This is a genomic window from Niastella soli (genome assembly GCF_017742245.1).
Classification (GTDB): domain Bacteria; phylum Bacteroidota; class Bacteroidia; order Chitinophagales; family Chitinophagaceae; genus Niastella; species Niastella soli.
In genome coordinates, this window is record NZ_JAGHKO010000004.1 from 288,356 (window position 1) to 346,026 (window position 57,671).

The window sequence follows — 57,671 nt, forward strand, 5'->3', positions numbered from 1 at the left end:
CAATCACTTTTTCATTCACCAGCTGACCGATCTTATCGCACAGCGCATCGCGGTTCACCTGGTAAGGCACTTCGTTTACAATGATGGTTTCGCGCCCACTGGGTTTTGTATCCACGGTGAGTTTACCACGCAGCACCACCCGGCCTCTTCCAAAATGCATCCCAGCCCGTACGCCTTCCATACCGTAAATGATACCACCGGTGGGGAAGTCAGGGGCTTTAATGTGCTGCATCATCTCATCGATGGTGATGTCGCGGTTATCGATATAGGCTATACAGCCATCAATTACTTCGCTGAGGTTATGCGGCATCATGTTGGTAGCCATACCAACCGCAATACCACTTGAGCCATTTACCAGCAGGTTGGGGATACGTGCAGGCAAAATGGAGGGCTCTCTTTCCGAATCATCGAAGTTGGGCTGAAAATCAACGGTATCTTTATCGATATCCATCAACATGAATTCAGCCAACCTGTCGAGCCTGGCTTCTGTATAACGCATGGCGGCAGGACCGTCGCCATCCTGGTTACCGTAGTTACCCTGGCCATCAACAAGGGTATACCGCATGCTCCACTCCTGTGCCATACGCACCATGGCGTCGTACACGGATGAGTCACCATGCGGGTGATATTTACCCAACACCTCTCCTACAACACGCGCCGATTTTTTATACGCCCGGTTATAATTCAGGCCCAGTTCGTTCATGGCGAACAATATGCGCCGGTGAACCGGTTTCAAGCCATCGCGTACATCGGGCAAGGCACGGCTTACGATTACTGACATCGAGTAATCGATGTACGCCGTTTTCATTTGCTCTTCGATATTTACAGGGATGATACGATTCTCATCGTTTGTTTCCTGTGGGGTGAAGTTTTCTTCCATACTTGTTTTACAGAAATGATTTACATCCGTTTATTGATAAGTTGGATGGGGGGCAAAAATACCCTATTTAGGCGTGAAAACGCGTGAATTGGAAGGGTTTTTTAGCCCTAAATTTTATCAACAAATGTTAAAAAAGGGCGGTGGGAAAGGCAGATGGCAAAAGGCAGACAAGGAAGGGCAGACGGCAGACAAAGCAGGCAATAGGAAATAGGCAATGGGCAATGATAAAACGGCCCTCCTACCCCACCAGCCAGCGGATCCGGCGGGTCCGGGGTCCTATATTTTCCATTGGTGTTATTGCAACGGCTTGCAGCCTGTATTTGCTTTCGGCTATAGCATTGGGCTGTTTCATGCTGCCTTTTGCGGTTCACCGTTTGCCGTTTGCCGTCTGCCGTTTGCCGTCTGCCGTTGCCGTCTGCCGTCTGCCTTATTGCCCATTGCCTTTCGGTATTTATTAGAATTTCATTAACAGGTATATCAGTTTTCACTATGCGTTTTCAGAGAGGGGTTACCATTTGGGGTAACCGGGTATAACATGTTTCAACGTGGAAAACTACCTGCATTTTTAACGTCTCTTTTTATAACTTTTCCATTTGAGTATTTGGTACAATTACTGCCAAGTTTTAACTTGCATATTAGCTTAATTCACCCCCCGGTATCCTAGTTAAAACAGCCTTTAACCACCTGAGCCTGCGACCTACTGATTGTACTTTCAATATGAAGTAGCTGAATACAGCTACCTGCTTGCATTATATTTTACTGAGTTTATGAACCAATACCTACTATTACGCGATAATAAACAAACAGGCCCATATACAGCCCAGGAGCTGTCGGCCAAAGGGTTGAAACCTTATGACCTGGTATGGTTAGAAGGTAGAAGTGCCGCATGGCGTTATCCCGGTGAAATTGAGGAACTGAAGGCATTTGCCCCGGTGGTTGAAGAACAGCCCTATGACCGCTTTTATAATAAGGCGGGTACAGAATCTGCCCAGCAACAGGCGGCGGAAACCACCACCATTGAGGAAACCCAGCCTGTAAACAAACAGGTGGAACAAACCTCCAAACACATTTACGTAACCATGCCGAAGGGCAAGGCCCAAACCACCAATACACCCGTCGCCAAAAAGGAAGAAGCCAAACCGGTCACAAAACAAAATGACAAGAACGAAAATACAGGCAGCACTCAAAAAAAAGCGGCCGCCGCAACCTATATTATTTCCGAAGAAGACGATGAACTGAATAGTGGATTGCTGAAAGGGTATAATTCCAGGAAAAAGGAAGACGATGAGATCAACAGCGGGTTCATGAATGAATACGAGTCGAGAAAGGCAGCCTGGTCAAAAAACAAATCAGGTAGCCCGGCCGTAAAACAAACCGAAAAACCGGTTGAAAAAGCAACTACCTATTCCAAAAAGGAAAAGGGGTCGTCAACCACCAAAACCCCAACAAGCCAATTCGACCTGAAGGCACTGCTGGCAGGGTCAAGCCACTATTTGCAAAACAATAAAAACCTGACCCGGGCACTGGTTGCCGCCGTATTGATACTAGGTGGGGTAGTCATAGGCCTGGTAATAAACTCAGGACATAAACAACCCGATACCGAGGCGCTGGAAAGCCTGGTGAAAGAGATCAGAGATAAACAGAATGAAAAAGCCAGCACTACCAGCCGTGGCAACCCTGAAGTGGCTCAAAAAAGACACGAGCGCCGGGAAGCCGAACGTTATACAGACAATGAGAATACCGAGCAGGCGTCTTCACCGGCAACCACGCCAGCCAACGAGCCAGGCATGCGGCATGCGGTCCTTAAAAAGGAGAACATTGTGGTAACACCCCCTCCCAGCCCTCAGAAATCCATAACAGTACCTGTTTCCAATACCGGTACCCAACCGGTTGAAACTACGCCAGCCGTTATGGAACCCAGGGAAAAAGCAATTGATAAAGAAATAATTGAAAAAGCGCGAAAGAATATATATGAACAGGTGCATGTTGAAGCCAGTGCCTTCAAGGTAGGTTTACTGGGTGGCATTTCCGATCTGGATATAACAGTGCAGAACACCAGTTTGTATGCCCTTGATCAGGTTGCTGTAGAGATAAAGTATTTTGGCCCGGAAAAGAAACTGGTAAAAACGCAAACACTTCTTTTTAATAACGTTCCACCTGGCAAAAGAAGAACACTGGAAGCGCCAAGTACAAGACGTGGCATTACCATTGATTATTCTATTACCACCATTAATTCAAAAGCGCTGGGTTTAGCGCAAACAGGATTCTGAGGAAGATTCTACAGTTCTTTTCTCGTTTTCCACATTTATCGCGTCTGGCATAGTTTTTAGACTTCATTTGATGCTGGCACAGTTTTTTTAAAAGTTAGGTGCTTCTTTTAAGATGATGAAAATTGATTCATCTAAGGAGTTAAAAAACCATTTTGCTTTATGGATAAAACTGTTGCCACGTTTATTGGTGTTGTATGTGCGGTAATAGGTCTACATGCCACCCGTGCAATGAACCAATCCAATATAACAGGTAAAGTATCGTCAGAAAGAGATTCTGTTTGGGTATATGCAGTGAGTGGAAATGATTCTTTAAAAACAATGGTAAGTAATGGTCAGTTCCGGTTCAAAGTAAGACCAGGGTCCTGGCGGGTTACAGTTACAAAGGATCATGAAAAGAATGAAGGAGTACATCTGGTTCAGGTAACAGAAGGGCGAACACTTGATATGGGCACGATCATTCTAAATTAAAAATATTAAATAAGGGACGGTTCAAAACCAAAAGAGCTGGTGTTCGTCACCGGCTTTTTTTATTTCCTCCAGTCCGCTAATATGGGTCGCTCATAAACTCAAATTCAGCTGGCTTATGTTTATCTGCATTCCCGATTAAAGACTACAGCTTAAAGCTTATAGCAGCCATCAATTGATCCCGTATTCTCCCTATCTTGCATATAGAATTGTTTCCCATGCAAAATATTCTTGTGTTTGGCACAATCAATTCAGCAGCCTCATTGATCGATTATCTGTTGAAAGAAGCTGCTTTCTACAACTGGTTCATCACTGTTGCTGCAACAACACCTGTAACCACTTTAGCCAACACCACTTCAAATCTCCAAACGGTATTATTACATCCTGACAATGAAACCGAACGTCAGCAATTGATCGCAGCGGCCGATCTCGTGATCTCGCTGTTACCTACAACCCTGCACACATTTATTGCAGCTGATTGTTTGCGGTTCAACAAGAATTTATTGACGCCCTCCTATATCGACGACACCCTGGCGGGAATGCATACCGCCATAAAACAACAAAACCTGTTGTTCCTATGCGAAATGGGACTTAATCCCGGTATCGATCATATGAACGCCATGCAACATATTCACCGCATTAAAGCCAATGGCGGCACCATTACTTCCTTTAAATCTTATTGCGGTGGATTAATATCACCCGAAAGCGATGATAACCCCTGGCATTATAAAATGACCGGTGGCCACTACAATATTGTACTGGCCGGGAAAGATGGGGCTGTCTTTAAAGAAAATGGAGCCGTATATCAATGGCCATATGAGCAATTGTTCGATCCTAACCGGGTCATTCATATTCCCGATTTTGGCTACCTGGCCTGGTATCCCAATCGCGATTCGGTACATTATATGTCACTCTACGGCCTGCCCAATGCCAGCACCTTCATGCGCAACATATTACGTTATCCTGAGTTTTGTTTTGGCTGGAAAAACATTGTGGAGCTGAAACTGACCGATGCCACCAAACGGTATGATACAAATGGATTGACACTGCAACAATTCTTTCAGGAACATTTCGCCAGTCATGGGTTTGGGGAATGGATAGAAAAACAATTGACGTCGCGTTTTACGCAAACCAAACAATTGCTCGAAAAATTGCAACAGTTGTTGGAAGCCGAACAGGAAGCCAGCGAAGACGAACGAAATGCGCTGCAGGATTTCATGATGGTTGACAACAATGGGCACCTGATGGACGTGAACCTGGACTCTATAAAAAACCAGGCAGCCGCTACTGTGGCCGGACAAATGCACGAAGCCAACCTGTCGATGAAACAGCTTTTCTTTTTAGGGATGGACGACGACCAAACGCTGATAAATAAAGGAGATTGCAGTGCGGCCGATATATTGCAGTTTGCCATGGAACAAAAATTATTACTACAACCAGCCGATAGAGACCTGGTGGTATTGCAACACGAGATCCATTATGAGCTGAATGGAGAAAAACACCTGGCCAGCAGCAATCTGGTTGTAAAAGGCGAGGACCACCTAAACACAGCTATGGCCAAAATAACTACGTTATCGTTAAGCATTGCTGCCAAACAAATATTGCAGGGCAATATTCACGAAACCGGTTTGCACATCCCGGTTATGTCATCGGTGTATGTTCCTGTATTACAAGAGTTGGAAAAGAACGGGATACGCTTTGTAGAAAACGATATTATTATACAATAGCCGTCAAAGGAAAATCACCCATCAATATCTGTTGTACATCCTGCACCGGCATATTAAACCAGTTCTGCAGCACGGAAGCATACAGTGATCTGAAATCGTGTTGCATAGGCACATTATCATTTACGGTCGCTTTTTCAGGAATAACCGGGTTTGAACCGATGATGCCGGGTTTTATGGCATTGCCAAAATAAAACACGGGGGCTGCCGCTCCATGATCGGTGCCACCGCTGGCGTTGCTTTTAATTCTGCGGCCAAACTCCGAGAAGGTCATACCCATTACCCTGTCTTCTATTTGCAGGAACTTCAGGTCGTTCATAAAAGCGCCAATGGCTTCCGAAACGCGTTGCAACAGTTTCGCATGGGTTCCGGTGGTGGTATCGGTTTCAGTTTGTTTGGCATGGGTATCAAAACTACCCGTGCTCACCATATATACTTTTGTTTTCAACCCGCCGGCAATAAGACGGGAAACGATCTTTAACTGGTCGGCCAGGGGATTTTTACCCGCAGCAGGCCAGTCGGGCGATTGAGTGGTGACCTTTTGTGCCGCCTTTTTGATCACCGTAGCGTACTGATCGGTCTTCTGGCTCATGAGTTCGATGTAATCCAGTTGCTCGCCCCAGCGCGAATTAGCATTTACATTTACCTTTCCCTCTACCAGCTTATAAAAACCGGCCGGATTGCTGATGGCCATTCCCATGGTGAACAGGGGGCCCTGCAAAGCTGTTGACACCACCGCTCCTACCTGGATGGCCAGCGGATCGGGCATTGCTTCATTGGGGAAATTATCAGGGAATTGGGGATACACATCGTTCAGGAACCGTCCTGCCCAACCAGAAGACACCACTTTATCACTGTCGGAACCAGACATCCAGATATCGGTTGCCCTAAAATGTGAGAAGTTGGGTTTGGGATAACTTACCGCCTGCACTACCCCCAGTTTACCCTCATTGAACAGTTGATGCATATTAGCCATTGCCGGGTTAAAGGCAGTAGCATCGAAACCATTCAATCGTAATACTTTTTCCTGTGGAAGAAAAATATTCGGCCTTGCGGCTGTATAATTACTGTATTGATCGAAAGGGATCACTGTATTAAGGCCATCATTACCACCAGCCAGTTGAATAAGCACCAGCACGCGATCGTCATTCAAACGCGCATGGCGTGCGTGCAGACCTGGTGTTCCTGCAAGTGCTTTCAGGGAAACACCTTGCAAAAAAGAAGGCAATACAATGCCAGTAATTGTGTCCCGTAAGAATTTTCTGCGTTTCATAGTAATAGGTTTTACATTAACTGGTACTGGGGCAGGCTCATCATATATCTTAACAGGTTCTTTAACTTGTTGGTCACGTTCTTTGTGTTGGCGGCATCATCAGGTTTATCCTGCAGTTTTTGCCAGGCATCTGTCCAGTAATGATCGCTGGCCATGCCCTGCAAACCCTGTAACAGGATACCGGTTTTCATATACTGCTTCTCCTCAGCAGGCAGATCAACTGCGTATAACAAAGCGGTCAGTTCATCTATCAACTTATTGGGATCGCCAGGCGCCGATAACTGTTTGGCGTACTGCACCGGATCGATGGCTATTTTCATTCCATTGCGATTAAAACCAGTGGTCACCATGCGATCGGTAAAGGCCGTACGCTTGGGCAGAGTATCAGAACTGATCCATGATTTATCGAACATGGGTTCCTGATAATAAGCAGGCCAGCCGGCTACATTGGGTGGATCGCCTATATTCTGTTGCATTTGCGAAGCCGTTTGTTGAATGTTGGCCCATAAACCATATTGCTCAACAAAACTATTTTCACCGGGGAATGGAATACTGTATTCACGGCACAGACCAACCGCAAAGTCAACCGGACTTTTGATAATACCGCCGCGGTTGCCCATGTCAAAGAAATGCCGGCTGGTGAATAATTTCTCCAGCACGGGTTTTACTTCATAATTGTTCTGCCGAAAGACATGGGCGAGTGGCTCGATGATCGTTTTTTCCGTAGCCTCATCTATCTGATGGTAAACAAAGAACCGATACAATTTGCGGCAAATAAAACGGGCCACTTCGGGTTGTTGAAAAATAAGGTCCAGTAATTCATCCAGTTCCATCTCCCCTTCTTTTCCCTTACGGCCTTTTATTAGCTGGTTATTGTAAAACGGACTGAATTGTTTGTCGCTTTCGTCGTGGCGACCAGCATCGAAAGTACCATGCACATCAGGCAACGATTTATTATCGATGCGAAAACCGGTCAATATCCGGGCGGCAGCTTTTACATCGGCTTCGGTATAATGTGAACCTGGCCCCTTTCCTACCGTGAATAATTCCTGTAATTCGCGGCCATAATTCTCATCGGGCGCCTTTTTGGTATTGGCGTTCCCGTTCAGGTATTTAAGCATAGCCGCATCTATGGTCACAGCCCGTACCATGGCTTTAAAATTCCCCAACGCATATTGCCGCAACAACACATTGTGTTTGTAGATCATGGTGGGGTTATCAACCGAAGTTGTTTCTGTGGCAAAATGATTGTGCCAGAACAACACCATCTTTTCCCGCAGCGTGCGTTGTTGGTCCAGCATACAACCCATCCACCAGGCTTTGAACGAATTTCTTCTACGGCCACCATTCATACCGCTGTATTTGACAGCAGTGATCCAGGTTACACCTGGTTGAATTTCTTCGTCGGAATATTTATCGTCGTTGTAGTTATTGACAGGAGGCCCGGGAATGGGTTCCGCTGTATTCAGCAATTCCTGAATAGTATGGCGGAGTGATCTCGAAGTAAAATAATCGATGTCCTCCTTCTTTGCGCCAAACAGGGTGCGCTTCAATAAATGTTTTACTTCAGGCTGCCCCCATTTGCCTTTGTATTTTTTCAAGGATGTAGTTACGGACGGTACTGCCATTGCGAACGAATTTTGTTACACAGCTAATGCTAATCTAAGCAAATCACTTACCACTTCTTACAAAAAATATGTGAACGAAATGTTATGCGCAATGAGCATCCCATATTATTACTATAATACGGAATGCGTTTTTTTGCAGGGGACTATTTAGCTTTTAACAGCTCGATCAAATCCTGAATACCCTGGGTAGCCGGTTTTTCAATATTGGTGACATTGTATACCGAATTCGTGCCGGGGATCACCTTGTCAATTACGTACTTCGGAATATCCATAGGCGCATAATTTACGAGGCCGGCCGCCGGATACACTACCAGGGAAGTACCTACTACCACAAAAATATCAGCACTAAGCACTACGGGAACGGCTAACTGGATCAAAGGCACGGGTTCTTCAAACCAAACAATATGCGGGCGCAATTGCGCGCCATCTTCAGCCTTATCGCCCAGGTTAATGTCGCCCCGAATATCATACACCAGCGACTCATCAAATTCACTACGCATTTTGAATATCTCGCCATGCAAGTGCAACACTTTTTTTGAGCCTGCACGTTCATGCAGGTCATCGATATTCTGGGTAATAATGGTCACATCAAAATCGTCCTGCAATTTTGCAAGACCCAAATGCGCGGCATTAGGTTGCGCATCGAGCACATTTTTTCTTCGCTGGTTGTAAAACTCCAGCACCAGGGCCGGGTCTTTTTTCCAGGCGCGTGGGGTAGCTACATCCGTAACATTATATCCTTCCCATAATCCGTCACTATCACGAAATGTTCTTAATCCGCTCTCGGCACTTATACCTGCACCGCTTAATACTACGATCTTCTTTTTACTCATAACTCAAATATATGAAAAAGGAAGTAGTACCTACTGCCCTGCTTTCAATTTCGGCTTTGCTTTCCACTTTCTAAACCACCAGAATAATGCAGCAGCCGATAACCACAATGGCCACAGGGTAAGCAGCACAACCAGTAGCTCTCCCAACCAGTCCATACCATTACTCAGGGCATTCAGCACTCTTGTTCCGAATCCGGGTGATCTATCATGTTCGGCTGAAGCGTTCAGTACTTCATAAAATGTTAACTGAATGGTACTATAGGCAGCGGCATGCGTAAGATAACTTACCCGGCCGGCGCCGGCTTCTATTTCCTCCTGTATGTTGTTAATTTCCTCCTGCACTTTCAGGATGTCTTCCATGTTCTTAGCCTGTTTCAACAGATCGAGGTAGCGTAACCTGATCTGCCGTTTGGCTTCTGTTCTGGAACGGGTGTCAATCACTTCACCGGTAACATCCTGCGAAGTAACTTTCTGCGTTATAATATTTTCATCTGTAGTAGATGTCAGGGATTTTACCAGGTTATCAAACTGATCAACAGGGACCTTAATGGTAGTCACATTTTCGATCTTATATTCGGTTTTGGTTTGTTCTTCTTCAGCCACATAGCCACCGGTACGCTTTACCTGCTCATGTACAAAATCATTGAACGGTTTCTGTTTTTTTGCTTCAATGATCAACGTAGCATTTTTGATGATCTTTTTATCCCAGTCAATATGTTGAGCGGGAGCTGCGGCGCCTGTTTGCGGGGGCGCTTCTTCTTCTTTAATGGGCACCGGAGCATCGACAGTATCTAACACCCCATAAGCTGCATTTCTTTCCTGTGCCGGGATGTTTTTAGTGGTGGCAGCCAGTGCTACATCTGTAGTTGATCCCTGTTTTGATTCGCTATTACTATTGCAGGCAATAAGCAGCGTTATGGCTATCGAAGTTACCATTAACACGGGTTTATAAGCGGTAAACATAATAATAAAGTTTAGGTGTTATTTTTTAACGGTTAATGAACCGGCAGCCTGCACTAAATTGATGAACTCCTGGCGGTAACCATTGGCATCGTACCCCTTTGCGCCTTTGGCCAATTCAATCACCTGTTGATAGGAAGCCTGCTGTTTGAATTCAGAATTACGCAACAGCATACCAAAAGAGGCTACCGCAGCTGAGAACCGGAAATTATCAGAGGTATTAGCAAGCGCGAGATGTGAATCGTTAACGGGGTGAACGATCAGCATGCTTACATCGCCATCAGGCTTTTTATAGCGCAGTTTGATGGTCATGATCTCATCGCCGCCACTGGTAGCCAGGTCGGTTTTTGCCGGTTGATATTTCAAATCCTCCACTTTGCCGATGAACTCGCTTTTTACCCCGACAGGAATTACTTCATACAAAGCCGTTACGGTATGACCAGAGCCCAATTCGCCAGCGTCTTTCTTATCGTCGTTAAAATCTTCGGCGGCCATTACCCGGTTTTCATAACCAATAAGGCGGTAAGCCTGCACTTTGGCGGGATTAAATTCGATCTGGACCTTTACATCTTTAGCGATGGTGAATAGGGTGCTGCCAAACTCACTTACCAGTACTTTACGGGCTTCATTGATGTTATCGATGTAAGAATGGTTGCCATTCCCTTTATCAGCCAGTTGCTGCATTTTGTTATCCTTGTAATTACCCATGCCATATCCCAGTACACTTAGGAAAATGCCGCTTTTCCTTTCTTTTTCAATCATGGTAACCAGTTCATCATCGCTGCTGGCGCCTATATTAAAATCGCCATCCGTGGCCAGAATGATCCGGTTATTCCCACCTTTAATAAAATTTTCCTGCGCAACTTTATAGGCCAGTTGTATGCCCTCACCGCCTGCCGTTGACCCGCCTGCTTCCAGTTGATCAATGGCTTCTTTAATAGCTGTTTTATGGGAACCACTGGTAGCAGGCAATACCAGGCCGGCATTACCGGCATATACAACTATGGCTACTTTGTCATCGGGCCGCAATTGATCGGCCAGTAACTTCATAGATGATTTTACCAGGGGTAATTTGTTATCGTCTTCCATTGAACCAGACACATCTATTAAAAACACAATATTGGCGTTTGGCAGGTTCTGTACCGGGATCTCCTTTCCCTGCAAACCGATATGCACCAGGCGGTGCTGGGGGCTCCAGGGGCATTCAGACAATTCCGTATTTACTGAAAACGGGTCGTCGTTTTGCGGCTGTGGATACTTGTAATCAAAATAATTGATCATTTCTTCAATGCGTACCGCACCGGCCGGGGGAATGGTGCCATTGTTGATATAACGGCGAACATTACTGTAAGCGGCCTCGTCAACATCGATTGAGAAAGTAGATAAAGGGTTCTGTGTAGCGGCCAGGAATCTGTTCTCTACAATATGATCGTAATCTTCCGTATTGAACACTGCTGGTTTTTCGTCCTCTTTAACTTCTTCATCCTTTATAATAACGGGCGGAGTGAACTTGATATCTTTTACTGCTGGCGCAGGAGCAGGTGCAGGACCAATCATCACCTGGTCAAGCGACTGAGGTTGTACCATCACGCCTTTTGCTGAATCAGCTTTTGATTCGGATGTAGCTGCCCGGTTGTTACAGGCAATAAAACACCACAGCAGCAATGCTGCCAGCAATTGATATAAAAACTTCATGGCTATACGTTTTTAGGAGTGTATGCTTATGAGATGCAAGGAATTGAATATTACATAAACAGGTAAAAAGAAAATAATAAGCTTAAATACCGGTATTTTCTGATTAATACAGGAGGTGGGAAAAAGGTAACCTTTAAGAAAAGTTAAAGGAGCTAAAGGCAACGGGGGATCGAGGGGACTGGAATTGTTACAGGGCAGGTTACAGGTTGCAGATTCAGCGAGAAAACAGAAGCAGTTCTACCTTGTAACTTGTAATCTGCAACCTGTAACGGGCCCTTATTTAGCTAAAACAGAAAGTATTTTTTCGTGACTATAATTGCGCCAGCTCCATAATAGCTGCCCATTCTTCATCAGATACAGGCTGCACCGATAACTGACTAATGCGTACCAGCGCCATATTGGCCAGCCGCTTGTCCTTTTTAATGACGCTTAATGAAACGGGATGTTTCAGCTTTTTAAATGGTTTCAAGTCAACCGCCACCCAGCGTTCATCATCGGTGGAAGGGTCCTGGTAGGCTTCTTTTACCACTTTGGCAATGCCTACGATCTCCAATCCTTCATTGCTGTGATAGTATAATACTTCCTCACCCTTTTTCATGGTACGCAGGTTATTGCGCGCCGCATAATTGCGTACACCATCCCAAAAGGTCTGTTTGTCTTTTTCAAATTGTTCCCAGGGATATACAGAAGGTTCTGATTTTACCAGCCAGTAAGCCATAGTCGTTTTATATTAAAGGCGAAAGTAAGGAAAGTTTTATTAAGGCAATAGGCAATGGGCAATGGCCTCTTCGCGGCAGACGGCAGACAAGAAAGACAGTAGGCAGTGGGCAGGCAATAGGCAATTTGCTGACGGTTATGAATGAAGCTGTGGTACATTAAGCCGCGGGTTCTTTAGTTATTAGGTTATTAAGTTCTGGGGGATTTGTTTCCGGTCGCAGGCTCCCGGAACCTATAATCAAAAAACTCGCTTTGAAAATTCAAAGTCTCACTTACTATATAAAGGAACCCAATAACTCAAGAATTAAAAAACTCACAAACTAAAGAACTTAAAACCGAAAATAATCTTCCAATAAATAAATCTACATACAACAAACCCCCGTATCTAATTAAGATCATGATCAATAACTCAGAAACAAACTTACTTATCAATCACTCTTTCTAAACACACAATTATGAAATCGGTTAAAAGTTTTGCTATGCTGGTGGCAGCGGCTCTCGTTATGAATGCTTCGTTTGCACAAAAAATGGATAACACCGTAGAAGTTGGCGGTGCACCTATGTATGCTTCCAAAAATATTGTACAAAATGCCATAAACTCAAAAGATCATACAACACTGGTTGCTGCCGTTAAAGCTGCCGGTCTGGTTGAAACGCTGGAAACCCCTGGTCCGTTTACCGTATTCGCTCCTACCAACGAAGCCTTTACCATGTTACCTAAAGGCACCCTTGAAATGCTGCTGAAACCAGAAAACAAACCAACCCTCACCACCATCCTTACCTACCATGTGATAGCCGGCAAACTCGATTCAAAAGAATTATCCCGGTTGATCAAGGCCGGTAATGGCAAAGCGGAATTAAAAACAGTGGCCGGTGGCAAACTGTGGGCATCAATGAATGATAATAAAATTATGTTGACAGACGAAAAAGGTGGCATGGCTACCGTTACTATTCCAAACGTTTATCAAAGCAATGGCGTTATTCATGTAATCGATCATGTAGTGTTACCCAGGAGCTGATAAGGCCCATCAAGCCCCGTCCCGGCTGAGCCGGGATCGGGGCTTTTTTATTCGCTTATTTCTTTTTAACATTAGATCTTACAAGGCCCAGTCCCTTCCAAAAATCCGCAGGGTATGCCAGGGTATCAGGTTTACCCAGCCAGCCATTTACCAGGTCAAGTTCATAACCAGTATCCAGTTTTTGATAGCTGACAGACATAGTGGCAATTTTGTCCCAATCCCCAACATACCTGATACTGTCCAAGGAGGCGGGATACTCACCAAAGCGAACTTTATACAATTCAATTAAAGCTATGGCTGTTTTGAAATGCTGGTCGCCGAATTGTGTATTTGCCTGGTCTTTCAATTTTCCAAAGCCGCAGCCGGTAAACAATATTGACAATATTGTAACGGCAAAAAGTATTCTTTTTGTCTTCATGGTAATGGACTTACAGGTATACGAATGCAATTCGTTGGGGTATATTTATTTCTGCACTGGATAATTGTGATCCTTCCAGTCAACTTTGATATTATGCGGAATATCCAACAATTTATGATTGGTGAATTTCATTTCATTGAGCAAAGTAAATGCCGGCCGAATATTAGGACAACGATCAAAGGGGCAACAGCCGCAGTAAATGACAATACTGGCATCCTTAGGTATTTTGCTCAGTTCCTGTTTAAATTTGTCGAGGCTTGCCTTTTCCTTACCTGGACCAATATCAATAGAATTCTTGATCATAGCGCCGGGTCCAATACAAAAGATATATGGTTGATGTGCCTTGGGATTGTTGATTGTTTTAGCCAGCTCTGCAGGTTCCATCAATTGTTTAGCTGACCAGGGTTCGGGGCTGGTTGATTGAGCAGCACATTTTATAGAAGTAAACAGAACGATCAGTGATATGGTAAAAAGATTTGTTCTCATTGTAATTTGGTTTTTGTTATGGTATCAGGTTGTTCGAAACCAATACATAGGATCTGGCCAGTACAATAGTAAGAACAACCGCCATAATAATAAGCGAAAGGTAAAACATATTTTTACCAAGTTTCCTGGTTTCTTCATCATAAACGAAATACCTGTTGCCATTAGGCAGGGTTTTGGTAGATTTCCAGTAAACCAGGCCGGTAATAACTGCTATAAAGCAAACCAGGACGCTCACCGTATAACCGCCCCATACTCCCAGATTGCCGGCCTTTGAAGGCTGAGCCAGCTTTTCCATTTTTGTATTCCAGAATGCATCCAGCTCTTCAGCAGAAAATTGGATGCCACGGGTTTCCAGAATTTCCCGCGCTATGGCAAAGTCCAACCGGCCCCATTCATCCGGGTGCTTCAACACATCGATCAGCTCCTTATCGTCAAAAGCAAACAGGTAATAATCAGGATCAATTTCAGTCAGGTTGATCTTTATATTTTCCCGCAACAGCCGGTTCACCGTTTCAAACTGGTTGGCAGGGATTTTAATTTCATATGCATAATCAGGTCCGCCCCCGGAAATAAGCTGATCGACCGCCTTACTAAGGCTGGTAAATTCAAAAGGAATGTTATTGTCTTTCAATACACCCAATACAGGTTCGGCCTGTTCAGGAGTAAAGAACTGTTCGTAGGTAGCATAGCGATTCATGGGGAGGTATTAGAGAATGCAATTATATTCTAAATTAGGGGCATTTGCAAGAAGGGCCCGCAGCGTTAGCTATTTTCTATTCAAATCCATTAGCTTTGCGTTAGTCTACCCGAGAAATCAAATGGAATCAGGCATTGACATATATTTAAATTCAATCAGGTTAATTTGCCCCAACCTGACTGATCCCGAGCTTTCCCAATATGCCTCAAAACTCACTTTTAGAGAACTTAAAAAGAAAGAGCTTTTTCTTCAATCGGGTAAAGTGCAAAAAGCAATAGGATTTATAACAAAGGGACTTATCCGTTCCTTTTTTATTGACCAGTATGGTAATGAAATAACTGTTGGTTTTTACTCGGAAGGAGACTATGCCACCCATTATCCGGCATTTATTGCCCAGCAACCCAGTAGTTATTCCATTCAGTGTTTGGAACCTACGACCATGGCTTTACTTTCTTTTGAAGACCTCCAATGGATATATAAACAATTTCCCGCGTTTGAGAAATACGGACGGTTAATTGCGGAAGAGATCTTGAAAAGGCAACAGGCCCGGATAGAGAGCTTTATATTTCAACCCGCAGAAGATCGCTACCTTGACTTCATCAGCAGGCAGCCCACCTTATTCAACAGGATCTCCCTTTCTCATCTTTGCAGCTTTCTTGGCATAGAACGGCAAACACTTACCCGCATCCGGCAGAAATTAGCCCATCAATAGATTTTGACACATTTGTGTCAGGTGTCCTTTTCATTTACGGCTGAGCTTTGTGGTATCAAATCAAAACGATCTACCATGGCAAAGAATATTTTACTTATACTCGGACACCCCTCTGAAAATTCATTTTGTAACGCCTTGCTGAATGCCTATCAAAAAGGCGCAGAAATGGCAGGGGCCATTTGCAAAACCATCTATTTATCCAGACTGAATTTCAACGTCAACCTTGCTGACGGCTACAAAACCGGTACAGCCATGCAGCTTGAAGAAGACCTGGCTGCTTCACAACAATTGATCACCTGGGCCGATCATATAGTATTGATCTATCCAAACTGGTGGGGTTTTATGCCTGCCATTACCAAAGGCTTTATCGACCGGGTATTTCTACCAGGCTTTGCCTTCAAACATCATTCAGGAAAAATATTTCCAGAGAAACTTTTAAAGGGAAAAAGTATGCGGCTTATGGTTACAATGGATACCCCAAAATGGTGGTTTTACCTGGTATACCGGGCATCGCAATATCAAATACTTAAAAACATCGTATTCGGTTATGTGGGCTTTGATCCTATTCGATTCTCCACTTTTGGATTCATAAGAAGATCAACCGACAAGACACGAAACAATTGGATGCTGCAGGCCGCACAATTAGGCAAACAACTTAAATAAATTAATTTCAGGGTTCCAGAATAACCGATTTTAATTTAAACAACTCCATGCTCTTTATTCATTGGGGACTCTACTCAAAATTGGCCGGAAACTGGAAAGGGAAAAGGTATGCGAACAATATTACCGCCATCAACATACCGCAAACCCTTGTTTTCATAAAATTGCAATTTACCAGCAGGCTTTACAACAACCCTTAAAAATACACGCAAATAAATATATTTTACCTGCTGGTCAATTACACTGTTTGGCATTTTATTAAACAATGCTTGCTTTAACAAGATTATCGAATGGCCGGGATTATCGCTAGAGGCCGTATGCACTTATCCATCTTTCTTTAATTTCCTCGGTTGTATTGTTATACTCGATGTCGACACCCTTCGAATTAATATCAAGCGGGGTACGCAGGGGGCGTTTTCCTTTTTCCATATCAACCAATCTCAAGGCAGCATCTGCCACCAATTGAGGATCAGGAGCCGCCTCTGTAAAGATCCTGGTAAAAGCCTTCATCATGCGCTGCTGCATCTCTGTTATTGAAGTCCCGTAAGATTCCTGGATACCTTCGCGATCTCCATTTACATGAACCTTGGTAATAATATCCGTAAGGAAACCGCCCGGTTCAAGCAGAACAGATTCCACACCTTGTGCCAATAACTCTGCATAAGACCCCTCTATCAATCCTTCCAACGCAAACTTGCTGGCATTATAAGCAGATTGCAGCGGAAGAGAGATTCTTCCAACCTGGCTTGAGATGGTAATGATCAATCCTTCCTTTGCAGCACGCATGCGGGGCAGTACTTCATTGTTCATTCTATGCACACCCCACACGTTAACATCAAAAAGCTTTTGGATCTGCGGCAACGTATACGATTCCAACACCCCGCCGCCATAGATCCCTGCATTATTGATCAGTACATCAATTTTACCATGCCTGGCATAAACTGTTTTCACCGCATTACTAACAGAAGCATCATCAGTTACATCAAGATCAATAACTTCCGTATTTTGCAAGGCACCAAGGGTTTGTGCATATGCCGCGTTCTTACCAGCAGCATTGCGCATTGTCGCAATTACTGCATGACCTTCCCGGGCAAATGTTCTTACCATCAAGGCACCAAACCCAGTGCTTGATCCTGTGATCAGAATTACTTTTTTCATGTTATTTGTTCTTCAATATTTCTTTGCGAAGCTAGCCGTTTTTGCCTTCCTTTGTAGGGCACTTTCCTAAAGGAAAGTAGTACCATTTTAACGATAAATTATGGCAGCAAAAAAAGCAAAACCAGTTTGTCTTGATTCTGTGAAGGCTGTGCGGGATACCCTGGAGGTAATCAATGGCAAATGGAAATTGGATATTCTTATTTCCCTTTCAATAGGTAATGAACGGTTTACAGATATACAGGATAGCATTCCCGGCATTACGCCAAAGATCCTGGCTAAAGAGCTCAAAGAGCTAGAGCAACACCAACTAATAAAGAGAACTATCATAGATGACTATCCCATAAAGATCGTTTACCGATCAGAAAACTATGCACACACTTTACACCCCATCATCTATGCATTGAAGGAATGGGGATTGAATCACCGTAAAAAGATCTTCAACAAAGGTTATGTTGAAACCGATGCAGCCATTGCATCTTGTATGAGCGAGGAAGGAACTTAAATATACTAAGCTATATTCAGTGACACTTTTTAGCTTTTAACCGCATCAGCAGAAAATCATTCACTTTAATGATAACACTTCTGTTTAATCCTTATGATCTTATTCGTCGCACAATTCAAAAAGTGAATACAAAAAAACAAATGGTATTATAGAAGGAATAAAATTTGTAAATTCAATCCAGCTTTCACCCTAAATCCTCTAACTATGGCAATTATTAAACCTGAAATGCTTAAAAAGGTATTGATCAAGAAGGGAGGAGTCGTTCATCATGAGGTTTATAATAAGTACGACCATCAGTCTGATCCCTATTATTATTACGTTATATACACTAGCGAACCAGATGAAAACGGTATGTACTCCATACACACAAATTCAAGCAACTTCGGGGAGAAAGCAATTATTTCTCAAACTAAAGACAAAGGGGAAGCAATAAAGATTGCAGAAGCTATCAATAAGGCGTTCCGCTTAATGGCCGGATATTGACAACACTTCTACCGCTACAGGCTAATAGTTCGTAACTTAGAGTATGGCAACTTACGAGGAAGTAATGGTGCAGGAACTGCAGGTATGGCAGCGGAAAATGTTGCGGAAGCCCGGCATCTTTAACAGGCTGTCCAAATCGGTGCAGGACAGGATAAATAACCTAATTCCAGAAAAAGTACATCAGGCAATTACGGTGATCATCAAACAAATGATCCGTGGCGTGTTGTTTGGAGCCAAATGGACCACACGCGATAAAAACCAGGTGCTTTCGCTTGAAAAAAGCGACAATATTGTTGCAGAAAAGATCAGAATATACCGTAATACTGCAGCAGCAGAAGGCGCCCTTACAGGGGCCGGTGGATTATGGCTTGGCATGGCTGATTTTCCACTCCTGATTACAATAAAGATCAAACTCCTATTCGAGATCGCTGCTATTTATGGATTTTCAGTGACCGATTACAAGGAACGGGTGTATATCCTGCACATCTTTCAATTAGCTTTCTCATCGGCCAAACACAGAAGGAATGTATTCCTTACTATGAAAGACTGGGATGAGAAATCGAAAGACCTGCCGGAAGATATTAACCAGTTCGAATGGCGGCCCTTTCAACAGGAATACAGGGATTATATTGACCTTGCTAAAATGGCGCAATTAATACCAGTTATAGGCGCTCCAGTTGGGGCGGTCGTAAATTACAGGCTCATCCGCAAACTTGGCTTCACTGCAAAGATGGCTTATCATATGCGGTGGGCGGATAGGCGAGGTTTATAAACCCAGCTCCTAAAAAGGGGGGCACGGTACTTCCGCTAAAGATCGCTTATAGATCATTCCCTTCAATTTTATAGTCTAACGCTACGTTATCCAGCTCTTGCTCCGCCGCCAATAAATCTTGAAGAAATTGCCCGTTACGGGAACTGGATAGATCAGTCAGTTGGCGATAGTAGGCAATGCCATCTTTAAGATTTTTACAATAGCCAGCATAATACTTCCTGTTTTTCAGAAAGCCATTTGTCTCATTGTCATTCCGCAATTGTTCTTTCAGATAATTGAGGTACAAACGAAGTTCTGCAATGAACATATGTGGCCTGTTACTGGCTGAAATAACATTTGCTCTTCCATAAATATGATCAATCATTGTTTGCAAAGAAACCACCTTTGTAAAATTAACAATGTTGGGGCCCGGGCAAATGGTGACTGCATGGAGCTTTTTAACAAATGGTTGATCATAAGCAACAGCGGCCGAATTACTTAAACCAACACACAAACATTCTTTTTCTGTTACCTGCACTACCTGTTTCTGAAATTCCTCTTCTGGCAGGCTGAGTGATCTCAAATGGTCGATCTTTAATTTTTGGTATTTATGCGAGGCTGTACAAATAGGTTCATCGGTAAATTCGGTATTGAACGAAAGATGCTTTTCAGTACAGGGGCTGCCTGGCTTCCCATAGGTAATACGCGATAAACGTTCCTGTTCACCGCTGGTCCCTTTAAGATAATAAAAACGAACTCCAAGTGGAGAACTGTTGCTTAGTACAACATCCTTCTCTTCGGCAGCACAAAGCAGATCAAGCGTTGCGCTGTCAACTGTTGTGGCCTCTGGCACCAGTAAAAAAGGCGTTCCCCAACCCGTGGTTTCAATATTGTAATACTGATGTAAAAATTGGTCTTCTTCAAAGGTGCCTATTCCGCCCTGTACGGAAATGATCATCCCGGGCGCATTATTTATTTTCGAACCAGTTCTTTTTTCTACCGAAGCTTTAAAAACATCATACATGGCATGCTGCAATTCCTGTCTCTTTAATTTAAACTCCTCCAATATTGGCCCCAGCAGAAAACCCTCCGTTGCAAATGCATGACCGCCGCAGTTCAATCCCGATTCTATCCTGAATTCACTGACCCATATTCCCTTTTTTGCCAGGTATTTTCCTTGTATTAGGGCAGAACGATAATCGCTCACCTTTACAATCACCTTTTTTGTAAACGTACCTTCTTGGGTAAGATCAAACGCCCTGCAGTTTTCCAGATAATTGAAAAGCCTGGGATTCAATCCAGCTGAAAATACGATAGCGGAGTTACTGAGATTGCTTTTTGCATAGCCCCGCAATGCTGAGACGGCATCGGAGCCGTCTTTCAATAATACACCTTCCTTATTATGATTTTCCTTGTCTACTTTGGTCATGATGTTGACGTCAATACGACCTGGAATTACCTGTGTTCTTAAGTATTCCTGCAGCTGCTTTTTTTCCACGTCCTCATTGGTATTGACCATTTGGGTATACAGTTGTCTGAGTTTACTGTTACCGGGCAGCAGCTCAAAATATTTAACGATCTCCGTTCCGGTTTCAAAAGCAGCCGTCTTTAGTTTTGCTACCTGGTCTTGAACGATCGTATTTACCAGGTTCAGGTAATCAGTAATTCTTTTAGCCCGGTAATCTTCCTCCGATGTTGGAATAGGTTGATAGGTTTTACCCATGGCGGGATAATAATGCTTACGCATCGTTTCTATCAGCCTGTCTTCAATAATGGAAATAACGGAGTTGATCCCAAACCGGGCCACTTTTATGGGACTGTCAATAGTATACGCCAATCCCATAACCGGAATATGAAATGTATGCGGAGATTGATATTGCATGATTCTTTTACGCGTTTATTACGCGCCCGGCAAGGTACCCTGTAACAGTCAGGATAAACCTGTTTAAAATCATACTTTCATAAATAGATTTATACAGTTAGTCCCCGCCCTAAAATAAAAAAACCACGGTCCTTACGAACCGTGGTTTATATAGTTGATCTTATTTATTCTAGCTTATGCTTATCAACTCCACCTCAAACACGAGCGTGCTGTTAGGTCCGATCTGCGCACTTACCTGCTGCTCGCCATAACCCAGGTGTGGAGGAATAAAGAAGCGCCATTTGCTACCGGCAGGCATCAGCTGCAGCCCTTCCGTCCAGCCCTTGATAACCCGGTTTAATGGGAAGGTAGCTGGCTGGCCGCGGCGTACAGAACTGTCGAATACGGTTCCATCTATAAGGGTACCGTGATAATGACAGGTCACGTTGCTGGTAGCGCCAGGTTTGGCACCTGTGCCTTCGGTGATCACTTCATACTGCAACCCGCTGGGCAATGCCACTACGCCGGGTTTTTGCTTATTAGCTTCTAAAAAGTCGTTGCCGGCTTTCAGGTTAGCTTCTGCTTTCTCTTTTTTCTGTTGAAATAAACGATCTGCGATACCCATAAAAAATCATTTATGTTTTAAATACAGCTGCCATTTTCTTTGGTTCAGTTGGCCCGCATTCAATCAACCATCACGACCAAAAGAACTTAGAACTTAAAAACTAAGAACTAAAGAACTGTCTTACCAACCGCTTGCCAGTACATCGGCAATATGCATTGTTTGCATGCCCATCTCTTTTTTACGAACTACGCCGTCGATATGCATCAGACAGGAGAGGTCAGTAGAGATAATACATTCGGCACCGGTGGCTTTGGCATTGTTGCTTTTTTGATCGGCCATACTAATGGAAATAGGATCGAATTTAACGGCGAATGTTCCGCCAAAACCGCAACAGGTTTCCACGTCGTTCATTTCCACCAGTTCCAGTCCTTTTACCTTCGATAATAATTTCCGTGGCTCCTGTTTGATCTTGCATTCGCGTAAACCGGCGCAGGAGTCGTGGTAAGTAGCTTTGGTATACAAGCTGGCGCCTACATCTTCTACTTTCAACACGTTCACCAGGAAGTCGGTGAACTCATAGGTACGAGCCTGCAATTGTTTTACCTCAGTCATCTGGGAGGTATTTTCAAACAGTGTGGTATAATAGTTCCGTACAAAACCAACGCAGGAGGCGCTGGGCGCCACTACATAGTCGGAACCGCTGAAATCTTTAATGAATTTGGAACATACTTCGCGGGAGTCATCCCAAAACCCGGCATTGAATGCGGGTTGCCCGCAACAGGTTTGGTTTGTATTATAAGATACAGTACATCCTGCTTTCTCCAGCACTTTTACCATATTAAAGGCTGTGGTCGGGAATAATTGGTCAACGAAGCAGGGTATAAATAATTGAACGTTCATGGCGAAATCCCCTTTATCCTATTAATGGTTGTTTTTAAACGATTGCGCAAGCGAGATCATTTTCAACGCAGTGATGGCGGCTTCTTCGCCTTTATGTCCATGTTTACCACCAATACGTTCCTGGGCCTGCTGGTCGTTATCAACAGTTAACACCCCAAAGATAACAGGCACTGGTAAGGTTAGGTTCAATTGGGTTACGCCATTTGTTACGCCCTGACATACATAATCAAAATGTGGGGTATCGCCACGCAATACACAACCCAGGGCTATGAAAGCGTGCGGACGGTCAACTTTATACTTATTCGAGTCCCAATAACTTTTAATACCAAATGGAATTTCAAAGGCGCCGGGAACGGTTACCACTTTTACATTCTTAACGCCTTCGCGTTCGAATACTGTAAAACAGCCTTTTTCCAGCTCATCTAAAATAGCGGCATTCCATTCGGTACGTACTATAACAATACAGGCATTCTTGTGAATGCCTGTATCTATTTGTAATAATTTACTATTGCTTACTTCAGCCATATTCTTGGTTTCAGGTTTCAAGTTTCAGGTTTCAGGGGGGCTTTCAAATACGGTATTACTACTTGCATTTAAATCCCTGTAACGTGTTACCTGTAACTTGTAACTAATTCAAATCGCCCAGTTTACCCAGGTATTTGTCTACTTCAAAAGCTCTTTGACTGCTAGGATATTTATCCTTGATCTGGTGCAGTACTTCAATTGCTTCTTTGTTCTTGCCCAGGTCCTGATACAACATAGCTGCACGGAACAGGTATTCGGGTGAATTTATATCATCCTTATCGAACAAATTACCAGCTTTTTTATAATAATCAACAGCTTCCTGTTTTTTACCCAGTTCAGAATAAGCGTCGCCGAGTAAACCGGCAGCACGTACTTCCATTTCAACCTGACTGGTTGAAAATTCTTTCAGGTATTTAATGGCGTTGTTGAAATCGCCCAACTGCATATAGCAGGCGCCAGCATAAAACTGAGCCAGGTTACCAGCTTTAGTTCCGCCATGATTTTTAATGGCTTTCAAAAAGCCGCCATTCATCCCATCACCTTCCAAAGCCAGTTTAAAAGAATCCAGTCTGTAATAGTCTTCCGCTTTCCAGATGGCATCTGCTGCTTTGGCCTCTGCAGGTCCTTTATAGAATTTGGTATATGCGAAATAACCGCCTACAATCACTACCAGACCAGCCAATGCGTAGGTAATAACTTTATTGTTTTTACCCCAGAAATCGCGGGCTGAATCCACTACTTTTTCTTCGGTTGATCTTTCTACTGGTTGTTCAGGCACTTGTTTTACTTCAGTGGCCATGAATTATACATGTTTTAGTTGACAATGTTGTTTACTAGGTTACGTTCTTTAAGTTCCCCTGAGTTATTATAAAACATTGAAAGCAAATCACAACTTAGGGAAAAGCAGGTTATGTTAATCAACAATGAACGGATAATTTGGTGTCATCACGATGTCTTTCAACACTTCGTCTTCTGTTGGGAAAGGCGACTCTTCTGCGAATTGCACAGCAGCCGCTACTCTTTCATTTACCCGTTTGTCGATTGCAGCAATCTCGTCTTTGGTAGCGTATTTATTCTTGGTGATGGTGTTCAGCACCAGTTGAATAGGGTCACGTTGCTTGTATTCTTCCACCTCTTCCTTGGTACGGTATTTCTGTGGATCAGAAATTGAGTGACCTTTATAACGATACGTTTTAATTTCCAGTAATGTTGGTCCACCGCCTTCACGAGCTCTTTTTACGGCACGTGTCATGGCTTCGTGAACGGCTTCAGCGCTCATCCCGTCTACTGAATCAGCAGGCATTTCATACGCATCGGCCAATTTGAAAATATCGTGTACGTTACTGGTACGTGTAACAGAGGTACCCATAGCGTAGTTGTTGTTTTCGCAAATGAATATGGCTGGTAATTTCCAGGTCATAGCCATATTGAAAGTCTCGTGCAAAATACCCTGACGAGCTGCACCATCACCAAAGAAGGTAACAGATAAGTTGTCAGTTCCTTTATATTTTTCAGCAAAGGCCAATCCGGCACCAGTGCCAATTTGAGCACCTACGATACCATGACCGCCAAAGAAATATTCTTTTTTACCAAAGAAGTGCATACTTCCACCTTTACCCTTCGCGCAACCTGTTGCTTTACCATACAGTTCGGCCATACAGCTTTCTGGGCTCATGCCTTTTGCCAATGCCAAACCGTGGTCGCGGTAAGCAGTTACAAAAGGATCTTCCTGACGGGTAGCGGTCATAACACCAGCGGCAATCGCTTCCTGCCCTACATAGGCGTGGAAAAAGCCGCGGATCTTACCTTCCATTTTATATTTTTCTTCGGCTGCCAGTTCAAATTGACGGATCAGGAGCATTAACTCGTACCAATACAAATACGTTTCTTTGGAGAATTTCGAAGCCACTTTATAAAAATTTGAGGTTTTAACCCCCGCCGAAACCTCCCGATCACATCGAGACTGGCCGGCAAAGGCGGGGGCAAAGATAAGGGTAAGAAGGGAATTATGGAATGGGGATTAACATTTTTAGCCCTAATAGATGGTTTGATAGCCAGTTGATTGGGAGAAAAACTTATCTTCTGACTGTATTTAAGACATATTTCCGGTAAATCTGGCAGGTTTTGGGGTACATTCCCCCGTTAAAAGACCGTTTTTTTTGTTATTAGTTCTGGACGCTAAGTGTAAGTTATTTACTTAGTTAGTCATTGGGTATTTGCAGAGCCACCTCAATTCCCCCTCAATGGGGCCTCATTTCCTTCCCGGCGCCCGAGGATCCAAAGAGGTACTTTCGAGGAGCCGTTTCCCACTGCCGACTTCGTCCGCTGAAGCCTTGACGCAGGCGGACTACCTAAGCGCAGCCCGGATTTAGTGAACCCTTTCACGTTTCCCGTTTCACGTTTCACGTATCTTGCACCCGAAATGTTATTACTCAACAACATATCCCTCACCCAATTTAAAAACTACCAACACCGCCAATTCCTGTTCACCGAACGGATAGTAGGCATTTGCGGACCCAATGGGGTGGGTAAAACCAACCTGCTCGACGCCATTTACTATTGCTGTTTTACCAAAAGCTATTTTACCCGCAGCGACAGCCAGAATATGTTACACGGTTCTACCGGTTTTCGTATCGAGGGCCATTTCTCCCTTCAGCACGATCCGCTGAAAGCCGTTTGCATTTTGCGCGAAACCGGCCGCAAGGAGTTTTCAGTAAATGAGGAACCCTATGAAAAACTGGCTTCCCATATTGGCAAACTCCCTTGTGTGATCATTGCGCCCGATGATGTGCAAATTATAACCGGCGGCAGTGAAGACCGCCGCCGGGTGCTCGACGCCCTGCTTTGTCAGCTCGATGCCCATTACCTACAACAATTGATGGATTATAATAAAGTACTGCAGCAGCGCAATGGGTTTTTAAAATCGCTCATTGAGAAAAGAATTACCGATTACAGTCTGCTCGATGTGTACGATGAACAACTGGCCCGTTACGGCACTTTCATTTATCAAAAACGCAATGCATTCCTGCAGGAGTTTTTGCCATTGGTGTCGAATTTCTATACACAGATCGCCGGCCAGTCGGAACCGCTGACCCTCGCTTATGAAAGCCAGTTGCACGATTGTTCTTTTTCGCAATTATTACAGCGGCTGCGCCAGAAAGATTGCATAGTACAACGTACCAGCGGGGGCATTCACCGCGACGACATCAATATTCAGCTGAATAACCAGCCTTTTAAATCACTTGCCTCCCAGGGTCAACGTAAAAGCCTGTTATTCGCCCTGAAACTTGCCGAATTCGACACCCTAAAAAAGGCCAAACAATTCCCACCCCTGCTTTTACTCGATGATGTGTTTGAAAAACTCGATGCCGACCGTATGCACAACCTGCTCGATCATGTTTGTATGAAAAACGCCGGCCAGGTCTTTATCACCGACACGCACCCTGATCGTATTAAATTACACTTCAATAATTTGGGGATCCCGTTTCAATTGATTGCCTTGTGATCAAATTTGCAGAAGGACGAAGTAGGAAAATCGGACTCGTCATACTTCTTACCTCCTACTTCGGGTATTCTTCATACCTTCACGCGAGAAACCGGAAAAAGAATGGGCGAATACTCTCTCGGCGACGCGCTAAAATACTTCCTCAACCACAGCAAGTTGAAAGGTTACATACAGGCATTACAGATAGAGGATGTGTGGGAACAGATCATGGGTAAAACCATTGCCAAATACACCGATAAAATACAGATCCAGGGTAAAACGTTATACATCAGCACCAGCATGGCCCCGCTGAAGCAGGAGCTTCTTTACCAAAAAGAAACCATCATAAAACGGGTGAACGAAACGTTGGGCGAGAACACCATCAAAGAGGTGGTTATTCAATAAACAATCATCATTCCACTACACTTCCGAATGTAAACTATAGCATATGCTCTCTTACGATCAGATTTTTGAGAACAACCGCCAGTGGGTTAGTCAGCAACAGGAAAAAGATGCCAACTTTTTGGAAAAACTGGCTGCCGGCCAGTCGCCCGAGTACCTGTACATTGGTTGCAGCGACAGCCGCGTAACTGCAGAGGAGATCATGGGCGCCAGTCCCGGCCAGGTATTTGTACATCGCAACATTGCCAACATAGTGAACAACATTGACCTCAACGTAATGTCGGTGTTGAATTATGCCGTGCGGCACCTGGAAGTAAAACACATAATAGTATGCGGGCATTACAACTGTGGCGGGGTTAAAGCAGCCATGCAGCCTGTTGACCTGGGCATCCTGAATCCCTGGCTCCGCAATATCAGGGACGTATATCGTTTGCACGAACAGGAATTAGACAGCATTGCAGATGATACCCTGCGTTACAACCGGCTGGTTGAATTAAACGTGATTGAACAGGCTACCAATGTGATTAAAACAGCAGCGGTGCAGTTGATGTATGAAGAAAAGGGATTCCCCATTGTACATGGCTGGGTGTTCGATCTCCACAATGGTATGTTGAAGGACCTGCAAATAGACTTTGAAGGTATTCTGAAGAAAATAGAGAAGATATATAACTTAACAGGCAAATAGGTTGATACGTTAACAGGTTGATACGTTAAACGTGTCAACCTGTTAACGTGTTAACTTTTTTATTTCCCGGCAATGTCCGTTCTGAATTTCTCAATACATTTTCTATCCTGAAGGGTAACAAAACAGGTCCTGTTGTCTTTGCCACCAAAGGTGATATTGCTTACGTCTTTCCCTTTCAATTCTACTTCCTGTATTTGGCGGCCACCATCGTTAAAGATGGCGATGGTGCCTTTTCCATAACGTGAGATATACAGGTTGCCTTTGCTGTCGCATTTCATCCCATCCATTCCAAAATCTTCAAAGGTGGTAAAAGTTTTTTCGCCGGTGATATTGCCTTTGCTATCCAGCTGATAGGCCACAATGCGCCGTTGAATGCTTTCATTTACATACAGCGTTTTCTCATCGGGGCTCAAACAAATACCATTGGCAGTGCCCACATTTTCTTTCAGCAACACGGCCTTTTTATCGGTGCCTATTTTCCAGATCTGTCCATTTTGTTTTTGCCAGTTGGGATCAGAAGCATAGACAATACCTTTTTTACTGATACAAAGATCATTGGGCTGGTTAAACCGGTCATCGTGGCAATACACGGTCACTTCTTTGCTTTCGGGATCAACTTCCAATACATTGTGTTCAACAAAATCAGCTACCAGCATATGTCCCTCAGCAGTAAACCGGATACTGTTGCCAACGCTTTTGCCGGGTAAGGTTAAAAACAATTCTACTTTACCATCAGGTTGCACCAGGCCAATGGTGCCATCCTTTTGAAAGTTCACCACAAATAAACGGCCTTCTTTGTCAACGGCCGGCCCTTCGCAATTCTTTGTAAACAAATTCTCCGCCGTATGATCATATGCACGGAATAAGGATTTATCGAATTCCTTTTGGGGATTGTGTTTTCTATGGCAGGCAATTCCAGCAATAACAACAATGGCAATAACAAGCAATTTTTTCATATAATCAGTTTCTAGGTTCCTAAGACACTTTACTGCAATCGTACCCTTGGGTCTACTACAGCATATAATACATCCGCTAAAATATTAACCAGTATAAAAAAGAAGGAGGTGATCAGTACCGAACCCATCACTACCGGAAAATCGAGTTTCTCCAGCGCGTCCACCGTTACTTTTCCAATGCCCTTCCAGCCAAAAATGTATTCAACAAAAAAAGCGCCGGCAAGCAATTCAGCAAACCAGCCGGTAATTGCCGTGATCACCGGATTCAGGGCATTGCGCAAGGCGTGTTTCCATACCACCACCCGTTTGGACAGGCCTTTGGCGTAGGCGGTACGAATATAGTCCTGGTTCAATACATCGAGCATGGCACTACGGGTGAGCTGGGTTATAATGGCCAGCGGACGAATACCCAGCGTAAGCGCAGGCAACCACAGGTTTTGTAACGACCAATAGGGTTTACCGGTAATTTCATCCATATCACGCCAGCTGCCTGTCATATGTAAACCGGTATACTGGCTCCATACAAACCCAAACAAATAGGCAATTACAATACCCATAAAAAATGACGGCGCCGATATACCCAGCACGCTGGTAAAAACAGCGGAGGTATCCATCCAGGTACCCTTTTTCACGGCGGCCAGTACCCCCAGCGGAATGCCCAGCGCCACAGCAATACACATGGCGGCAATGGCCAGCAACAGAGTGCCGGGCAATGCTTCCATCAATATTTCACCCACATTTTTTTGGGTTTGATAAGAACGGCGCAGGTAGGGCACTTTTATGGCAATGTTGATCCCACTACCAATGAAGATGCCTTTCAATTGTTTTTTTACAATGTCGCTATCGCTATGAATGGCCAATGGCGACAGATCGTTCAGGAACAATACGAATTGTTTCCATTTGGGTTGATCGAGGTACAGTTCACGGCGAATATTTTCCTGAGTGGAAGCATCAGCCCGCTGCCCCATTATCAATCTCGAGGGATCGGCAAAGCCCTGGAATAATAAAAAAACCAGCACTATCACACCAAGCATTACCAGTATGCCGTAGAAGATCCGTCGTGTGAAGTATTTTATCAAAGTTGAAAAGTTGATGAGTTATCTTGTTGATAGGGTTGACTGGGGTGACAGAGCCTGCCCCGCCTTGCGGGGGTTGATAGAGGGCCGTGCACTGCCCATTTCCCATTGCCTATTGCCCACTGCCTGTTGCCTCCAGATTATTCACTACCAATAACGCCTGTTCCAGATCCGCATAGCTCCACTTATTTAAGATAGTACCTTTTTTAATTAAAAACAACGCCGGGTTGGTTCGGGCGGCCGTTTTAATGGCGGTTGCATCACAACGCAATGGCATAAACGCATAAAACACATCCGGGGCGTTTTGTCGTAAGGTCTCCATGGCTACATTAGTGACCAAATATCCTTTTATATGTTTCTTATCAGCGATCCGCATGACCATATCCAGTTTGGCAGGCCATTCGCCAGTGGTGGTATAACCGTTCTTCAGGAACAGGTACAACTGGTATTCATCTGTATTCAGCAATGCCTGGGTAGTATCATTGCCAAAGAACGTTTGCAGCGAGAAATCTTTTATGGCAGGCGAAGCATTGCCCTTACGCACTAATTTATCGTACCGCTTTACAAATTTATAGGTCGCATCGTCATAATCGGCGGGGAAATTATCTGCAGTGAACTCCACCTGTTTCCCTGCTTTTTCATATACAAAACTGATCACCGTACTGTCGGGGATGGAACCGGGCGGCGCCTGCATTTTCTCTATAATGTTATTGCCGATCTTGTAAGGCAAACAGTCTTTTACCGGCAGGTGCACCAGCACAAACCACTGAAAGGCAAAGGAAAAAATAACGGTGAAGAAAAGCGCGGTCAGACTGAATGTTTTATTTAAAGCCGGTTTTATTTTGTTTTGCTGCCAGAAGATAAAACTGATCAGCACCAGCAACAACAGGTCCTTCATGAACGATTGATCGGCAGTTAAGGGAATACAATCGCCAAAACAACCGCATTCGCGTATTTTTCCACTGAACAGGGCATAACCGGTAAGGAAGGTGAAGAAAACGATCAGCAGCAACAACAGCCAGCTGAACAATTTCATTTGCCAGCCAACCAGCACGGCCACGCCGGCGATGATCTCAAATGCGATCATGGCCACCGAAAAGGTCAGGGTATAATTATCCAGAAAACTCCAGCCCCATACTTCAAAAAACTCCTGCATTTTATAGCTCAGGCCCAGGGGGTCATTGGCTTTCACCAGTCCGGAAAAAATAAAAAGAACGCCTACGATGATACGGGTTATGTTCAGTAATATTCTCATATTATGTTATATATGATCTAGCGGATGCTTTAGTCTATTAATGGGCATTTCGTTGTCGGCAGTCCGCAATCGTGAAATCCCGACAAGTCGGGACAGGCTGGCAAACGTGAAAGGGTTCACTACATTCGGGCCTCACTTCGGCAGACGGCAGACGCCGCTACGCGGCTCTCAATCAACCCCCGCAAGGCGGGGCAGGCTCTGTCAACCAGCCTTTCCTGATTAATCGGCTAACTGGTCAACTGGTCAACCTTATCAACTTCCCCCCTGCTTTGCCCGCCGAAGCCTTGGCGTAGGCGGGCGTCAACTCATAAAAAACAAATGTAGCGGAAAACACACCTGCCCCCTACATTTGTAACCAAAAGTAACACACAAAACCATAAATGTATACGCTGAATTGTAAAGGCCGTTTATTGGTAATAGATAAGCCGCTGGTAATGGGCATTATTAATACCACACCCGATTCATTTTATGAAGGCAGCCGTTTTATGGGTGAAAGCGGGGTGCTAAAACAGGCAGAACTCATGTTGCAGGCTGGCGCTGATATGCTCGATATTGGCGGACAAAGTACCCGGCCCAACAGCACCACCGTGTCGGCTGAGGAAGAACTGCAGCGGGTTACAGGCGCTATAGAATCGCTACATTATAATTTCCCGGATGCGGTAATTTCCATCGATACTTACTATGCCCGGGTGGCCGCCGAAGCGGTGGCCGCAGGTGCCTCCATTGTCAATGATGTGAGTGCCGGTATGGTTGACCCGGCCATTATTACAACCACCGGCGCGTTGCGTGTACCTTACATATGCACGCATATAAAAGGCACGCCGGCTACCATGCAACAACACGCAACCTACGACAATGTTACCCGGGAAGTGCTCGATTTCTTTATTCAAAAAACGGCCGAATGCCACCAGGCAGGCATTACTGATGTGATCATTGATCCTGGTTTTGGTTTTGCAAAAACCCCAGCCCATAATTTTACCCTGCTGAAAGACCTGGCCTTGTTAAAAATATTGGATAAGCCGATCCTCATTGGGCTGTCCCGCAAATCATCTGTTTATAAGACCCTGGGCATAACCGCACAGGAAGCATTGAACGGCACCACCGTATTAAATACCATTGGTTTGCTCAATGGCGCCAGTATTTTACGGGTACATGATGTAAAAGAAGCGAAGGAAGCAATTAAGCTGGTTTGTTGTTTATAGTTTTTGAAACAAAAAAGGTATGCTGCCATTTAATTGGAGCATACCTATCTATAATATGAAGCATGAAGGCATTTCAGACTGCTGAATTCTTGAAAAACATTTCAAAATGCGTCAGCAACTACAAACCCCAAACCACTAACACCTAGTGTGTTTGATGAGGTTGTCCTTGAGGAGGCATTGGCATCATAGGCGCCTGTTTAGGTGCCGCGTCGCTTACGTCAGCCACTTCAACATCAAAAACCAGGTTCTCGTATGGCTTGCCACCAGGACCAGGTTGTGCACCATAAGCCAGGTAGAAAGGAATGTACAAGGTACCTTTTCCGCCTTTTTTGAAATATTTCAAACCTTCGTCCCAACCAGGAATAACGGCATGAGTACCTACCTGAACATCAAAAGCAGGTTTACCAGGTTCCATGTTTGTTTCAAACGTTTTCATGGTAGGGAACACTTTACCAGTGTAACGGATAGAGCAATATTTGCCAGAATCTACCTGGGCGCCGGTACCTTGTTCTTTGATCTCAACAAAAGTGCCTTCGGGCCCTTTTTGGAACTTAATATTATTTTTAGTCAGGTATTCTTCAATCTCTTTCACTGCAGGCCCTTTCAGGCTTTCCATTTTCTCCTGTTGTTTTTTCTGTGCTTTTTGCATTTCAGCCATCTGGTCTTTTTGTGCAATGCTGTCAACATTGAACACTTCTATCACTTTGAAAGATAAAACCAGTTTATCTTTTGGCTTAATGAACTCAGGCAGCATGCCTTGTTTTTTTGCCAGGGTGTCAGCCTCACGGATCACTACCGCACTGTCGCCTTTGTGCAGCATTGTGAAAATTTCCTGTGGGTCGTAAGCAGGTCCTACACTGTCAACCTTTGCATAAAAAGGCATTTGCTCGTAGGAGTTGGCCAGTATAGAATCTCTTAATTTATGTACAAATTGAATTTTTATAATATCACCTCTTTTTACCAGTGGTCCACTGCCGGAAGGGATGATCTTATAAAGCAAGCCGCTTTTTGTTTTTTTAAACCCGCTGTTTTTACAGGCCGTTGTTGACAACAACAGTACTGAAAGGGCACTTAATAAAATCGTTGTTTTTTTCATTTGAATATTTGTAATAAAGTTTTATTGTAACTGTAAAGCGTTTTCTTTTAAAGCCTCAATGAAATGCTGAACGGTGGTATCGAGTGAGTCGCTGCTGCGGCCACCGGAAGCATTATAATGGCCACCTCCTTCAAAATAGTTGCGGGCAAAGGTATTTACGTCAAAATCGCCTTTGCTGCGGAAACTCCATTTACGTTCTTCATCACGATCAATGACCAGCGCAGCCAGCTTAATACCCTGAATGCTCAGGGGATAATTCACCAGACCTTCGGTATCGCCGGTTTTGATCTCATAACGTAACAGGTCCTTTTTGGGTATGGAGATCAGGGCGGTGTTGTATTCATAGAACACGTCCATCCGGTGCAGCAAAATGTGTCCGATGAACCGCAGCCTGTTTTCCAGGAAATTGTCGTAAATGTGCTCATGCACCAGGGTGTGCTTGAGGCCGCGGTCTTTCAGGTCGGCCACCATGCGGTGCACAGAGGCGCTGGCTGAAGGAAAGCGGAAGGAACCGGTATCGGTCATCACACCGGCATACAAACAATCGGCAATGGCGGGGGTAATGCGGTCGCTGTACCCGCCTTCCACTATAAAATCATACACCATTTCGCAGGTGCTGCTTTTAGCGGTATCGCTGATGCCCCAGGTAAACAGGGCTACCTCGGGTTGCTGGTGGTGATCGATCAAAACACGGTCGTAAGCACCCTGACGCAGGCTGTTGGCCATGTGCTTGGTGCGTACCAGTACATTAAAATCGAGGCAGAAGACCCATTGCGCCTGTTGTAAGGCCGCCTCACCCCGGTCGCGTTGCAGTTCATAATCTATCACATTCGCGGACCCGGGCATCCAGTCGAGCCATTTGGCCCAGTTGGTAGGGGAAACTACGGTCACTGAATGACCCAAAGAGGTCAGGAAATGGTACATCGCCAGGGAGCTGCCCATGGCGTCAGCATCAGGCTTCTGATGCGTGGTAATCACCACATTGCGTGGGGTTGTTAAATGGGGATATATGTCTTGTATAGGTTTCATGAAACGGCAGCAAAGTTGCGGAAATAAAACCCAAACACCAAATGCAGTTTGAGGTTTATGGTTTGTTGTTTGTGGTTGCTGCCGCTGTCTGGAAGCTTCAATTTAAACCACAAACTACAAACCATTTCCCTATTTTTGCGGCCAAAATAGAAGATTAGTATGAGTAACCGCACGTTTACTATGATTAAACCCGATGCCATGAAGAATGGGCATGCCGGAGCGATCTTAGACCGGATCATTAAAGAAGGGTTCCGCGTTGTATCGCTGAAACTGACCAAATTAAGCAAGGAAAAAGCCGGTGAGTTCTATGCTGTGCATAAAGAGCGTCCTTTTTATGGCGAACTGGTTGATTTCATGAGCAGCGGAGTTATCATTGCCGCCATTTTGGAAAAAGACAATGCCGTTAATGCATTTCGTACCCTGATCGGCGCTACCAACCCTGCCCAGGCTGAAGCCGGTACTATCCGCAAACTGTTTGCTACCTCTATTGGCGAAAACGCCGTTCATGGCAGCGACAGCGATGAAAATGCCCAAATCGAAGGCAGTTTCTTCTTCAGCGGATTGGAGCAGTTCTAATTCAGTTGAAAAGTTAATAAGTTAACAGGTTGACACGTTAACCTGCCCAAACTTTAAAATAATAGCCCTCCCGGTTTTACCAGGAGGGCTACTTTTTATAATAATACCTTATCAATCCTATATGCTCTGACGCCCCGCCCTCAGCTAGGTGCCAATCAACTGGTCAACCCGCCTTCCTTATCAACTTGTCACCCCTCTCCCCTGTCAACTTCAAACCCTACATACTCTCCATATTCTTATTCTTTGCAATATTCTTCATCGGCGTCAACTTATATCCTTTCTTCCGCAACAGGTTTATTACGCCCTGATCGCCGGGTAAATGCCCAGCCCCTACGGCAAATAAAAGAATGTTCTCTTTCATCAGGTCCTGCATTTTTTCTACCCAGCGCCGGTTGCGGCCATACAACAGCAATTCCAAAAACTCTTTCTCCATGCCATCACTACTATTACCCAGCGAATCAAGCCGGTCAAGGTTTTGATCGCGGTAGGCCTGTACCAGTTCTACCGTTTCTTTCTTGAAACTATCGATGCTGTCAATATAGTTTACCAGGTCTTTTGCCTGTTTTTCATAAGGTATACTATCGAAAATGGAAGCCTGGAATTCGGTTGTTTCCAGTCCTTTTATTTCCTTGCTGTACTGCTTGGCTTCCCGCATGATCAGTTCTTCCATCCCATTCTTTTGCGACAAAAAAGAGCTTTCCCCTTCCTTGCCGGAACAGTCCATCATTTTTTCGCCGATAATGCTGGTAATAAAATACGGTTTAAACCGGCTGAACATGCTTAAAGGCAGTGAATTTTGTTTGAAGTAAGCCTCCACCCTGGCATATTCCTGAGGCGTAAGCAACTCCTGTAATTTGGTGCCATTGTTCATCCGGATGTACTTCAGGGCGCCCATCGTTTCGGCAAAATTGTCCATGTCCAGCTCAAAATACACCTGGTCGCAATTCCTGATCACGAATTTCAGACTATCGCTCACCGTGGCATCTTCGGCACACAAAACGTGCATGGTGCCATACAGGTAAGAAGGCCGTTTGAGACCATTCCCGCTTATTTTCCATAATAGGGTGTTATCTAGGTGATTAGGCACTGGTTTTACCGCCAACGCATTTACCTTTTTGCCGGAATCGGTGTTTTGCTGCCCTATTCCCGTTATGGCCAGGGCCATATAAAAAAATAACATACTAATTTTTTTCGATAACATATTGCTTGCTTTTGTGCTGATATTGCTTGCTTTTATCCTACCCTGTTGAATATGGTGACGATTTTCATTATAATTGCGGTATGAACCTTGGTTTAAAGCCGGTAGAAAGCACATCGTAATTATACACAACAAAGCTAAACCGGCTTGTTGATATGTACGAATTAATTTGTAAAACAGGCGCCTGGAATTAAACGGATCAGACAACGTTTAACCCGAATTAATATTGATATCGAATCACCGACGACGCTTTGCGTGTCGGGTCTGACGACTCTTACGAGTATCAGATTCCGTCAGAGATGCCGACCGCAAGCGTCGGCATTATAACTATTGAAAGGGGCACCGCGATAGCGGTTTTGCCTTTAATAGGCTGTTTTGATAATTCGATATTCAAAGTTCAACATTCAACATTCGATATTTATAATTAACTGCATGAAACGCCTTGTTTGTAGCTTGTTGTGTCTAGCATTCGTAAACCTGTGTGCAGCGCAAACGACCTTGCCTGAATTCGGAGTATTTACCGAAGCTGAAAAATCGATCAGGGAATGCCCGTTCGATAAAGAAGCCGATGCCGTGGTGATCCTTGATGAAGCCACTGCCGACCACGATGACCAGTACAGGCTCATTTTCACCCGGCGTACCCGGTTAAAGATCCTGAAACCCAAAGGCAACCGCTATGGAGATATTGCTATCCGTTATTATACAAAAGACGATGCTGAATACATTAGCGATATAGAGGCCTATACCTGCAACCCCAACTCAGGTGGCGCCATCAAAAAAGTACCGCAGTCTGCCATCTTCCGCCAAAAGATAAATGACCGATGGTCTGCAGTAAAAATTGCCATGCCCGAGGTACAACCGGGCACTATTATAGAATACAAATACATCAACACCGCCAAAAATTATAGTTTCCTCGACGATTGGTATTTCCAGGGTGAGTTACCTGTAATGCACAGTCATTTCTGGCTGTCGATAATGCCTAATTACGAGTTCACCTATCGTGTATATAAAAGCGATCAACTGCCCATTACGATCAAAAAAGAAAAAGAAGGCCGGGTTTATTATGAAATGAACAATATAGCCGGTTTACGCGACGAACCATATATGGATGCCGAAAAGGATTACCTGCAACACGTAGAATTTCAACTATCGGGTTACCAGGGCATGTTTGGCGGCACCATACATTATATGACAAACTGGGATGAGGTTGCCCGCGAAATAATGACGCAACCTTCCTATGGAGGACAGCTGAATAAGAACATTCCGGTGGAACCTGAATGGCTTATCAAAGTGAAAGCCATTGCACCTGCCTATGACCGGATGGCTGCCGTTTATAATTTTGTTTATAAAAACCTCAACTGGAATGGCATTAACAGCCGGGGGGCTGTTGATGGGGTTAAGGAAACCTGGGAAAAAAAACAGGGCAGCAGTGGCGACATTAACCTGCTGCTGATAAACCTGCTGAAAGAAACCGGGCTGGAAACGTATCCCCTGCTTGTGAGTGAACGCGGCCACGGCAAGGTGAACGCCGAGTTGCCTTTTATTGACCAGTTCAATAAAACAATGGCCTGTGTAGTTATAGATGGTAAGAAATATGTGTTGGATGCTACCGGCCCTTACACCCCCGCTTTCATGATCCCCTTCTCCGTTATCAATACCAAAGCTCTCCTGGTCAATAAAAAGAAAAGCAGCATCATCAGCCTCATCGAAACAGAAAAAAGAGACCGGAACTTTGTAAATATTCAGGCCTGGATAGACGACAATGGCGGCATATCGGGCAAAGCCTATATTCAAAGCAAGGACTACGCCCGCCTGACCCGCATGCGGGCCTGGCAACGCGATAAAGATCGTTTCAGGGATAATTATTACACTATTTATGAAACCGGACTGAAAGTAGACAGCCTGGAATTGCTGAACCTGGAAAACGATTCCCTGCCACTGGAGCAAAAGTTTAATTTTTCCATTCCGCCCTCCACCAGCGGCGATTACAAACTCGTCAACCTGAACCTGTTCAGCGGTGTTGCAAAAAACCCATTCATCTCCGATATCCGGTTTACCAATATCGATTTCGGCTGTCTGCAATCGCATTCGGTGATCGAGTATATTGAACTGCCTGCATCATTGAAAATTGAAACACTACCAAAGAATATCCGCATGATCATGCCCGACACCAGCATCACCTTTATGCGCATCATGGAAGCAAAGGACAATATGCTGCAGGTGAAATATGAGATCAACTTCATGCGGCCGGTGTTCACCGCAGATGAATACGAATATGTAAAGGAGTTCTACAAAAAAATGGCCAGTATCATGAATGAACAGATCGTGCTGAGAAAGCCTTAGCAGCAGCACACCCGCCTTAAAAAAAATTAAACCATATAATACCCAATGAACCGAATCTTAACCCTGCTTGCCTGTATTGCAATGCCAGTATCCCTGCTCGCCCAAAAGGGGAGCGATGTTCCTGCCTTTGGTAAAGTTGAAAAGGCCGACCTGGAAATGAAAGAATGTGACTTTGATGCCAAAGCCGAAGCCGTTGTATTATTCGATATTGGCGAACTGTACTGTAATATTCAATCAGTAACTGGCGACATGGAGCTGGAACACCATGTACGTATAAAGATCCTTAAGGATAAAGGAAAAGACAAAGCCGACATTCATCTTCCCTATTACGCCTATAAGAATATTGAATCCATCAGAAACCTGCAGGCCCAAACCTATAACCTCGATGGCGCAGGCAATGTTGTTACCACAAAAGTTGAAAAAAGTCTCATCTACGATAAGACCATCGACAAATACCACCATGAACAGGTGTTCACCTTCCCGGCGGTAAAAGCCGGTAGCATCATAGAATACAAATGGAAACAGACCTGGAATGGCATAAGTCTGGAAGAATGGTATTTTCAACACGACATTCCTGTTAAATACAGCCGGTACCGGGTTGACTTTCCCAATGAAATTGAATTGTATTCAACACCCTATTGTGTATTGCCATACGAATCAAAAAAAGAAAACAAATCCAACCGCAATATTCAGACCTACGTCATGAAAAATATTCCCGCGTTGCGCGATGAACCTTATATCAGTTCTGATAAAGATTACCTGCAACGCGTTGAATTCCGGGTAATGGCCCTTAACCTGCCCACCCGCCGGGAAAGCATGATAAAGAACTGGCCCGAGGAGATAAAAAAACTCATGGAAGATGAAGATTTTGGCATCCAGCTGAAAAGGAATATCCCCCGCACTTCCGGTCTTGATTCTGCACTGAAAAACATCACCGATCCTTATCGTAAAATGGTGACCATTCATGAATATGTTCGCAAGAACATGGAATGGAATGGCCTTAGTAATATCTGGGCTTTAAATGGGGTTAAATCCGCCTGGAAAGAAAAAAAGGGTACCAGTGGAGAAATTAACCTCATACTGGTTAACCTGTTAAAGGATGCTGATCTGAAAGCGCATGCCTTGCTGGTAAGCACCCGGGAACATGGGGCTGTTGCCAGTATCATTGCCGATATAAGTCAGTTCAATAAAGTACTTGCCTATGTTGAAATTGACGACAAGGTCTATGTACTGGATGCTACCGAAAAAACCACCCCTTCTTATCTGATACCCAGGAATGTGATGTATTCGGAAGGACTGGTCATTGAAAAACCTGAAACCTTTGAATGGGGCTGGAAACCGATCTGGACCGACAAGTTGTTAAACAAGAATGTCCTGGTCTTACAGGCAACCATTGACGAGAAAGACGCCATGAATGGCAATGCCGCCCTGTACAGCTATGATTATGCCCGGGAGCAACGGATTGAAGAAGCCAAAAAAGATAAAGCCAAATTCCTGGAGAAATATTTCAAGACCAATAACCAGGCGGCCAATGTCGACAGCCTGGTATTGGAAAACCTGGAAGCCGATACCCTGCCGTTGGTGCAAAAAGTGCATTTCAATATCCCCGTTAGCTCCGCCGGCGATTACAAATATTTCTCCACCAACCTGTTTACCAGCCTGGAGAAAAACCCGTTTGTGGCCGATAACCGGTTTTCAGACGTTTTCTTTGGCACCAACCAGTCGTTCAGTATAGTGGCCAATATTAAGATCCCTGAAGGCTATGCGTTTGAAGCATTGCCCAAAGACATGCGCATGATAATGCCCGATACCAGCATTTCCATCACCCGGCGGATGGCAACCCAGGATAACCAGCTTTCTGTAAGGGTATCGCTCGTGTTTACCAAGCCCTTTTTTGCCGTACAGGAGTACCCCGATTTTAAAGAATTCTATAAACAGCTATTTGCTATCTTGAGCGAGCAGATCGCCATTAAGAAAAAAGGATAATTGAATTGCTAATTATGAAAAAGTGTTTATCCGTATTAACCGCTATTTGTGCTGCCTGGACCCTGCAGGCGCAAATATCCCCCTATGCCCTGTTGTCGATTCCCGAAACCGTAAAAAAAGATGCCGATATCATAAAACGGCTCGAGGAAATTACGTTTGAAGTAACCGATATCGACAGGTCATCACTGAGCGTGCACCAGGTCATTACTGTAATGAATGAAAAAGGCAAACGGGCCCTTCACTTTGCCGAGTTTAGCGATAAGTTCCGGATACTCGACGCTGCCGAAGTAAAAGTGTTTGATGCCAGCGGCAAGCAAATTAACCGGTACAAACAAAAAGACATGATCACCAGGGGTGGGTTTGGCGACGCCCTGGTCGACGACAATATGATCACTTATGTTGAATTCCCTTCGGCTACCTACCCTGTTACCTTTGAAGTGAATTACAATATTCGCTACAAAGGCAATTTATTCTATCCGAGCTTCGACATCCAGGATCCTGATGAAAGCGTGGAGTCATCGGTCTTCACGGCCAAAGTGCCCAAAGACCTTGACCTGCGTTATAAGGAAAAAAACATTACCTTACAACCAGAGATCGGAGAACTGGGCAACTATAAAACATACCGCTGGTCGGTAAAAAACCTGCCTGCCCTTAAACACGAAGCGGGTTCGGTTAACCCCTACCCTTATGTGATGCTGGCGCCCACCCGGTTCAAGTACGACGCCTTTGAAGGCGATCTCAGCACCTGGAAAGGCTTTGGCGCCTGGTGCGGCAGCCTGTGGAAAGGGCTCGACAAATTTCCCGCCGACCGGGTTGCTTTTTTTAACGACCTGGTAAAAGATGCACCGAATAACTACGAAAAAACAAGAATACTGTATTCCTATTTACAAAAGAATTTCCGGTATGTAAGTATTCAGCTGGGCATTGGCGGCTTCCGGCCTTTTAGTGCCGACTTTACCGAAAAGAAAAAGTATGGCGATTGTAAAGCATTAAGCAATTGCATGAAGGCCATGCTTTCCGCCGTAGGTATTAAAAGCTATAGCGCTATTATCAACGCCGGTAACAATGCTATGGCCATGGACCCCGACTTCCCAGCCCAGATCAGCAACCACGTTATTCTTTGCGTACCCATGCAAAAAGACACGGTATGGCTGGAATGCACCAGTACTATCGCCGATTTTAATGTATTAGGCGCTTTTACCGAAAACCGGAATGCCTTGCTGCTTACCGAAGAGGGCGGCGTATTGGTTTCCACGCCTGAAAGCAAGTGTGCTGATAACGTATTTAAAGTGCATACGGTAATAGACCTGCAAACCGATGGATCGGGCAGCACCCATACCAACTTTACTACAACAGGGGAGTTTAAACAAACGATGAAATATTACTTAGATGAGAAGATAGACGATCAGAAAGAATTTATAGTGAACTACCTGAACTTTAAACAACCCGATGAATTTACATTTAAACAAATAGAAAACCCCGCCGGGTTCACCACTAACCTGGAAATGTCGTATGAGAAAGTGCATGAATTCAATGCCGGTAATAAACTTTTCATCAGTCCGCGTATTTACAGGTTCTGGTCAAAGACCCTGCCTAAGTCGGAGGACCGTAAACAGGATTATTATTTCTCGTATCCCTTTGAACGCATAGACACCACTGTTTTCAAACTGCCGGCCGGTGCTTCGGTAGAAGCCCTGCCCAAACCAAAGGAACTTTCCTGCGATTTGGCAACCTATACCACCAAATACTGGTATAATGAGACCGAAAAAGCGGTGTATTCCTCGGCAGTGCTGGTATTGAAAAAAGCAAAGGTCCCTGCAACCAGTTATGCAGCCATTAAAAAGCTGTTCGATGATATCCTGATGGACGATACACAACGGATAGTTATTAAGAAAGAATAAAGTTCAAAGTTTTAGGTTTAAAGTTCAAAATTGTGTTCCCCGCAACTTTGAACTTTAAGCTTTCAACCTTCAACTATAAGTTTCCTGTAATATGCGAAAGGATTATTCCAGTCGCAACAGCCGCGTTCAGCGACTCCGCCTGGCCGTGGCGCGGAATGGTTATCCGGTTGCGGCAAAGCGCCAGTATTTCCGGGCTGATACCCTTTGATTCATTACCAATTATAATTACCCCTTCTTTAACGGGCTGTAATTGGCGCAGATCGGTACCATTCAACACCGCCGCATAAGTGGGCAATTCCGGCTCCTCCTTCAACATAGCCGCCAACTCACCGTACACCACCTGAACACGGGCTATACTGCCCATGGTGGCCTGCACCACTTTGGGGTTATAGGCATCGGCGCAATCGGCACTGCAAAAGATCTGGGAAATGCCAAACCAGTCGGCACAGCGGATAATAGTACCCAAATTACCCGGGTCCTGAATGGTATCAAGCATCAGCGAAAGGGTATTTCGTGCAGGCCTGCTCGCAGTGAAAACCGGTTTTTTAAAAATGCCCAACACCTGGTTAGGGGTTTGCAGCAGGGATATGCGCTCCAGCTCTGAGGCGGTTATTTCCGTTACGGGGCCGGCCAGTTGCTTGTCCTGTACATCGATCCATTCCTTTACGGCATACAGCTGCAGCAGCGGTAAACGGGCACTTAATAATTCGTTAATTAGCTTGGGACCTTCGGCAACAAATACCCCTTCGCTATCTCGTAGTTTTTTGTGGCTTAAACTTTGAATATATTTGACCTGAGATTTAATCAACATTGCATTCCGATTAAACTAAATATGTTGTTATTAGCCCGGCAAGTTACTGTATTTAGACTGGTTCAATGGATAGCGTACTGCGCTTTAATAGCGGCGTCAATTACTTCCTGCACCGTTCCAAAACATTTCCAAGAAGGAAAACCCTTTGTTTACAAAACCACCATTAATATTCAGGGCAACGTGCCCGAAAAGCTGCAACTGGAGGAACGCCTTACCAACCAGCTCGACGACAGCGTAAAAACCCAGTACATTTACTATGCCGGGGTACGGCGGGTGCTCGAAAAGCCACCCGTACTTGACACGGCCAATATTGACCGTTCAAAATTATTTATGGCCAGCCTGCTGCATTCCCTGGGCTATTTTAATCCTGAAATAAAAGATACTTTTTATATTGATACCGTACGCAAGCAATACCGCGCCCATATCAATTTTAAGGTTATCCCGGGTAAAGTGCTCCGGCTCGACTCCATCGGATTCGATTTCCGTGATTCCGCATTGCAACGCCTGGCCCGCCGGCAACAGGATAGGTCGTTACTTAAAAAGAACGAACCTTATACCCAACAAAAAGTATCCGATGAACTGGACAGGCTGCTCACCGTTTTTCGCAACAACGGTTTTTATAAATTGAACAAAGAAGATGTATTTGCCGAGGTAGACACCGTGGTGGCCGCCCTGATCGACCCCACCCTCGATCCGTTTGAGCAGATCAATTTACTGGATTCGTTGCGCAAAAAAAGGGAGAACCCCACCATTAATGTGGTGTTCAAACAACACCCGGTAAAAGACAGCAGCCGCATAAAGAAGTACTATATAGGCAGGGTAACAGTATACCCCGATGCCAACTATGAAGAATTCGACTCCACCAAACACGATACAGTCAATGTGAAGGGTTACCAATTCATTTATAATTCCCGAAAGTTTAAATTACCCTTTGTTGCCAGTAATATTTACCTGAAGCCGGGGTCTCTGTATGTACAACGTCGCTATTACCGTACTATCAACAACTTTACCAGCCTGGGCTCCTGGCAGAACGTGGATTTTGAGTTGATTGAACGCAAGGATACCAACGTGCCTACCCTGGATGGCAAATTAAGGCTGTACCCAAGTCTTAAACAAAACCTGAATCTTTCTTTGGAGGCCAGCCGCAACGTCAGCGACATCCTGACCAACGGCCAGTTATTTGGTATTGGCGTAAATGGCCGCCTGCTGAACCGGAATGCCTACCGCGAAGCCATTCAAACCGTGACCAGCGCCCGGTTCGGGATTGAGTTGGGGGCCGACTTTATTCAAACCCTGCAAGCCAGTCTGGCCCATACCATCAACTTCCCCAAGTTCATAACACCCATCAAAATAAAGACCGACAGCCTGATAAATCCACGTACGGTAATAAACCTGAATGCCTCGTATACCGACCGGCTTCAGTTGTTCAAATCCAAGTCGTTCAATGCATCCTGGGGGTATGAGTGGGTAAAAGGCCGGCGCCGTGAAGACCAGGACCAGGTTGGGCAAAAATGGCGCAAGACCTGGCAGTACATTCCTTTTAACTATGAGTATACCGATGTACAAAAGACCGACAGTTTGATAAAACTGGAAGATACGATCCCCTCTTACAAATTTGCCTTTAATAACGGCTTGATCATGAGCCAGATACTCAGCGTATCAACCGGTATTGAAAAAGACAATAAACTTACTTTGTTACGCGGCCGGATAGAAGAAAGCGGCGCCCTGTTCGGTCTTATAAAAGACCTGGAATATGGATCTCTGGCCCGGTTTGTTAAGGTTGACGGAGAATTCAAGCATTATATTAACTATAAGCATTCCTCCTGGGCATTCCGGTTTTTTGCCGGTTATGGGTATGTATATGGAAAAGCCGATACGGCCACCGGGGGGCGACCATCAGTGATAGTGCCCGAAAATAACCTGCCGTTCTTTAAAGCCTTTTATGCCGGCGGACCATATAGTATGCGGGCCTGGCAGATCAGGCATTTAGGCCCCGGGTCTTCCACCGTTTATGAAAATGAGAAGCAGAACATCGAGCGATTTGGGAATATGCAACTGGAGTTCAACACCGAATTCCGTTTTAACCTCACCACTATTGCGGGCATTAGGGTGAACAGCGCCCTGTTTGTTGATATGGGTAATATCTGGAGTAAAGAGTTTGATAACACCAGTCATCAACAGATCCCGGAGGCCAGCTTCCACATAGATCGTTTATATAGAGACCTGGCCATTGGCGCCGGCAGCAGCTTGCGTTTCGATTTTGATTTCTTCCTCATCCGGCTCGACTGGGCCTATAAATTAAAAGACCCGGCCCATGCCACTGTGAATGATGGCTGGTTCAATGATCTGCGCGTATTGAACGGGCAGTTTCAATTAGGGTTGGGTTATCCATTTTAGAGATACTTACTACTGGTTACCTGCTTTTCAGGCACCTATTGCCAGTTCTTAAATTTATTGGGTTATTGGGTTATTGGGTTAAGACTCGCGACAACTTACGAACCTAATAACTTACCAACTTAATAACTTAATAACTAGTAAACCGGCATCTTGCAATTGCCACAGCTTATCCTGCCCCTTTACTTAAAGGGCTTTTTCTTATTTCCCGTTGTCCATTGTCTCCTTCTCCTTAGCAATCCACTCCAGCGCTTCATCCATCGTCATAGATCTATCCAGCGTGAATTCCCCTATACGCGTCCGGCACAGACTGCTGAGATAAGCGCCGCAACCAGCGGCTTTTCCCACATCATTGGCCAGGCTGCGGATATAGGTACCGGTTGAACAAACCACCCTGAAATGGACCACAGGCAGTTCTATCTTTGTAAATTCAAATGCCGAGATCACGACCCGGCGTGGGTCCAGCTCAATGGTTTGGCCTTTACGTGCCAGTTCATACACCCGTTTACCATCTTTTTTAATGGCCGAATGCATAGGTGGCACCTGCATCAATTCGCCGGTGAACTGCGCGGCAATTGTCTGTAATTGCTCAGTGGTAATGGAACTATGATCTTTAAAGTCCTGAGGCTCGCTCTCCAGGTCGTAGGTAGGGGTAACTGCACCAAAGGTAAAGGTGCCGGTATACTCCTTTTCCTGTGCCATGTATTCATTGATACGCTTGGTAAATTTACCTGTACACAAAATAAGCATGCCGGTAGCCAGCGGATCGAGGGTGCCCGCATGACCTACCTTTTTAATTTTCAGGGTGTTCCTGATCTTTCTAACTACGTCGAAGGAAGTCCACTCAAGAGGTTTATTGATCAATAAAACCTGTCCGTCTTCAAATGTATTTTTTTGTGCGGCTTGCATCCGGCAAAAATAAGGTTTATCACTCGCTGTAATCGTACTAATCAACCTTTCTTATGGGAATGAATTTACCGGTAATATGATCTACTTTGTAAACGATAGCAGACCAATCATAGGGCATCTCCCCCAATCTGCCTATTATTATTTGCTGGTTATGCTTTTAACGGATCGCATTTTCATAGGATGATTAAATCGCCTGTCTGGCCTTCAGTTCCAGGTATTTATTCACTGTGTTTACAGTAAGGTTCTGTGGTGCGGTGAGGATAGTAAAAATGCCGTGTTGCTGCAATTCCTTTACGATCAACCGCTTTTCATACATAAACTTCTCCGCAATGGTTTTGGTATACAACGATTCCGTATCCATGGCCGGATCTTCTGTAAGCTGACGCAATTCGGTGTTTTCAAAAAACACTACCAACACCAGGTGACTACGGGCAATTGACCGGATGTAAGGCAACTGCCTTTGCAAACCCGATAATGACTCAAAATTGGTAAACAACACAATGAGGCTGCGTTGTGAAATGCGGGTGCGGATATGCGCATACAGTTTTTCATAATCACTTTCCAGGAACTTCGTTTGCTGGTTATACAGGGTTTCCAGTATATGTCCCATTTGGGAAGCCTTGCGGTTGGCCGGTAAAAAATGCCCGATGTTCTCGGCAAAAGTGACCAACCCTGCTCTATCCTGTTTTATCAGCGCTACCCTTGAAAGGATCAGGGTGGCATTAATAGCATAATCCAGCAGCGACATTCCTTCAAAAGGCATTTTCATTACCCGGCCTTTGTCTATAATGCAGTAGATCTGCTGGCTGCGTTCATCAGTATATTTATTCACCATCAGCTGACCGCCTTTACGGGCGGTGGCTTTCCAGTTTATACTGCGCAGGTCATCCCCGGTAACGTATTCCTTGATCTGTTCAAACTCCAGGCTATGTCCTATTTTACGCACCTTGCGACTACCCGCTTCGGCCAGGTTGTTGCTGTAGGCAACTAACTCAAACTGACGCAAGGCTAAATACGAGGGCAACACTTTTACCATTTGCTCCCCTTCGCTCTTTATACGGCGCACCACCAGTTGCAGCGGGCTTTTTACAAATACATTGGTATCGTTAAAAATATATTCTCCCCGTTCAACAGGGCGCAGATCGTAGGTAATATTTTTCGATTCATCACTGTCCAGCACGGCATCTACCGAAAAATCCCGACGCTGGAATTGCACCGGTATTTCATCAATGACCTTTATACTGATCCGAAAATGGTACTTATTAGTAACCAGCAGCTTCACTATATTGGTATCGCCATTGCTGAACCGGTCGCTTACTATCCGCTGGATCAGCACCCCTTCCCGGCGCAGGAACAACAACGCATAATCAATTACGGTGATGGCTATCACAAACCAAAGACAAATCTTTGCCACCGGGTACAATGCGGGCCAGTTATACGACAGTATGAACAATAATATAACTGCTACAAACGACCAGTAAAAACGCCGGCCGAAGAACAAAGGAAGTATGTATCTCTTATAAAGATTCATTAGTACTATTGTGGTGTATCTTGTTATTCTGGTGCTTTTTCGTGAATCGGCAATCGTGAATCGGCAGACGGCAGACACCGCGACGCGGCCCCCTCTATCAACCCTATCTACCTGTCAACCTACTTCCTCCCTGATCAACTGGTCAATCTCCTTCTTCCACAAAAGCCCCTCTCAATATCTCTATCAACTCCATCAACCTTATCAACTCACCTCGGCACCTCTATACTGGTCACTATTTGCTGAATCACATCATCAGCAGAAGCACCTTCCATTTCTTTTTCCGGTGTCAATACAATACGGTGACGCAATACCGGCGGAATAACAAAAATGATATCATCGGGCGTTACAAAATCACGGCCGCGCATAGCAGCCAGCGCCTTGGCACCATTTAAGATCCCAATAGATGCCCGGGGGGAAGCGCCCAGATAGATTGATTTATGATTACGCGTATTGGCAACAATAGTAGTGATAAAATTGACCAGCTTTTCTTCCACATGAATAGAACGCACCTGTTTGCGCAGCTCCTGTACCTGGGTAGAAGAAAGCACCGTAGTTACCTGACCGATCATTTCATTCAGGTTTTGATGGTGGTGTTGCATCACGATCCTGAATTCCTGCTCGGCGGTAGGATACGACACATTTATCTTAAACAAAAAACGGTCTAATTGCGCTTCAGGCAGGTGATAGGTCCCTTCCTGTTCAATAGGGTTCTGGGTGGCTACCACCATAAACGGTACCGATAACTGATACGAATGACCGTCAACGGTGATCTGCCGCTCTTCCATTACTTCAAACAACGCAGCCTGGGTTTTTGCCGGGGCGCGGTTGATCTCATCTATGAGCACGATATTACTAAAGATCGGTCCTTTATTAAACTGAAAAGTTGAATCCTTGGGATTGAAAATAGAGGTACCAATTACATCACTGGGCATCAGATCAGGGGTGAACTGGATACGTGAAAAACCAACCGAAATGCTTTTGCTCAGCAATTTGGCAGTAAGTGTTTTGGCAACTCCGGGCACGCCTTCAATCAGTACATGTCCATCGGCTAAAACAGCAGCCAGCAATAATTCCACCATTTGCTCCTGCCCAACGATCACTTTACCTATCTCTTGTTTTAAGGTTTGTACCGATTGTTGCAGGGCGCTGAGATCGGTCCTGACATCGAAAAAGTTTTCCATGTATTATGCGTATTTATAAAAGTGCTCTAATTTACGGTTAAAAAGAAGCAGGTCGCCGTCGCTTACATCAATCATCTCCGGCAACGTATTCATATAGAACAACAGGTTCTTCAGATTTCTGGGATTGTACCCTGTTTTCCAGGCCAGTTTATTTTCAAACTCCGGATCGCTTAAAGCAGTTCGTATACCATATTTATTGCGCACATGGTCCTGGAAGTGCGTCGTCATTTTCAGGGCCAGGTTCTTGTTATCATGCCGCTGAAAATATAAGCGGCCTACGGTTTTCACAAAATCAACCGACGCATTGTTCAATGGCGGAATAACAGGAATGATCCGTTGTTTGCGTTTGCTTTCGAACAAATAAATGATCAACAACACCACCAATAGTAACATCATGGCCATCGACAGCCCCTTTTGTTTGCTTAACCAGCTGCCGGCGCCAAACAAACTTTTTCCGTTATTATCGTCATTACCCGCTGAATGATAGCGGAAGTAATCATCCCACCGTACCACCGAACTGTTTTTAGGCAGGTAGGACAACGCATTATCGTAATACGATTTATTATTCTTATGTAATAAAAAGAAGTTGGTAAACGCCATAGGCGCCAGGTGAATAAAAATGGAACCACCGCCATCGTAGTTAAACTGCACAAAATTCGGGCGCCCATACCTATCCCTTCCTAAAATATTTGTAATGGTGGAATCAACTGAAACGAAATAATTATCCAGCGCCTTACCAGGATACGTGTAGGACAGCGAATCGTTTGTTTCGGGATTATTGACGCTTATGGTGAGGGAATCTTCAGTATTGAAAGAACCGGTATAAAGGGCTGCTTTCAAATGTAAACTATCCAACAGACTTTCACTAACAGTGAGGGCCGATATAAATACATGCTGCCCTTTGCCTACCAGGCTAAACAACGCATTTATTTCGCTTTCATCTGGAATGACCTGGTTTGAAATGATTATATAATTGGTGCCTGGATCATCATCACTGATGCTAGTGCTTTCCTCATCCTCTTTTTCCGTTTTCAGCTTATAGCTTTTATACCGGTCGGGCGATCTTTTATTAAGGACCACCCTGGCATCAGGGAAAATATGACGCAGGTTCTCATAGGCGTAATAAGTACCGTAGGGTATTTTATCGGTACGCCAAAGCGTTACCTTTTTGTTCATGTGCTTGCCTGAATCACAACTAACTATCAGGGTGGCAAACGCCACCAGTAATAGCAAAAATCGATATCTTATAATTGGTTTCAAGAATTCACGGCGTTGTAAAAGTGGCTGAAATTATTATGTACTATCTCAAACTGTTCTTTCGACAAAATAAACTCCCCATACCACACATAATCATAGATCCGGGTTAAAAACCCAAAATCGTTACCCAGCTTGTGTTTGCTCATTTGTATCACATACTCGTAGTTGGTAGCATCTGCATGAAATTTGATCCACTCCTTTTCATTCAACAGTTGCAGACTTTTCAGGTACATATACCGGACGGCCTGGCGGTATTCACCGGCCACAATGGCTTTTCTGATCTTTTCATCCAGGTTGCCATCTTCGATATCAGCAGCCTCCGTATGCGCAGCTGCCCCTCCTCTTACCTTTTTGGAAAAATAGAACAGGTTGTTCACCACCATTAGGCGGTAAATGACAAACACAAAAAATAAGGCCAGTATGAAGTAGATGAAAGTTCGAATGCCGCCACCGGCAAAAAGATCATTGAAATGGTCCCAGAATCCCTTTTTATGATCAACCGCTTCCGCTGACTCTTTCTCCATATCCTGGAGTTCCTTTTCGCGTTTTTCTTTCATCTCCCGTTCGCGCTCGAGGTTCCAGTACGCGGGGTCATTGGCGTATGCAAAATCTTCCTCTTTTTGATACCGGTGCACGGTTGAATCGGGTACCAGGCGGAATTCCGGCGGTGCAGGCAGCGTGCCGATCTTTGTCTCTACGTTATCCGTTGTTTCTACTGGAGGCGCTTCAATAACCTCTTCATCCTTGTCTGTTTGCGCCTGGACCAGGGGTGAACAGGCCAGTAACGCCACCAAACAGGCTATTAACCTGAAGGTTTTTACAGCGGGGATCAATAACCGGTATGATGCAACAACATTCATTGACAGGGCAAATAGTTTATTCAACTGCTTTTTCGGCTTTTGTTTTACGTTGTACCTGTATGGGATACCACACAAAATACCACATAATAAAAATAAATGAGGCGGCCAGGATCAATATACTCACCCAACGGGGCATGGAATAGTAAGACCACCGGGTCACAAAACCTTCCAGAAAGGCCGCTACCAGCAATATAGGCACCAGCGCGATCATTAACTTTAGCCCGTCTTTCACCCCCTGCATCAGGGAGTGTATCCTTTTATGGGAACCAGGAAATAAAATGCTATTACCTACTATTAAACCGGCTGCGCCCGACAAAATAATGGCAGAGATCTCCAATGTACCATGGATCCAGATCACCAGCACGGAAGACCAGCCCAGGTGCTTTGCAAAAAAATAATACTGAAAAGAACCTACCATTACGCCATTGGTGAACAATTCATATACACTGCCCAACCCAAGAAATAAACCCCAAACAAAAACCTGGAATGAGATATAGATATTATTCAGGGCAATGTAGGCGAACATATTGAGGGCGTTCGTATGCCGGTACACGCCAAAAGGGTCGCCTTTGGAAATATTATCTTCAGTCATTTCAACATAACTGTCGCCCAGCACTCCTCTTACAAACGATTCGTCATGGGCTGCTGAAAAAGCCGCCATGACCGCAAAACCAACAAAGATGAGAAAGGCATAGAGTATTTCACGATGGTGTTTGCGCACCGTGAGCGGCAGCTCTGTTTTAAAAAAACGGCCAATGCGGGAAGTCTCTTCCCGTTTATTCCGGTAAATGCTAAGATAGATCCGCGAGGCCAGATCGTTCAAATACTGAGTAACCTTGCTATGTGGGTAAAACGTTTTGGAGTACCCAAGGTCATTCACCAGTTCGGTGAACTGTTGCGCCATTTCATCAGGATCGGTGGTTTCTTCATATTGATACTTCCGCCACTTATCGATATTTTTCTTTATAAATAGTCCTTCTCTCACTCAGACGTATTTTTATTGTTTCAAATCTACCTATTCAGGCCCAAATTAAATGGCACAAGTAAATATAATAGTAAAATTTTGAACGTTATAACGTTGGAAAACAGATAATTCTTGTTATGGTTGAAAGAATTATACAACATAATTCATTATTATCAAACATTATAAGTCTGTAACCGTGTCACGGTTTGCTTTGGAATTCCCCCTGTAACCTGTACCTTGTAACCTGGAACATATTTTAATATGCTATTAGTAAAATTAGATACTGGCTTTAATATTGAAGTAGAGTTTGCGCTCAGTCCTTTTCACCGGCGCTTTTTTGCCTGGCTTATCGATGCTACCATCCAGGGCACTTACCTGTATATGGGCGGTAAGATCCTGTCTGGCCTGATCGGTGAGAACTGGAACGATGAAACCTACCGCGTGGTGTTATATGTACTCCCGTTTATTTTCTATCACCTGATCTCCGAGATCCTGATGAACGGACAAAGCGTTGGAAAAATGGCCATGCAAATAAAAGTAATGACCATTCAGGGTGGTGAACCCTCTATAAGCCAATACCTCATTCGCTGGTTGTTTCGCATTATTGATTTTCCCATATTATTGTTCCTCGGAAGTTTTTCGGGGTATTCAACCTGGTGGGTGGTGCTGTTCCTGTTTGCCGGTCTAATTTGCGTAATTGCCACGCCCAAATCGCAACGTGTAGGCGACCTGGTGGCCGGTACCATTTTAATTGACCTTAAGAAACGTACTTCCTGGCAGGACACCGTGTTTACCGAGGTAGAGTCAACCTATCAACCCCGTTATCCGCAGGTGATGCAGTTGACTGACCGTGACATCAATACCCTGAAGAATATTATTGAAACAGTAAAAAGACGGAATGATTACGACCTCTCCCTCAAGATCGCCTATCGCATTCAATCAAAACTTAAAATGACAAGCGATCAGGATTCTCTTGAATTCTTACAAACTTTACTGAAGGATTACAACTATTATTCTACTAACTAAATAACTAACAAACTTTATAACTTGCTTTTACCTCATCATAGAAGCAACTGATACAACAACTACAGTTCCCAACAGGTAAAACGACAAAACAACGATCGTAAGGATCCCCACAAACTTGAAGCAGGATTTAAGATTCCCAAAAGCTGCATTCAGGGTTGATTGATCGTTATTACGCAATGCCGTTTGCATTTTAGAAGAAAAATTAAACAGGTATAAACAGGGAAAGAAGTATAATAACGCTATTACAACATACACCAGGGAAAAGGCAGAGCTGCCAGCCAGCATGGTGCTGCTGAATGCCTCATTACCACTGTTGCTGCCGATCTTGCTGAAGGTGGCCATAATACTCCCAAAGAAAAGGGCAAAAATGATCATGATGCCGCACAACACAAACCCCACGATCGATAAGAACTTCGCCCAGCGGGCTGTTTCACCCAGGTAATTGATGCTTTGCTGATCAACCTGCAGCTCAAACAGGTTTTGACCGGGTTGTGAAGCTGCCTGATTGTATTGCTCCATTTTTTGTGTTTTTTGGTGAACGAATTTCTTCAGGATGGTAAAACAAGGTATGAAAATGCGGTGGAACTAAGGCATGTTCGCCAGGAACTTAAGATGGTTATCTGATTACCCATGCCCAAAATAAAAAAGGATTTTGAGAATAATCTCAAAATCCTTGTATCTCTTTATATTATGAATTCAATTAATAAGCCTGTGCAAACAATACACGCTGATTGGAAGGCTTGCCTGAGAAAACACAAACACCTTCTTCTTGTGGGGTATCGAGCGGAATACAGCGGATGGTTGCTTTTGTTTTTTCCTTGATGGCCTCTTCCGTTTCAGAAGTACCATCCCAGAAAGCTGAAATAAAACCACCTTTTTCATTCAGGGTGCTTACAAATTCATCCCAGGTATTTACTTTGGTGATATGCGTATCACGGTAAGCCAGGGCTTTGTTGAAAATAGCCTGTTGAATTTCAGTCAGTAAAGCCACTATGCGTTCTGGCAATCCGTCCAGAGATACGCTTTGTTTTTCCTTGGTATCCCTACGGGCCAGTTCTACGGTATTGTTCTCCAGATCGCGTAAACCCAGGGCCACGCGGACCGGAACACCTTTCATTTCGTATTCAGCAAACTTCCAACCGGGGCGGGTATTGTCGTTGTCGTCGTATTTTACCCGTACACCCAGGGCTTTCAGTTGTTTTACCAGTTCCAGTACTTTTTCATCGATCCTGGCCTTTTGTTCTTCCCCTTTGTAGATGGGAACGATCACTACCTGCAAGGGAGCGATCCTTGGAGGCAGAATTAAACCATCATCATCGCTGTGTGCCATTACGAGGGCACCGATCAAACGGGTGCTCACGCCCCAGCTGGTGGCCCATACGTAATCGAGTTTGTTGTCTTTATCTGAGAACTTAACATCAAAGGCTTTGGCAAAATTCTGACCCAGGAAGTGCGAGGTACCGGCCTGTAAAGCCTTACCATCCTGCATCAGGGCCTCGATACAATACGTATCTACGGCACCGGCAAAGCGTTCATTCTCGGTCTTTACCCCTTTTATCACCGGTAACGCCATCCAGTTCTCCACGAAATCGGCATACACATTCAGCATTTGCACGGTTTCTTCTACGGCCTCCTTGGCAGTAGCATGGGCGGTATGCCCTTCCTGCCACAAAAATTCGGCAGTACGCAAAAACAAACGGGTGCGCATTTCCCAGCGGACCACGTTGGCCCATTGGTTTATGAGCAAAGGCAGATCGCGATATGATTGGATCCAGTTTTTGTACGTGTTCCAGATAATGGCCTCACTGGTTGGGCGAACCACCAGCTCTTCCTCCAGTTTGGCATCGGGATCAACCATCAGGCCGCCCTTTTTGGAAGGATCGGTCTTTAAACGGTAATGCGTTACCACTGCACACTCTTTGGCAAATCCTTCGGCGTTCTTTTCCTCGGCTTCAAACAGGCTTTTGGGAACGAACAGCGGGAAATAGGCATTAACGTGGCCGGTGTCCTTGAACATTTTATCAAGGGCATCGCGCATATTCTCCCACAGGGAAAACCCATAAGGTTTTATTACCATACAGCCTCTTACAGCCGAATAATCGGCCAGGCTGCCTTTAATAACCAGGTCGTTGTACCATTGCGAATAGTCTGTGCTTCGGCTGGTGATCTCTTTGCTCATGTTTTATTTGTTTGTATAGATCGGGTTTCTGCGTTTTTTAATTACAATTTAAGAACCCCTAACGGCCCCTTCCGTCCTCATTATCAGGTATTTTATCGATAAACTTTAACATTCGGCCACTAATAATTTACTGGCTTTTTATTGTACCTTTAATTAGGAAAAATGCAAAAGTAGCATTTTACCCATGTAAAACGCATAAAACCATTACTATGAGGCTCCGAAATATACTCCCCGTAATGCTGGCGATAGCTACATTGTCCAGCTGTTCGGTATACCGTTCTGGACAAACACCCGATGATGTGTATTATTCACCTGGCAGAACCGTGGATGATTCCTACCTGACTGTGGACAATCCCAGAAAGGGCCGCAGCTATGACCGGTACGATAACTCCAACCCCGAGGACAATTACCTGCGGATGCGCCAGTACGGAAGCCGCTGGAACACGTTCGATTCCTATAACGACTGGCAATACAACGGCGGTTATTACGGAGGCTACAGCCCATACACCCCCTATTCTTCATTTTATGGTCCTTCCATGTATAGCGGATATGGTGGCTTCTACGGCGGTTATGGCATAGGAATGCCTTATGCGTATGGCTATTACAATCCCTGGGCAATGACTGCCTTTAACCCATACTTTAGCAGTTTTTATTACTGGAACAGTTATTACAATCCTTATTGTGGTGGCATGATCGTAAGCGCCAAATCGAACCCCGTGGCCTATCAGTCTGTTCGTAATTTCAACCTGAGCAGTTACACCAACAACAATTACAACAACCGCAACGTAAATAGCAACAGACCCATTTACAATTCCGCCAACGGCCGGTATAATACAAGCAACAGCAATAACAATGGCAATTCGGGCGGATTGCACAGAAGCCTTTCAAATGACAGCTATTACTCACCATCACAACGTTCTTCCAGCAGCCCATCTTACACCCCTTCAACACCCGTAAGGTCTTACTCACCTTCATATGGCGGTGGTTCTTCTGGTGGCAGCAGCGGTGGTGGCGGTGGAACGGGTAGCGGCGGTGCAAGACCAAGCCGTGGCCATTAAGAAAGACAGAAGGCAAACGGCAGAAGGCAGAAAAACCCCTTCGGTTGCCCTCACCCTGATTACAATGAAATTTTAAAACAGCACTCTTTAAAATCAATATAATTGGCAATTACTGTAGTGTAATCTTCTTACTACAGATAAAATTGCTTTTTCCAATTGTAAACGTGAAAACAGGTAGTTGAGAGAGTCATGTTTTTGCAGTCTGCCATCTGCCGTTTCCACTTTCTCATACAACGAACGCAACATGAAGTACACCCTTTCGATAGCAATACTTACTTTAATTGGCACACAGGCATTTTCCCAGGTACCCGAAGACGTAATAAGATTGAACTGGAACCCCGTTTCAGGTACAGCCCGTAGCCAGGCCATTGGTGGCGCTATAGGGTCGCTGGGGGGTGAAATAACCAACAACTTTGTAAACCCCGCCGGATTGGGGTTTTATAAGCTAAGTGAAATTGTACTCACGCCGGGCTTTACCTTGGGCCATACGGAGAGCAACTATCGCGGCTCAGATGCCCGCAGCAATAATATAAACAGGTTTAATGTAAGCACTACCGGTTTTGTCTCTGCCAACAGCGATCCCGGTATGAATTGGGTTAGCAAGGCCTTTAGTATTGCCATAAACCGAAGCGCCAATTTTAATAATACCATTTACTATAAAGGAAATAATGATCACAGTTCTTATTCAGAACAGTTTGCCGAAGAGTTTTCCCGGTCGGGCGTTCCCTTCAGTGATGTGCGCTACAGCCCCTATCTTTCCCTGGGAACAAAAGAAGCCATTTACACCTACCTCATAGATACCGCAACCACCCAAAATGGGTTAGAAGTGGTTGGACGGCCTGAATACCTCAATTCCGTTAATCAGCAAAACCAGATCGATACCAAGGGTGGCATTATCGAGATCGCCATCAGCTATGCCGCTAACCTGCGCGACAAATTCTATATTGGCGGTAGCATTGGCATCCCCATCCTTAGCTACGAACGTACATCCACCTTTCTTGAATCGGACCCTAACAAGGACGTAACCAATAATTTTGGCTACTCGCGGTTCGAAGAAAAATCCTCCATAAACGGCGTAGGCTTTAATGCCAAGTTCGGCGTTATTTTTAAACCCGAACAACAAACACGCA

At 44.6% G+C, this 57,671-nt stretch carries 53 protein-coding genes (2 of these 53 running past the window's edge); 21 read left to right on the forward strand and 32 right to left on the reverse strand.

Annotation, left to right across the window (positions count from 1 at the left end):
* Positions 1 to 880, reverse strand: partial view of a DNA gyrase subunit A gene (gene gyrA / locus J7I42_RS16005; protein ID WP_209139839.1) — the 5' end (the start) only. Its footprint begins 1,757 nt before the window's first position; 880 of the gene's 2,637 nt are visible here — the first part of the coding sequence; its start codon is at positions 878 to 880; its stop codon lies beyond the left edge, outside the window.
* A gap of 767 nt (positions 881 to 1,647) precedes the next feature.
* On the opposite strand from gyrA, the gene J7I42_RS16010 reads away from it, so the two are divergent.
* From J7I42_RS16010 to J7I42_RS16020, 3 genes are all read left to right on the forward strand, one after another.
* A complete protein-coding gene (locus tag J7I42_RS16010) occupies positions 1,648 to 3,150 on the forward strand; it encodes a DUF4339 domain-containing protein (protein ID WP_209139840.1) in 1,503 nt (500 codons plus the stop codon).
* A gap of 159 nt (positions 3,151 to 3,309) precedes the next feature.
* Complete coding sequence (locus J7I42_RS16015; RefSeq protein WP_209139841.1) at positions 3,310 to 3,618, forward strand: hypothetical protein; 309 nt, start codon at positions 3,310 to 3,312, stop codon at positions 3,616 to 3,618.
* A gap of 215 nt (positions 3,619 to 3,833) precedes the next feature.
* On the forward strand, positions 3,834 to 5,342 hold the full coding sequence (locus tag J7I42_RS16020; RefSeq protein ID WP_209139843.1) for a saccharopine dehydrogenase C-terminal domain-containing protein: 1,509 nt from the start codon (positions 3,834 to 3,836) through the stop codon (positions 5,340 to 5,342).
* Here J7I42_RS16020 and J7I42_RS16025 read toward each other — a convergent pair.
* The 6 genes from J7I42_RS16025 to J7I42_RS16050 form a co-directional block, all read right to left on the reverse strand.
* Complete coding sequence (locus J7I42_RS16025; RefSeq protein ID WP_209139845.1) at positions 5,332 to 6,612, reverse strand: DUF1501 domain-containing protein; 1,281 nt, start codon at positions 6,610 to 6,612, stop codon at positions 5,332 to 5,334. The genes J7I42_RS16020 and J7I42_RS16025 overlap by 11 nt on opposite strands.
* Before the next feature lie 11 nt (positions 6,613 to 6,623).
* On the reverse strand, positions 6,624 to 8,240 hold the full coding sequence (locus tag J7I42_RS16030) for a DUF1800 domain-containing protein (RefSeq protein WP_209139847.1): 1,617 nt from the start codon (positions 8,238 to 8,240) through the stop codon (positions 6,624 to 6,626).
* Positions 8,241 to 8,383: 143 nt separating this feature from the next.
* Entirely contained in the window at positions 8,384 to 9,073 is a 690-nt protein-coding gene (locus tag J7I42_RS16035; RefSeq protein WP_209139848.1) for an SIR2 family NAD-dependent protein deacylase, read from the reverse strand.
* A 30-nt stretch (positions 9,074 to 9,103) separates the two neighbouring features.
* Positions 9,104 to 10,036 carry a DUF4349 domain-containing protein gene (locus J7I42_RS16040; RefSeq protein ID WP_209139849.1) on the reverse strand — a complete coding sequence of 311 codons (933 nt, stop codon included), beginning with the start codon at positions 10,034 to 10,036 and terminating at the stop codon, positions 9,104 to 9,106.
* Positions 10,037 to 10,054: 18 nt separating this feature from the next.
* On the reverse strand, positions 10,055 to 11,728 hold the full coding sequence (locus J7I42_RS16045) for a vWA domain-containing protein (protein WP_209139850.1): 1,674 nt from the start codon (positions 11,726 to 11,728) through the stop codon (positions 10,055 to 10,057).
* Positions 11,729 to 12,038: 310 nt separating this feature from the next.
* Positions 12,039 to 12,446, reverse strand: coding sequence for an EVE domain-containing protein (locus J7I42_RS16050; RefSeq protein WP_209139851.1), 408 nt, complete (start codon positions 12,444 to 12,446; stop codon positions 12,039 to 12,041).
* Positions 12,447 to 12,900: 454 nt separating this feature from the next.
* Between J7I42_RS16050 and J7I42_RS16055 the strand changes: the two genes are divergently transcribed.
* Positions 12,901 to 13,464 carry a fasciclin domain-containing protein gene (locus J7I42_RS16055; protein WP_209139852.1) on the forward strand — a complete coding sequence of 188 codons (564 nt, stop codon included), beginning with the start codon at positions 12,901 to 12,903 and terminating at the stop codon, positions 13,462 to 13,464.
* A gap of 55 nt (positions 13,465 to 13,519) precedes the next feature.
* Here the strand turns inward: J7I42_RS16055 and J7I42_RS16060 are convergent, their stop codons facing one another.
* From J7I42_RS16060 to J7I42_RS16070, 3 genes are read right to left on the reverse strand one after another with little or no spacing between them, the layout of a single operon-like run.
* The gene (locus J7I42_RS16060) at positions 13,520 to 13,882 is read right to left on the reverse strand and encodes a hypothetical protein (protein ID WP_209139853.1); all 363 of its coding nucleotides are present in this window, start codon (positions 13,880 to 13,882) and stop codon (positions 13,520 to 13,522) included.
* A 45-nt stretch (positions 13,883 to 13,927) separates the two neighbouring features.
* Entirely contained in the window at positions 13,928 to 14,368 is a 441-nt protein-coding gene (locus J7I42_RS16065; RefSeq protein ID WP_209139854.1) for a hypothetical protein, read from the reverse strand.
* A gap of 16 nt (positions 14,369 to 14,384) precedes the next feature.
* Positions 14,385 to 15,065: a hypothetical protein gene (locus tag J7I42_RS16070; RefSeq protein WP_209139855.1), complete on the reverse strand. Its 681-nt coding sequence runs from the start codon at positions 15,063 to 15,065 to the stop codon at positions 14,385 to 14,387.
* A 121-nt stretch (positions 15,066 to 15,186) separates the two neighbouring features.
* On the opposite strand from J7I42_RS16070, the gene J7I42_RS16075 reads away from it, so the two are divergent.
* Together J7I42_RS16075 and J7I42_RS16080 are read left to right on the forward strand one after the other, a co-directional pair.
* Positions 15,187 to 15,777 (forward strand): Crp/Fnr family transcriptional regulator, encoded by a 591-nt coding sequence (locus J7I42_RS16075; protein WP_209139856.1) that lies wholly within the window; start codon positions 15,187 to 15,189, stop codon positions 15,775 to 15,777.
* A gap of 75 nt (positions 15,778 to 15,852) precedes the next feature.
* Positions 15,853 to 16,440 carry an NAD(P)H-dependent oxidoreductase gene (locus J7I42_RS16080; protein WP_209139857.1) on the forward strand — a complete coding sequence of 196 codons (588 nt, stop codon included), beginning with the start codon at positions 15,853 to 15,855 and terminating at the stop codon, positions 16,438 to 16,440.
* Positions 16,441 to 16,743: 303 nt separating this feature from the next.
* Here the strand turns inward: J7I42_RS16080 and J7I42_RS16085 are convergent, their stop codons facing one another.
* On the reverse strand, positions 16,744 to 17,595 hold the full coding sequence (locus J7I42_RS16085; RefSeq protein ID WP_209139858.1) for an SDR family oxidoreductase: 852 nt from the start codon (positions 17,593 to 17,595) through the stop codon (positions 16,744 to 16,746).
* A gap of 100 nt (positions 17,596 to 17,695) precedes the next feature.
* Here J7I42_RS16085 and J7I42_RS16090 point away from each other — a divergent pair, with 100 nt between their 5' ends.
* The 3 genes from J7I42_RS16090 to J7I42_RS16100 all read left to right on the forward strand — a co-directional run bounded on the left by J7I42_RS16090 (position 17,696) and on the right by J7I42_RS16100 (position 19,352).
* The gene (locus J7I42_RS16090) at positions 17,696 to 18,097 is read left to right on the forward strand and encodes a winged helix-turn-helix transcriptional regulator (RefSeq protein WP_209139859.1); all 402 of its coding nucleotides are present in this window, start codon (positions 17,696 to 17,698) and stop codon (positions 18,095 to 18,097) included.
* A 204-nt stretch (positions 18,098 to 18,301) separates the two neighbouring features.
* The gene (locus J7I42_RS16095; RefSeq protein WP_209139860.1) at positions 18,302 to 18,580 is read left to right on the forward strand and encodes a hypothetical protein; all 279 of its coding nucleotides are present in this window, start codon (positions 18,302 to 18,304) and stop codon (positions 18,578 to 18,580) included.
* Positions 18,581 to 18,623: 43 nt separating this feature from the next.
* Entirely contained in the window at positions 18,624 to 19,352 is a 729-nt protein-coding gene (locus J7I42_RS16100; protein WP_209139861.1) for an EcsC family protein, read from the forward strand.
* 46 nt (positions 19,353 to 19,398) lie between these two features.
* Here the strand turns inward: J7I42_RS16100 and J7I42_RS16105 are convergent, their stop codons facing one another.
* From J7I42_RS16105 to pdhA, 6 genes are all read right to left on the reverse strand, one after another.
* Entirely contained in the window at positions 19,399 to 21,213 is a 1,815-nt protein-coding gene (locus tag J7I42_RS16105) for a hypothetical protein (RefSeq protein ID WP_209139862.1), read from the reverse strand.
* A 169-nt stretch (positions 21,214 to 21,382) separates the two neighbouring features.
* Positions 21,383 to 21,817 (reverse strand): FKBP-type peptidyl-prolyl cis-trans isomerase, encoded by a 435-nt coding sequence (locus tag J7I42_RS16110; protein WP_209139863.1) that lies wholly within the window; start codon positions 21,815 to 21,817, stop codon positions 21,383 to 21,385.
* 120 nt (positions 21,818 to 21,937) lie between these two features.
* Positions 21,938 to 22,657, reverse strand: coding sequence for a (Fe-S)-binding protein (locus J7I42_RS16115; RefSeq protein ID WP_209139864.1), 720 nt, complete (start codon positions 22,655 to 22,657; stop codon positions 21,938 to 21,940).
* Positions 22,658 to 22,678: 21 nt separating this feature from the next.
* Positions 22,679 to 23,203 (reverse strand): 6,7-dimethyl-8-ribityllumazine synthase, encoded by a 525-nt coding sequence (ribH, locus tag J7I42_RS16120; RefSeq protein ID WP_209139865.1) that lies wholly within the window; start codon positions 23,201 to 23,203, stop codon positions 22,679 to 22,681.
* Positions 23,204 to 23,285: 82 nt separating this feature from the next.
* Entirely contained in the window at positions 23,286 to 23,981 is a 696-nt protein-coding gene (locus tag J7I42_RS16125) for a tetratricopeptide repeat protein (protein WP_209139866.1), read from the reverse strand.
* 114 nt (positions 23,982 to 24,095) lie between these two features.
* Positions 24,096 to 25,091, reverse strand: a complete 996-nt coding sequence (gene pdhA, locus J7I42_RS16130) for a pyruvate dehydrogenase (acetyl-transferring) E1 component subunit alpha (RefSeq protein WP_209139867.1) — start codon at positions 25,089 to 25,091, stop codon at positions 24,096 to 24,098.
* 513 nt (positions 25,092 to 25,604) lie between these two features.
* On the opposite strand from pdhA, the gene recF reads away from it, so the two are divergent.
* The 3 genes from recF (at position 25,605) to J7I42_RS16145 (ending at position 27,753) form a co-directional block, all read left to right on the forward strand.
* Positions 25,605 to 26,687, forward strand: coding sequence for a DNA replication/repair protein RecF (recF, locus tag J7I42_RS16135; protein WP_209139868.1), 1,083 nt, complete (start codon positions 25,605 to 25,607; stop codon positions 26,685 to 26,687).
* Between the two features lie 102 nt (positions 26,688 to 26,789).
* The gene (locus J7I42_RS16140; protein WP_209139869.1) at positions 26,790 to 27,071 is read left to right on the forward strand and encodes a DUF721 domain-containing protein; all 282 of its coding nucleotides are present in this window, start codon (positions 26,790 to 26,792) and stop codon (positions 27,069 to 27,071) included.
* A gap of 43 nt (positions 27,072 to 27,114) precedes the next feature.
* Positions 27,115 to 27,753 (forward strand): carbonic anhydrase, encoded by a 639-nt coding sequence (locus J7I42_RS16145; protein WP_209139870.1) that lies wholly within the window; start codon positions 27,115 to 27,117, stop codon positions 27,751 to 27,753.
* 59 nt (positions 27,754 to 27,812) lie between these two features.
* On the opposite strand, the gene J7I42_RS16150 is transcribed toward J7I42_RS16145, so the two are convergent.
* The 3 genes from J7I42_RS16150 to J7I42_RS16160 all read right to left on the reverse strand — a co-directional run bounded on the left by J7I42_RS16150 (position 27,813) and on the right by J7I42_RS16160 (position 31,040).
* Complete coding sequence (locus J7I42_RS16150) at positions 27,813 to 28,709, reverse strand: SMP-30/gluconolactonase/LRE family protein (RefSeq protein WP_209139871.1); 897 nt, start codon at positions 28,707 to 28,709, stop codon at positions 27,813 to 27,815.
* A 29-nt stretch (positions 28,710 to 28,738) separates the two neighbouring features.
* Positions 28,739 to 29,788 (reverse strand): ABC transporter permease, encoded by a 1,050-nt coding sequence (locus tag J7I42_RS16155; protein WP_209139872.1) that lies wholly within the window; start codon positions 29,786 to 29,788, stop codon positions 28,739 to 28,741.
* 109 nt (positions 29,789 to 29,897) lie between these two features.
* Positions 29,898 to 31,040 carry a BT_3928 family protein gene (locus tag J7I42_RS16160; RefSeq protein ID WP_209139873.1) on the reverse strand — a complete coding sequence of 381 codons (1,143 nt, stop codon included), beginning with the start codon at positions 31,038 to 31,040 and terminating at the stop codon, positions 29,898 to 29,900.
* Between the two features lie 380 nt (positions 31,041 to 31,420).
* Here J7I42_RS16160 and folP point away from each other — a divergent pair, with 380 nt between their 5' ends.
* On the forward strand, positions 31,421 to 32,242 hold the full coding sequence (gene folP, locus J7I42_RS16165; protein WP_209139874.1) for a dihydropteroate synthase: 822 nt from the start codon (positions 31,421 to 31,423) through the stop codon (positions 32,240 to 32,242).
* 142 nt (positions 32,243 to 32,384) lie between these two features.
* Here folP and J7I42_RS16170 read toward each other — a convergent pair whose 3' ends face one another.
* The gene (locus tag J7I42_RS16170) at positions 32,385 to 33,338 is read right to left on the reverse strand and encodes an FKBP-type peptidyl-prolyl cis-trans isomerase (protein ID WP_209139875.1); all 954 of its coding nucleotides are present in this window, start codon (positions 33,336 to 33,338) and stop codon (positions 32,385 to 32,387) included.
* Positions 33,339 to 33,359: 21 nt separating this feature from the next.
* Positions 33,360 to 34,367 (reverse strand): DHH family phosphoesterase, encoded by a 1,008-nt coding sequence (locus J7I42_RS16175; protein ID WP_209139876.1) that lies wholly within the window; start codon positions 34,365 to 34,367, stop codon positions 33,360 to 33,362.
* Between the two features lie 159 nt (positions 34,368 to 34,526).
* Here J7I42_RS16175 and J7I42_RS16180 point away from each other — a divergent pair, with 159 nt between their 5' ends.
* Entirely contained in the window at positions 34,527 to 34,943 is a 417-nt protein-coding gene (locus tag J7I42_RS16180; RefSeq protein ID WP_209139877.1) for a nucleoside-diphosphate kinase, read from the forward strand.
* Positions 34,944 to 35,160: 217 nt separating this feature from the next.
* Here the strand turns inward: J7I42_RS16180 and J7I42_RS16185 are convergent, their stop codons facing one another.
* Positions 35,161 to 36,123, reverse strand: a complete 963-nt coding sequence (locus tag J7I42_RS16185) for a TraB/GumN family protein (protein WP_209139878.1) — start codon at positions 36,121 to 36,123, stop codon at positions 35,161 to 35,163.
* Positions 36,124 to 36,573: 450 nt separating this feature from the next.
* Between J7I42_RS16185 and J7I42_RS16190 the strand changes: the two genes are divergently transcribed.
* From J7I42_RS16190 to J7I42_RS16200, 3 genes are read left to right on the forward strand one after another with little or no spacing between them, the layout of a single operon-like run.
* On the forward strand, positions 36,574 to 38,484 hold the full coding sequence (locus J7I42_RS16190) for a DUF3857 domain-containing protein (protein WP_209139879.1): 1,911 nt from the start codon (positions 36,574 to 36,576) through the stop codon (positions 38,482 to 38,484).
* Positions 38,485 to 38,529: 45 nt separating this feature from the next.
* On the forward strand, positions 38,530 to 40,470 hold the full coding sequence (locus J7I42_RS16195) for a DUF3857 domain-containing protein (RefSeq protein WP_209139880.1): 1,941 nt from the start codon (positions 38,530 to 38,532) through the stop codon (positions 40,468 to 40,470).
* Positions 40,471 to 40,484: 14 nt separating this feature from the next.
* Positions 40,485 to 42,371 (forward strand): DUF3857 domain-containing protein, encoded by a 1,887-nt coding sequence (locus J7I42_RS16200; RefSeq protein WP_209139881.1) that lies wholly within the window; start codon positions 40,485 to 40,487, stop codon positions 42,369 to 42,371.
* Positions 42,372 to 42,444: 73 nt separating this feature from the next.
* On the opposite strand, the gene J7I42_RS16205 is transcribed toward J7I42_RS16200, so the two are convergent.
* Positions 42,445 to 43,182: a TrmH family RNA methyltransferase gene (locus tag J7I42_RS16205; RefSeq protein WP_209139882.1), complete on the reverse strand. Its 738-nt coding sequence runs from the start codon at positions 43,180 to 43,182 to the stop codon at positions 42,445 to 42,447.
* Positions 43,183 to 43,362: 180 nt separating this feature from the next.
* On the opposite strand from J7I42_RS16205, the gene J7I42_RS35605 reads away from it, so the two are divergent.
* Positions 43,363 to 45,579 (forward strand): BamA/TamA family outer membrane protein, encoded by a 2,217-nt coding sequence (locus tag J7I42_RS35605; protein WP_209139883.1) that lies wholly within the window; start codon positions 43,363 to 43,365, stop codon positions 45,577 to 45,579.
* A 198-nt stretch (positions 45,580 to 45,777) separates the two neighbouring features.
* Here J7I42_RS35605 and truB read toward each other — a convergent pair whose 3' ends face one another.
* From truB to J7I42_RS16240, 6 genes are all read right to left on the reverse strand, one after another.
* The gene (gene truB, locus J7I42_RS16215; RefSeq protein WP_209139884.1) at positions 45,778 to 46,485 is read right to left on the reverse strand and encodes a tRNA pseudouridine(55) synthase TruB; all 708 of its coding nucleotides are present in this window, start codon (positions 46,483 to 46,485) and stop codon (positions 45,778 to 45,780) included.
* Positions 46,486 to 46,669: 184 nt separating this feature from the next.
* On the reverse strand, positions 46,670 to 48,016 hold the full coding sequence (locus tag J7I42_RS16220) for a DUF58 domain-containing protein (RefSeq protein WP_209139885.1): 1,347 nt from the start codon (positions 48,014 to 48,016) through the stop codon (positions 46,670 to 46,672).
* A gap of 206 nt (positions 48,017 to 48,222) precedes the next feature.
* The gene (locus J7I42_RS16225; protein WP_209139886.1) at positions 48,223 to 49,197 is read right to left on the reverse strand and encodes an AAA family ATPase; all 975 of its coding nucleotides are present in this window, start codon (positions 49,195 to 49,197) and stop codon (positions 48,223 to 48,225) included.
* Between the two features lie 3 nt (positions 49,198 to 49,200).
* Complete coding sequence (locus J7I42_RS16230) at positions 49,201 to 50,430, reverse strand: DUF4350 domain-containing protein (RefSeq protein WP_209139887.1); 1,230 nt, start codon at positions 50,428 to 50,430, stop codon at positions 49,201 to 49,203.
* 23 nt (positions 50,431 to 50,453) lie between these two features.
* Positions 50,454 to 51,314, reverse strand: coding sequence for a hypothetical protein (locus J7I42_RS16235; protein WP_209139888.1), 861 nt, complete (start codon positions 51,312 to 51,314; stop codon positions 50,454 to 50,456).
* A gap of 16 nt (positions 51,315 to 51,330) precedes the next feature.
* On the reverse strand, positions 51,331 to 52,299 hold the full coding sequence (locus J7I42_RS16240) for a stage II sporulation protein M (RefSeq protein ID WP_209139889.1): 969 nt from the start codon (positions 52,297 to 52,299) through the stop codon (positions 51,331 to 51,333).
* Positions 52,300 to 52,539: 240 nt separating this feature from the next.
* On the opposite strand from J7I42_RS16240, the gene J7I42_RS16245 reads away from it, so the two are divergent.
* Positions 52,540 to 53,304, forward strand: coding sequence for an RDD family protein (locus tag J7I42_RS16245; RefSeq protein ID WP_209139890.1), 765 nt, complete (start codon positions 52,540 to 52,542; stop codon positions 53,302 to 53,304).
* 27 nt (positions 53,305 to 53,331) lie between these two features.
* Here J7I42_RS16245 and J7I42_RS16250 read toward each other — a convergent pair whose 3' ends face one another.
* The gene (locus tag J7I42_RS16250; protein ID WP_209139891.1) at positions 53,332 to 53,823 is read right to left on the reverse strand and encodes a DUF5362 family protein; all 492 of its coding nucleotides are present in this window, start codon (positions 53,821 to 53,823) and stop codon (positions 53,332 to 53,334) included.
* A 181-nt stretch (positions 53,824 to 54,004) separates the two neighbouring features.
* Positions 54,005 to 55,483, reverse strand: a complete 1,479-nt coding sequence (proS, locus tag J7I42_RS16255; RefSeq protein WP_209139892.1) for a proline--tRNA ligase — start codon at positions 55,481 to 55,483, stop codon at positions 54,005 to 54,007.
* A 209-nt stretch (positions 55,484 to 55,692) separates the two neighbouring features.
* On the opposite strand from proS, the gene J7I42_RS16260 reads away from it, so the two are divergent.
* Together J7I42_RS16260 and J7I42_RS16265 are read left to right on the forward strand one after the other, a co-directional pair.
* On the forward strand, positions 55,693 to 56,541 hold the full coding sequence (locus J7I42_RS16260) for a hypothetical protein (protein ID WP_209139893.1): 849 nt from the start codon (positions 55,693 to 55,695) through the stop codon (positions 56,539 to 56,541).
* A gap of 244 nt (positions 56,542 to 56,785) precedes the next feature.
* Positions 56,786 to 57,671: the 5' portion of a hypothetical protein gene (locus J7I42_RS16265; protein WP_209139894.1), read on the forward strand. Its footprint extends 653 nt past the window's final position; 886 of the gene's 1,539 nt are visible here — the first part of the coding sequence; the start codon lies at positions 56,786 to 56,788; its stop codon lies beyond the right edge, outside the window.

Excerpts from the sequence above, each read along its gene's own strand:
- J7I42_RS16010 (WP_209139840.1), top strand. The coding sequence starts at position 1,648 with ATGAACCAATACCTACTATTACGCGATAATAAACAAACAGGCCCATAT.
- J7I42_RS16015 (WP_209139841.1), top strand. The coding sequence starts at position 3,310 with ATGGATAAAACTGTTGCCACGTTTATTGGTGTTGTATGTGCGGTAATA.
- J7I42_RS16020 (WP_209139843.1), top strand. The coding sequence starts at position 3,834 with ATGCAAAATATTCTTGTGTTTGGCACAATCAATTCAGCAGCCTCATTG.
- J7I42_RS16025 (WP_209139845.1), bottom strand. The coding sequence starts at position 6,612 with ATGAAACGCAGAAAATTCTTACGGGACACAATTACTGGCATTGTATTG.
- J7I42_RS16030 (WP_209139847.1), bottom strand. The coding sequence starts at position 8,240 with ATGGCAGTACCGTCCGTAACTACATCCTTGAAAAAATACAAAGGCAAA.
- J7I42_RS16035 (WP_209139848.1), bottom strand. The coding sequence starts at position 9,073 with ATGAGTAAAAAGAAGATCGTAGTATTAAGCGGTGCAGGTATAAGTGCC.
- J7I42_RS16040 (WP_209139849.1), bottom strand. The coding sequence starts at position 10,036 with ATGTTTACCGCTTATAAACCCGTGTTAATGGTAACTTCGATAGCCATA.
- J7I42_RS16045 (WP_209139850.1), bottom strand. The coding sequence starts at position 11,728 with ATGAAGTTTTTATATCAATTGCTGGCAGCATTGCTGCTGTGGTGTTTT.
- J7I42_RS16050 (WP_209139851.1), bottom strand. The coding sequence starts at position 12,446 with ATGGCTTACTGGCTGGTAAAATCAGAACCTTCTGTATATCCCTGGGAA.
- J7I42_RS16055 (WP_209139852.1), top strand. The coding sequence starts at position 12,901 with ATGAAATCGGTTAAAAGTTTTGCTATGCTGGTGGCAGCGGCTCTCGTT.
- J7I42_RS16060 (WP_209139853.1), bottom strand. The coding sequence starts at position 13,882 with ATGAAGACAAAAAGAATACTTTTTGCCGTTACAATATTGTCAATATTG.
- J7I42_RS16065 (WP_209139854.1), bottom strand. The coding sequence starts at position 14,368 with ATGAGAACAAATCTTTTTACCATATCACTGATCGTTCTGTTTACTTCT.
- J7I42_RS16070 (WP_209139855.1), bottom strand. The coding sequence starts at position 15,065 with ATGAATCGCTATGCTACCTACGAACAGTTCTTTACTCCTGAACAGGCC.
- J7I42_RS16075 (WP_209139856.1), top strand. The coding sequence starts at position 15,187 with ATGGAATCAGGCATTGACATATATTTAAATTCAATCAGGTTAATTTGC.
- J7I42_RS16080 (WP_209139857.1), top strand. The coding sequence starts at position 15,853 with ATGGCAAAGAATATTTTACTTATACTCGGACACCCCTCTGAAAATTCA.
- J7I42_RS16085 (WP_209139858.1), bottom strand. The coding sequence starts at position 17,595 with ATGAAAAAAGTAATTCTGATCACAGGATCAAGCACTGGGTTTGGTGCC.
- J7I42_RS16090 (WP_209139859.1), top strand. The coding sequence starts at position 17,696 with ATGGCAGCAAAAAAAGCAAAACCAGTTTGTCTTGATTCTGTGAAGGCT.
- J7I42_RS16095 (WP_209139860.1), top strand. The coding sequence starts at position 18,302 with ATGGCAATTATTAAACCTGAAATGCTTAAAAAGGTATTGATCAAGAAG.
- J7I42_RS16100 (WP_209139861.1), top strand. The coding sequence starts at position 18,624 with ATGGCAACTTACGAGGAAGTAATGGTGCAGGAACTGCAGGTATGGCAG.
- J7I42_RS16105 (WP_209139862.1), bottom strand. The coding sequence starts at position 21,213 with ATGCAATATCAATCTCCGCATACATTTCATATTCCGGTTATGGGATTG.
- J7I42_RS16110 (WP_209139863.1), bottom strand. The coding sequence starts at position 21,817 with ATGGGTATCGCAGATCGTTTATTTCAACAGAAAAAAGAGAAAGCAGAA.
- J7I42_RS16115 (WP_209139864.1), bottom strand. The coding sequence starts at position 22,657 with ATGAACGTTCAATTATTTATACCCTGCTTCGTTGACCAATTATTCCCG.
- J7I42_RS16125 (WP_209139866.1), bottom strand. The coding sequence starts at position 23,981 with ATGGCCACTGAAGTAAAACAAGTGCCTGAACAACCAGTAGAAAGATCA.
- recF (WP_209139868.1), top strand. The coding sequence starts at position 25,605 with ATGTTATTACTCAACAACATATCCCTCACCCAATTTAAAAACTACCAA.
- J7I42_RS16140 (WP_209139869.1), top strand. The coding sequence starts at position 26,790 with ATGGGCGAATACTCTCTCGGCGACGCGCTAAAATACTTCCTCAACCAC.
- J7I42_RS16145 (WP_209139870.1), top strand. The coding sequence starts at position 27,115 with ATGCTCTCTTACGATCAGATTTTTGAGAACAACCGCCAGTGGGTTAGT.
- J7I42_RS16150 (WP_209139871.1), bottom strand. The coding sequence starts at position 28,709 with ATGAAAAAATTGCTTGTTATTGCCATTGTTGTTATTGCTGGAATTGCC.
- J7I42_RS16160 (WP_209139873.1), bottom strand. The coding sequence starts at position 31,040 with ATGAGAATATTACTGAACATAACCCGTATCATCGTAGGCGTTCTTTTT.
- folP (WP_209139874.1), top strand. The coding sequence starts at position 31,421 with ATGTATACGCTGAATTGTAAAGGCCGTTTATTGGTAATAGATAAGCCG.
- J7I42_RS16170 (WP_209139875.1), bottom strand. The coding sequence starts at position 33,338 with ATGAAAAAAACAACGATTTTATTAAGTGCCCTTTCAGTACTGTTGTTG.
- J7I42_RS16175 (WP_209139876.1), bottom strand. The coding sequence starts at position 34,367 with ATGAAACCTATACAAGACATATATCCCCATTTAACAACCCCACGCAAT.
- J7I42_RS16180 (WP_209139877.1), top strand. The coding sequence starts at position 34,527 with ATGAGTAACCGCACGTTTACTATGATTAAACCCGATGCCATGAAGAAT.
- J7I42_RS16185 (WP_209139878.1), bottom strand. The coding sequence starts at position 36,123 with ATGTTATTTTTTTATATGGCCCTGGCCATAACGGGAATAGGGCAGCAA.
- J7I42_RS16190 (WP_209139879.1), top strand. The coding sequence starts at position 36,574 with ATGAAACGCCTTGTTTGTAGCTTGTTGTGTCTAGCATTCGTAAACCTG.
- J7I42_RS16195 (WP_209139880.1), top strand. The coding sequence starts at position 38,530 with ATGAACCGAATCTTAACCCTGCTTGCCTGTATTGCAATGCCAGTATCC.
- J7I42_RS16200 (WP_209139881.1), top strand. The coding sequence starts at position 40,485 with ATGAAAAAGTGTTTATCCGTATTAACCGCTATTTGTGCTGCCTGGACC.
- J7I42_RS16205 (WP_209139882.1), bottom strand. The coding sequence starts at position 43,182 with ATGTTGATTAAATCTCAGGTCAAATATATTCAAAGTTTAAGCCACAAA.
- truB (WP_209139884.1), bottom strand. The coding sequence starts at position 46,485 with ATGCAAGCCGCACAAAAAAATACATTTGAAGACGGACAGGTTTTATTG.
- J7I42_RS16220 (WP_209139885.1), bottom strand. The coding sequence starts at position 48,016 with ATGAATCTTTATAAGAGATACATACTTCCTTTGTTCTTCGGCCGGCGT.
- J7I42_RS16225 (WP_209139886.1), bottom strand. The coding sequence starts at position 49,197 with ATGGAAAACTTTTTCGATGTCAGGACCGATCTCAGCGCCCTGCAACAA.
- J7I42_RS16235 (WP_209139888.1), bottom strand. The coding sequence starts at position 51,314 with ATGAATGTTGTTGCATCATACCGGTTATTGATCCCCGCTGTAAAAACC.
- J7I42_RS16245 (WP_209139890.1), top strand. The coding sequence starts at position 52,540 with ATGCTATTAGTAAAATTAGATACTGGCTTTAATATTGAAGTAGAGTTT.
- J7I42_RS16250 (WP_209139891.1), bottom strand. The coding sequence starts at position 53,823 with ATGGAGCAATACAATCAGGCAGCTTCACAACCCGGTCAAAACCTGTTT.
- proS (WP_209139892.1), bottom strand. The coding sequence starts at position 55,483 with ATGAGCAAAGAGATCACCAGCCGAAGCACAGACTATTCGCAATGGTAC.
- J7I42_RS16260 (WP_209139893.1), top strand. The coding sequence starts at position 55,693 with ATGAGGCTCCGAAATATACTCCCCGTAATGCTGGCGATAGCTACATTG.